The organism is Maribacter sp. 4G9 (assembly GCF_002742265.1).
Classification (GTDB): Bacteria; Bacteroidota; Bacteroidia; order Flavobacteriales; family Flavobacteriaceae; genus Maribacter.
The window spans coordinates 1-46,582 of sequence record NZ_MDGL01000028.1 but is presented as its reverse complement, the minus strand read 5'-3'; the positions used below and the strand labels follow the sequence as shown (position 1 = coordinate 46,582).

At 39.8% G+C, this 46,582-nt stretch carries 42 protein-coding genes, 2 tRNA genes, 1 rRNA gene and 1 pseudogene; 25 read left to right on the top strand and 21 right to left on the bottom strand.

All coding sequences use genetic code 11. From position 1 onward, the window contains the following. Positions 1-380 (bottom strand): 16S ribosomal RNA (locus tag BFP75_RS03325); the annotation flags it as partial. A 635-nt stretch (positions 381-1,015) separates the two neighbouring features. Here BFP75_RS03325 and thrS point away from each other — a divergent pair. From thrS to rplT, 4 genes are all read left to right on the top strand, one after another. Beyond that, positions 1,016-2,962 (top strand): threonine--tRNA ligase, encoded by a 1,947-nt coding sequence (gene thrS / locus BFP75_RS03315; RefSeq protein WP_099543238.1) that lies wholly within the window; start codon positions 1,016-1,018, stop codon positions 2,960-2,962. A gap of 22 nt (positions 2,963-2,984) precedes the next feature. Continuing rightward, positions 2,985-3,539: a translation initiation factor IF-3 gene (gene infC, locus BFP75_RS03310; protein WP_099543237.1), complete on the top strand. Its 555-nt coding sequence runs from the start codon at positions 2,985-2,987 to the stop codon at positions 3,537-3,539. A 161-nt stretch (positions 3,540-3,700) separates the two neighbouring features. Beyond that, entirely contained in the window at positions 3,701-3,898 is a 198-nt protein-coding gene (rpmI, locus tag BFP75_RS03305; protein WP_099543236.1) for a 50S ribosomal protein L35, read from the top strand. A 145-nt stretch (positions 3,899-4,043) separates the two neighbouring features. Beyond that, the gene (gene rplT, locus BFP75_RS03300; RefSeq protein ID WP_099543235.1) at positions 4,044-4,388 is read left to right on the top strand and encodes a 50S ribosomal protein L20; all 345 of its coding nucleotides are present in this window, start codon (positions 4,044-4,046) and stop codon (positions 4,386-4,388) included. Positions 4,389-4,704: 316 nt separating this feature from the next. Here the strand turns inward: rplT and BFP75_RS03295 are convergent, their stop codons facing one another. Continuing rightward, positions 4,705-5,127, bottom strand: a complete 423-nt coding sequence (locus tag BFP75_RS03295; RefSeq protein WP_099543234.1) for a secondary thiamine-phosphate synthase enzyme YjbQ — start codon at positions 5,125-5,127, stop codon at positions 4,705-4,707. A gap of 88 nt (positions 5,128-5,215) precedes the next feature. Here BFP75_RS03295 and BFP75_RS03290 point away from each other — a divergent pair, with 88 nt between their 5' ends. Further along, a complete protein-coding gene (locus BFP75_RS03290) occupies positions 5,216-6,025 on the top strand; it encodes an HAD family hydrolase (protein WP_099543233.1) in 810 nt (269 codons plus the stop codon). Here the strand turns inward: BFP75_RS03290 and BFP75_RS03285 are convergent. The 6 genes from BFP75_RS03285 to tgt all read right to left on the bottom strand — a co-directional run bounded on the left by BFP75_RS03285 (position 6,022) and on the right by tgt (position 13,325). Next, positions 6,022-7,284: an asparagine synthetase B gene (locus BFP75_RS03285; protein WP_240531684.1), complete on the bottom strand. Its 1,263-nt coding sequence runs from the start codon at positions 7,282-7,284 to the stop codon at positions 6,022-6,024. The two genes, BFP75_RS03290 and BFP75_RS03285, sit on opposite strands and share 4 nt — an antisense overlap. Positions 7,285-7,407: 123 nt before the next feature. Beyond that, positions 7,408-8,958, bottom strand: coding sequence for a replicative DNA helicase (gene dnaB, locus BFP75_RS03280; RefSeq protein ID WP_099543232.1), 1,551 nt, complete (start codon positions 8,956-8,958; stop codon positions 7,408-7,410). A gap of 166 nt (positions 8,959-9,124) precedes the next feature. Further along, positions 9,125-10,078, bottom strand: coding sequence for an acetyl-CoA carboxylase carboxyltransferase subunit alpha (locus tag BFP75_RS03275; protein ID WP_099543231.1), 954 nt, complete (start codon positions 10,076-10,078; stop codon positions 9,125-9,127). A 118-nt stretch (positions 10,079-10,196) separates the two neighbouring features. After that, a complete protein-coding gene (locus BFP75_RS03270; RefSeq protein WP_099543230.1) occupies positions 10,197-11,126 on the bottom strand; it encodes a DMT family transporter in 930 nt (309 codons plus the stop codon). Further along, positions 11,113-12,195: an LptF/LptG family permease gene (locus BFP75_RS03265; RefSeq protein ID WP_099543229.1), complete on the bottom strand. Its 1,083-nt coding sequence runs from the start codon at positions 12,193-12,195 to the stop codon at positions 11,113-11,115. The genes BFP75_RS03270 and BFP75_RS03265 overlap by 14 nt, the downstream gene beginning before the upstream one ends. Next, a complete protein-coding gene (tgt, locus tag BFP75_RS03260; RefSeq protein ID WP_099543248.1) occupies positions 12,195-13,325 on the bottom strand; it encodes a tRNA guanosine(34) transglycosylase Tgt in 1,131 nt (376 codons plus the stop codon). The genes BFP75_RS03265 and tgt overlap by 1 nt, the downstream gene beginning before the upstream one ends. A 533-nt stretch (positions 13,326-13,858) precedes the next feature. Between tgt and BFP75_RS03255 the strand changes: the two genes are divergently transcribed. Then, positions 13,859-14,446, top strand: a complete 588-nt coding sequence (locus BFP75_RS03255; RefSeq protein ID WP_099543228.1) for an outer membrane beta-barrel protein — start codon at positions 13,859-13,861, stop codon at positions 14,444-14,446. A gap of 76 nt (positions 14,447-14,522) precedes the next feature. On the opposite strand, the gene BFP75_RS03250 is transcribed toward BFP75_RS03255, so the two are convergent. Then, entirely contained in the window at positions 14,523-15,491 is a 969-nt protein-coding gene (locus tag BFP75_RS03250) for an FKBP-type peptidyl-prolyl cis-trans isomerase (RefSeq protein ID WP_099543227.1), read from the bottom strand. 76 nt (positions 15,492-15,567) lie between these two features. On the opposite strand from BFP75_RS03250, the gene BFP75_RS03245 reads away from it, so the two are divergent. Together BFP75_RS03245 and BFP75_RS03240 are read left to right on the top strand one after the other, a co-directional pair. Then, positions 15,568-15,945: an RNA-binding S4 domain-containing protein gene (locus BFP75_RS03245; RefSeq protein ID WP_099543226.1), complete on the top strand. Its 378-nt coding sequence runs from the start codon at positions 15,568-15,570 to the stop codon at positions 15,943-15,945. A gap of 372 nt (positions 15,946-16,317) precedes the next feature. Further along, positions 16,318-16,815, top strand: coding sequence for a phosphoribosyltransferase domain-containing protein (locus BFP75_RS03240; protein WP_099543247.1), 498 nt, complete (start codon positions 16,318-16,320; stop codon positions 16,813-16,815). Here the strand turns inward: BFP75_RS03240 and BFP75_RS03235 are convergent. Next, positions 16,807-17,367: a shikimate kinase gene (locus tag BFP75_RS03235; RefSeq protein WP_317044506.1), complete on the bottom strand. Its 561-nt coding sequence runs from the start codon at positions 17,365-17,367 to the stop codon at positions 16,807-16,809. The two genes, BFP75_RS03240 and BFP75_RS03235, sit on opposite strands and share 9 nt — an antisense overlap. 93 nt (positions 17,368-17,460) lie before the next feature. On the opposite strand from BFP75_RS03235, the gene BFP75_RS03230 reads away from it, so the two are divergent. Further along, positions 17,461-17,533: transfer RNA gene (locus tag BFP75_RS03230), tRNA-Lys, on the top strand. A 360-nt stretch (positions 17,534-17,893) separates the two neighbouring features. Here BFP75_RS03230 and BFP75_RS03220 read toward each other — a convergent pair. Beyond that, on the bottom strand, positions 17,894-19,720 hold the full coding sequence (locus BFP75_RS03220; RefSeq protein ID WP_099543245.1) for a glycoside hydrolase family 2 protein: 1,827 nt from the start codon (positions 19,718-19,720) through the stop codon (positions 17,894-17,896). A gap of 205 nt (positions 19,721-19,925) precedes the next feature. On the opposite strand from BFP75_RS03220, the gene BFP75_RS03215 reads away from it, so the two are divergent. The 7 genes from BFP75_RS03215 to BFP75_RS03185 all read left to right on the top strand — a co-directional run bounded on the left by BFP75_RS03215 (position 19,926) and on the right by BFP75_RS03185 (position 25,895). Beyond that, positions 19,926-20,009, top strand: a tRNA-Leu gene (locus BFP75_RS03215). A 112-nt stretch (positions 20,010-20,121) separates the two neighbouring features. Continuing rightward, a complete protein-coding gene (locus tag BFP75_RS03210) occupies positions 20,122-21,021 on the top strand; it encodes a MerR family transcriptional regulator (RefSeq protein WP_099543224.1) in 900 nt (299 codons plus the stop codon). A gap of 7 nt (positions 21,022-21,028) precedes the next feature. After that, positions 21,029-22,486: a phytoene desaturase family protein gene (locus tag BFP75_RS03205; RefSeq protein WP_099543244.1), complete on the top strand. Its 1,458-nt coding sequence runs from the start codon at positions 21,029-21,031 to the stop codon at positions 22,484-22,486. Between the two features lie 9 nt (positions 22,487-22,495). Next, entirely contained in the window at positions 22,496-23,335 is an 840-nt protein-coding gene (locus BFP75_RS03200) for a phytoene/squalene synthase family protein (protein ID WP_099543223.1), read from the top strand. Further along, complete coding sequence (locus tag BFP75_RS03195) at positions 23,336-23,782, top strand: sterol desaturase family protein (protein ID WP_099543222.1); 447 nt, start codon at positions 23,336-23,338, stop codon at positions 23,780-23,782. Positions 23,783-23,785: 3 nt separating this feature from the next. Then, positions 23,786-25,264 (top strand): 1-hydroxycarotenoid 3,4-desaturase CrtD, encoded by a 1,479-nt coding sequence (crtD, locus tag BFP75_RS03190; RefSeq protein ID WP_099543221.1) that lies wholly within the window; start codon positions 23,786-23,788, stop codon positions 25,262-25,264. Then, positions 25,257-25,895, top strand: a complete 639-nt coding sequence (locus BFP75_RS03185) for a carotenoid biosynthesis protein (protein WP_099543220.1) — start codon at positions 25,257-25,259, stop codon at positions 25,893-25,895. Before crtD ends, BFP75_RS03185 begins: the two co-directional genes overlap by 8 nt. On the opposite strand, the gene BFP75_RS03180 is transcribed toward BFP75_RS03185, so the two are convergent. The 6 genes from BFP75_RS03180 to BFP75_RS03155 form a co-directional block, all read right to left on the bottom strand. After that, a complete protein-coding gene (locus BFP75_RS03180; RefSeq protein WP_099543219.1) occupies positions 25,886-26,596 on the bottom strand; it encodes a DUF3291 domain-containing protein in 711 nt (236 codons plus the stop codon). The genes BFP75_RS03185 and BFP75_RS03180 overlap by 10 nt on opposite strands. A gap of 86 nt (positions 26,597-26,682) precedes the next feature. Then, complete coding sequence (locus BFP75_RS03175) at positions 26,683-27,237, bottom strand: TlpA family protein disulfide reductase (RefSeq protein ID WP_099543218.1); 555 nt, start codon at positions 27,235-27,237, stop codon at positions 26,683-26,685. A gap of 78 nt (positions 27,238-27,315) precedes the next feature. Continuing rightward, positions 27,316-29,589, bottom strand: coding sequence for an aconitate hydratase (locus BFP75_RS03170; protein WP_099543217.1), 2,274 nt, complete (start codon positions 29,587-29,589; stop codon positions 27,316-27,318). Between the two features lie 179 nt (positions 29,590-29,768). Beyond that, positions 29,769-30,722, bottom strand: a complete 954-nt coding sequence (locus BFP75_RS03165; RefSeq protein ID WP_099543216.1) for an AAA family ATPase — start codon at positions 30,720-30,722, stop codon at positions 29,769-29,771. A gap of 2 nt (positions 30,723-30,724) precedes the next feature. Continuing rightward, the gene (locus BFP75_RS03160) at positions 30,725-32,149 is read right to left on the bottom strand and encodes a peptidylprolyl isomerase (protein WP_099543215.1); all 1,425 of its coding nucleotides are present in this window, start codon (positions 32,147-32,149) and stop codon (positions 30,725-30,727) included. Next, positions 32,142-33,020 (bottom strand): peptidyl-prolyl cis-trans isomerase, encoded by an 879-nt coding sequence (locus BFP75_RS03155; protein WP_240531683.1) that lies wholly within the window; start codon positions 33,018-33,020, stop codon positions 32,142-32,144. The genes BFP75_RS03160 and BFP75_RS03155 overlap by 8 nt, the downstream gene beginning before the upstream one ends. Positions 33,021-33,208: 188 nt before the next feature. Here BFP75_RS03155 and BFP75_RS03150 point away from each other — a divergent pair, with 188 nt between their 5' ends. The 4 genes from BFP75_RS03150 to BFP75_RS03135 all read left to right on the top strand — a co-directional run bounded on the left by BFP75_RS03150 (position 33,209) and on the right by BFP75_RS03135 (position 36,772). After that, complete coding sequence (locus tag BFP75_RS03150) at positions 33,209-33,451, top strand: hypothetical protein (protein ID WP_099543243.1); 243 nt, start codon at positions 33,209-33,211, stop codon at positions 33,449-33,451. Between the two features lie 76 nt (positions 33,452-33,527). Continuing rightward, positions 33,528-34,598: a serine hydrolase gene (locus BFP75_RS03145; protein WP_240531682.1), complete on the top strand. Its 1,071-nt coding sequence runs from the start codon at positions 33,528-33,530 to the stop codon at positions 34,596-34,598. Next, entirely contained in the window at positions 34,599-35,336 is a 738-nt protein-coding gene (gene rluF / locus BFP75_RS03140; protein WP_099543212.1) for a 23S rRNA pseudouridine(2604) synthase RluF, read from the top strand. 116 nt (positions 35,337-35,452) lie between these two features. Then, on the top strand, positions 35,453-36,772 hold the full coding sequence (locus BFP75_RS03135) for a carboxypeptidase-like regulatory domain-containing protein (RefSeq protein ID WP_099543211.1): 1,320 nt from the start codon (positions 35,453-35,455) through the stop codon (positions 36,770-36,772). A 68-nt stretch (positions 36,773-36,840) separates the two neighbouring features. Here the strand turns inward: BFP75_RS03135 and BFP75_RS03130 are convergent, their stop codons facing one another. Next, positions 36,841-37,353, bottom strand: coding sequence for a fasciclin domain-containing protein (locus BFP75_RS03130; RefSeq protein ID WP_099543210.1), 513 nt, complete (start codon positions 37,351-37,353; stop codon positions 36,841-36,843). A 109-nt stretch (positions 37,354-37,462) separates the two neighbouring features. Here BFP75_RS03130 and BFP75_RS03125 point away from each other — a divergent pair, with 109 nt between their 5' ends. Next, the gene (locus BFP75_RS03125; protein ID WP_240531681.1) at positions 37,463-38,524 is read left to right on the top strand and encodes an LD-carboxypeptidase; all 1,062 of its coding nucleotides are present in this window, start codon (positions 37,463-37,465) and stop codon (positions 38,522-38,524) included. 9 nt (positions 38,525-38,533) lie between these two features. Here BFP75_RS03125 and recQ read toward each other — a convergent pair whose 3' ends face one another. Continuing rightward, positions 38,534-40,732 carry a DNA helicase RecQ gene (gene recQ, locus BFP75_RS03120; protein WP_099543241.1) on the bottom strand — a complete coding sequence of 733 codons (2,199 nt, stop codon included), beginning with the start codon at positions 40,730-40,732 and terminating at the stop codon, positions 38,534-38,536. 180 nt (positions 40,733-40,912) lie between these two features. Between recQ and BFP75_RS03115 the strand changes: the two genes are divergently transcribed. From BFP75_RS03115 to lptB, 4 genes are read left to right on the top strand one after another with little or no spacing between them, the layout of a single operon-like run. After that, positions 40,913-41,899: an SIS domain-containing protein gene (locus tag BFP75_RS03115; protein ID WP_410504069.1), complete on the top strand. Its 987-nt coding sequence runs from the start codon at positions 40,913-40,915 to the stop codon at positions 41,897-41,899. Further along, positions 41,899-42,750, top strand: coding sequence for a twin-arginine translocase subunit TatC (gene tatC / locus BFP75_RS03110; protein ID WP_099543209.1), 852 nt, complete (start codon positions 41,899-41,901; stop codon positions 42,748-42,750). The genes BFP75_RS03115 and tatC overlap by 1 nt, the downstream gene beginning before the upstream one ends. Then, a complete protein-coding gene (locus tag BFP75_RS03105) occupies positions 42,734-43,084 on the top strand; it encodes a carboxymuconolactone decarboxylase family protein (RefSeq protein ID WP_099543208.1) in 351 nt (116 codons plus the stop codon). Before tatC ends, BFP75_RS03105 begins: the two co-directional genes overlap by 17 nt. A 51-nt stretch (positions 43,085-43,135) precedes the next feature. Further along, on the top strand, positions 43,136-43,876 hold the full coding sequence (lptB, locus tag BFP75_RS03100) for an LPS export ABC transporter ATP-binding protein (RefSeq protein WP_099543207.1): 741 nt from the start codon (positions 43,136-43,138) through the stop codon (positions 43,874-43,876). Here the strand turns inward: lptB and BFP75_RS03095 are convergent. Next, the gene (locus BFP75_RS03095; protein WP_123803312.1) at positions 43,873-46,275 is read right to left on the bottom strand and encodes a hypothetical protein; all 2,403 of its coding nucleotides are present in this window, start codon (positions 46,273-46,275) and stop codon (positions 43,873-43,875) included. The genes lptB and BFP75_RS03095 overlap by 4 nt on opposite strands. A gap of 133 nt (positions 46,276-46,408) precedes the next feature. Further along, a pseudogene (locus BFP75_RS03090) lies at positions 46,409-46,582 on the bottom strand (IS5 family transposase); the annotation flags it as partial.

Genomic DNA, 46,582 nt, shown 5'->3' with positions numbered 1-46,582 from the left:
CCTCCATTGTCCAATATTCCTCACTGCTGCCTCCCGTAGGAGTCTGGTCCGTGTCTCAGTACCAGTGTGGGGGATCCCCCTCTCAGGGCCCCTACCCATCGTAGCCTTGGTAGGCCGTTACCCTACCAACTAGCTAATGGGACGCATGGCCATCCTCTACCGCCCGAAGGCTTTAACCGTAATTATGATGCCATATAACGGTACTACGGGGCATTAATCCAAGTTTCCCTGGGCTATTCCCCTGTAGAGGGCAGGTTCCATACGCGGTGCGCACCCGTGCGCCGGTCGTCAGCGGAGCAAGCTCCCTGTTACCCCTCGACTTGCATGTGTTAGGCCTGCCGCTAGCGTTCATCCTGAGCCAGGATCAAACTCTTCATCGTTGTTCTGTTATATGTTTCCCAACGAACCAAAAATCCGAACCCCGGCCCCGATCGTATCGATCTAATTCTTTATATTCTTTTTTTCAAAACGGTAAAAACCGTCCCGAAAATCTCTCCACAATATTTCAATGAACCAACTTTTTGTCGCCCAGCGTTTCGCTAAGCGGGTGCAAATATACGACTGTTTCCTTACCCGGCAACTTTTTGGAAAGAAAAAAATACTTTTTTTCCGGCCCCGAAGCAAAACAAAAAAAACAACAATGAACGTTCGCACCTTATACTCCCCCAGCCGCCAAAAAAATCCTCCAACGGCTAACGGGCTGCAAATGTAAGCCTGTTTTTTAAAATTCAAAGAAAAAAAATCACATTTTTTGGACTTTTTTTCTCCATAAATCACAACAATCTTAAAATGAGATAATTGTATATTTTAAAAGAAAAAGGGCCTTGAATTTAGTGAAAAAATCTTTCCTCGCAAAGAAAAAAACAACATAATAACTCCCCTGTACAACCAAGGGAAATTACAGGTTGTGAAATTTACCAGAATAATTACCATTTTTCTACTAAAACATATTGTATCATACTATTGCGGACATAACAACAACATAGTATCTTTGCTCCCCGTATAAAATTACATCATGATAGAGATTGTATTGCCAGATGGCTCAAAAAAGGAATTCCAAAAAGGGGCTACCCCTATGGACGTAGCCAAAAGCATTAGTGAAGGACTTGCCAGAAATGTTATATCCGCAAAATTTAACGACACAACTGTTGAAAGTACCACTCCCCTAACTGAAAACGGATCTCTGACCTTATTTACATGGAACGACAAAGAAGGTAAGAAAGCCTTTTGGCACTCAACCTCCCATATTGTCGCACAAGCACTTGAAGTACTATATCCCGGTGTAAAACTAACTATAGGGCCAGCAATAGAGAACGGGTTCTATTATGATGTAGACCTACCTGAAGGCACCATATCCGAAAAAGATTTTTCCAAAATTGAACAAAAGGCCTTGGAAATTGCCCGCGGTAAACATGACTACAAGATGCGACAAGTATCCAAATCGGACGCTTTAAAATTTTACAAAGATCAAGGCAATGAATATAAGGTCGAGTTAATTGAAAATTTAGAGGACGGCTCTATAACATTTTGCGACCATGATACTTTTACCGACTTGTGCCGAGGCGGGCATATTCCCAATACCGGAATTGTAAAGGCAATTAAAATCTTAAGTGTTGCAGGAGCTTACTGGCGAGGTGATGAAAACAAGCCCCAATTAACCAGGGTGTATGGTATATCCTTTCCAAAACAGAAAGACCTTACCGAATATTTAGCGCTTTTGGAGGAGGCAAAAAAAAGGGACCACAGGAAATTAGGAAAAGAATTGGAACTTTTCGCTTTTTCACAGAAAGTGGGACAAGGACTTCCTTTATGGTTACCAAAAGGTGCAGCCCTACGGGAGCGCCTTGAACAATTTCTGAAAAAGGCGCAAAAGCAAGCCGGGTATGAAATGGTGGTTACCCCGCATATTGGACAAAAGGAGCTGTATGTAACATCCGGACATTACGCAAAATATGGGGAGGATAGCTTTCAACCTATTCACACACCCAAACAAGACGAAGAATTTCTCTTGAAACCGATGAATTGTCCCCATCATTGTGAAATTTACAACACCCGTCCGTTTAGTTATAAAGAATTACCTAAAAGGTATGCGGAATTTGGCACCGTTTACAGATATGAACAAAGTGGGGAACTACATGGCCTTACAAGGGTTCGCGGTTTTACCCAAGATGACGCACATATTTTTTGTACACCTGATCAATTGGATCAAGAATTTAAAAATGTCATTGACCTATCCCTTTATGTTTTGGGCTCTTTGGGTTTCGAGGATTTTACCGCCCAGGTCTCAGTACGAGATTTGGACAACCCTGAAAAATATATAGGTTCCGTTGAAAATTGGGAAAAAGCGGAGCAGGCGATTATAAATGCTGCGAAAGAAAAGGGCCTTGACTATGTCATTGAACATGGAGAAGCCGCCTTTTACGGTCCAAAGTTGGACTTTATGGTTAAAGATGCGCTTGGTAGGCAATGGCAATTGGGAACCATACAGGTTGATTATAATTTACCCGAAAGATTTGAACTGACCTATAAGGGGAGCGACAACGAATTGCATAGGCCGGTCATGATTCATCGTGCACCATTTGGCAGTATGGAACGTTTTATCGCTCTTTTATTGGAGCATACAGGAGGAAATTTTCCACTATGGCTAATACCGGATCAGGCCATTGTCTTGCCAGTTAGCGAGAAACATGAAAAATATGCTGAAAAAGTTTTAAAATCGCTAGAAATTAACGAAATTCGCGCCCTTGTAGATAATAGAAACGAAACGGTCGGCAAAAAAATACGGGAAGCGGAGATGAATAAGATTCCATTTATGCTTATCGTAGGGGAAAACGATGAAAGCTCCAACACCATTTCAGTAAGAAGGCACGGTGGTGAAGATTTAGGAGCCATTACCATTGGAGCATTTACCGACTTGGTATCTAAGGAAATAAATAGTACCTTAAAGTCGTTCAAAAATTAAGTTTAATTAAAAATAGTAAGTCATAGCAATACGTAAAAGATTCAGGCCTCAACCTAGAAGGGAAAATAAAAACCCTCATAATATTAATGAACAGATACTTGCTCCGGAAGTCAGGTTAGTTGGTGACAACATTGAAGTTGGAGTATATCCTATTCGAAAAGCCTTGGATATTTCCAAGGAACTGGAATTGGATTTAGTTGAAATTTCACCAAAGGCGGATCCTCCTGTTTGTAAAATCATAGATTACAAAAAGTTTTTATACGAACAGAAAAAAAGGGAGAAGGCCATGAAAGCCAAGGCTTCCAAAGTTGTTGTTAAGGAAATTAGGTTTGGACCGAATACTGATGACCATGACTATGAGTTTAAAAAGAAGCATGCTGAAAAATTCCTGAAAGATGGTGCAAAGTTGAAAGCATACGTTTTTTTTAAAGGACGATCGATAGTTTATAAAGATCAGGGAGAAATTCTGCTTTTAAAACTAGCATCTGAACTGGAAGAACTTGGAAAGGTAGAACAAATGCCAAGGTTGGAAGGAAAAAGAATGACCATGTTCATAGCTCCAAAAACAAAAAAATAAAATCTTCGGTTTTTATAACCTACCGAAGCTATTTAAATAAAAACTAAACGCTATTAGTAATTCACTGATAGCGTTTGGCTTGGAAAGAGACCCTTAAGCAACCTTCTGGGTCCAAAATATAGAAGGTAGTAAGTGAGATTTAATCAAAAAAATAGGAGAAAATGCCTAAACAAAAAACAAAATCCAGTGCCAAAAAGCGTTTTAAGCTAACAGGTACGGGTAAAATCAAAAGAAAGCACGCTTTTAAGAGCCACATTCTTACTAAGAAATCTAAAAAGCGTAAACTTGCTTTAACGCATGATACTTTGGTTCATCCAAATGACGTTAACAGCATCAAGGAACAATTACGTTTAAAGTAAAAGTTCAAAAGGTAAATTTATTAACCATGGAGTTAGGCCAATCAAAAAGAGTTAAAAAGTTAAAAGTTAAAAGTTAAGAGCCTCTAAAAAACCTTGACATACAACGGATAACCATTTAATCGCCTACTACAAAAAACGAAAAAAAATGCCAAGATCAGTAAATGCAGTAGCTTCCAGAGCCAGGAGAAAAAAGGTAATGAAGCAAGCCAAAGGTTACTTTGGAAGACGTAAAAATGTTTGGACAGTAGCCAAAAACGCGGTCGAAAAAGCAATGTTATATGCTTATAGAGATCGAAAAAACAAAAAAAGAACATTCCGTTCATTATGGATTACCCGTATTAATGCAGGTGCCAGACAGCATGGAATGTCCTACTCACAATTTATGGGTAAAGTAAAAGCCAGTGGAATTGAACTAAATCGAAAGGTTCTTGCAGATTTGGCCATGAATCACCCAGAAGCTTTTAAAGCTATCGTAGAGCAGGTAAAATAAATTAAAAACAAATCTCACTTAAAAAATCCGACCTTTTAGGTCGGATTTTTTGTTTTCCAATATTAACTCACTTTTACATTGACCACCTTACACTTCCCACAATCCATTAGCGCATCCTTATTTTTACCATATCCCTAAACAAGCCATTAATCATCTCCTATTTGGGAAGATTAAAATTTCCTTTTTCAAACTTTCGTTCATTGTGTGAGCCAAGAACCCCAAGACCTATTCCGTGACTTCTTAAAAGGCAAATGATTTAGGTTTGTATTCTCTTCAAAATCGATGCCTCCTACTTCATTACATAAAGATTACTTTGTCAATTACCGAAGATGGTAACCACCAATGTTCTACCCGAAGCATGGTTTCTGTGTTCACAAAGATATATACCTTGCCAAATACCTAAGTTAAGTTTACCCTGTGAAATAGGAATTTGAACCGATGCTCCCATTAAGGAAGACTTAATGTGCGCGGGCATGTCATCGGTCCCTTCATTGGTATGCACATAATACGGGGCATTTTCCGGTACCATGATATTCATATGGCTTTCAAAATCACTTCTTACCGTAGGGTCTGCATTCTCATTAATGGTAAGGCTTGCCGATGTATGTTTGATAAAGACATGACAAATTCCTGTATCAATATCCTTTATTTCTGGACATCTTTCCAATATCCTATTCGTTATTAAATGAAAACCTCTAGAAAATGTGGGAAGTGTAAACTCTTTTTGAAACCAATGCATGCCAATTTCTTATTAAATAAAGGTAAAACTTTACCTATTACTTATTAAATAGATATCGTTGAAATATCTTTGCCCCTTATTTAAAAATATGGATTTATCTAAAATACGGATGGTCGTCACCGATATGGACGGTACCTTACTCAACTCAAATCACGAAGTAAGTGATGAATTTTTTAAACTTTTCGAACATTTACAAAGTAAGGGAATTCATTTTGTAGCGGCCAGTGGTAGACAATATAATAGTATTATTGATAAGTTGTATCCTATTAAGGACGATATCATCGTAATCGCCGAAAACGGGGGATTTGCAAAACAAAGGGACCATGAAATTCTATCTACCCCCCTTAACACCCAGTTTGTTTCCGAAATATTGAAAACAATAAAGCAGGTTCCCAATACCTATCCCGTTCTATGTGGCAAGCATATGGCCTACATTTCAGGTGAATCCGATGCATTTGTTCAAAAGCTCAAAGAATATTATACGCAATTTGAAATACTGAATGAATTAAGTATTGTGGATTCAGAAATCATCAAAATTGCCATTTATCATTTTGATGATTCTGAAACATACATATACCCCCATGTTAAACACTTTGAAAATCGGATGAAAGTCAAAGTTTCAGGTGAAAATTGGGTAGATATATCAAGTCCCAATGCACATAAAGGATTCGCCCTGGAAAAAGTCATGCAGCTCTATGGCATCACATCAAATGAAATTATGGTGTTTGGGGACTACAACAACGATTTGGAGATGCTGGCCCTTTCCGATTATAGCTTTGCCATGGAAAATGCCCATCCTGCCATAAAAAGGGCCGCCAAGTACCTTACATTAAGCAATGACGCAATGGGGGTTGAACATCAGTTGAAAAAATTAACTGACTATTTATTGACCAATTAAGTCTTTTGTTTTTTCTTTCTAGCCGCAGGAAACAACACATTGTTTAAAATTAATCGATACCCCGGCGAAGTTGGATGCAATTCCAACTCCGTTTTTGGATCCCCTACCCTGTGTTGATAATCCTCAGGATCATGACCACCATAAAACGTGAAAAAACCCTTCCCTTTTATACCATGAATATAGCGGGCCTCGCCGTTCAATTTATTTTCCCCTAGCACCAATACGGTTGGTTTGATTTCGGAACGCTCAAAAGCCGTGGTCTGTCCCATAAACCCTTTCACAAGCGTGGTATGGTTTTGACATAGCATGGTAGGAACGGCATCCCATTTGGCCGAAAAATCCATTAGGGAAAAATAGTCCTGCTCTTTAGGGACATTCCCCCTTTTTGAAGTCATATCTATGGAAGAAAATTCATATTTGACCGGACTTCTTTCCAAGATAAAATCCGTGAAAGCAAAGGTTTTGTCAAAGTCCAAACTTGCCTGATAATTAGGGTCTGATGGGTCGCCATCAAACATGGGCTCACAAATATCCACTCCGTCTGCCGCAAGTGCTATATCAAAACTATCGGTCGCAGAGCACATGGCGAACATAAAACCACCTCCAATTACATAGTTTCTGATCTTTAGTGTGACGGCCAGTTTCTCATCTGAAACTTTATCATAACCTAATTTTCGGGCCAACTTTTCCGCTTCCTTCTTACCTTCGATATACCATGGAGTAGCCCGGTACGCACCATAAAACTTGCCATATTGTCCCGTGAAATCCTCATGATGCAAGTGTAGCCAATCATATAGGGCCAGCTTATCCTCCAAGACCTCCTCATCGTACACTGTGACATAAGGTATTTCGGCATAGGTTAACGCCATGGTAACCGCATCGTCCCAAGGCTGGTTTTCCTTAGGGGAGTACACCGCAATTTTGGGTGCCTTCTCCAAAATTACCGCATCTTGATTCTTGGACGGACTACTTATTTCATCGAGTATTGTATTTGCTTGGTCATCCGAAATTATTTCAAAGGAAACGCCCCTGATTTGGCACTCTTTTCGTATAACTTCGCCATCTGGCAAAAGAAAGGATCCTCCCCTATAATTAAGCAACCATTGTACTTTTTGCTGTTTGGAAAGTACCCAATAGGTAATTCCATAGGCCTTTAAATGATTTTTTTGGGATTCAGCGTCCATGGGTATAAGAATGGAAGAGGCATGCCCCAAATGCGACATAAAAAATATTGCCAGTAAAAAAAAAATTCTATTCATACCACATATTTCAATTGGTCTTCTACCAAAAATAAACGAAAAAAAACGCTCCCGTGTTTTAGGAGCGTTAAAGATTTTTAAAATTAGACCGATTAAAATCAAAAAAATGAGTGCCTTACGACCTTAAAATGGTACATCGTCCTCATCTTCTGGGTCCAACCCGTGATTCATGGAGCTACCAAAGGCGTCGTCAGCACTTGGAAGGTTCTTCGTTTTAAAAGGGTTCTCCTCATTATCGTTCATTTTGGACTGAAACTCAAAAGGCGAATCGAAATCGTCCAAATTATCGAATTTACCCTGACTTCCAATAAATTTAAGTCGGATATTGTCCAGTCCACCATTTCGGTGTTTTGCTACAATAAACTCCGCTTGGCCTTGGGTTGGGGTGCGTTCTTCGTCGTCCCATTCCTCAATTTTATAGTATTCGGGTCTGTAAATAAAAGAAACGATATCCGCATCCTGCTCAATAGCCCCGGATTCCCTCAAATCTGAAAGAATAGGCCTTTTGCTACCACCTCTGGTCTCAACGGCCCTTGAAAGCTGTGACAAGGCGATTACGGGCACGTTCAGTTCCTTTGCCAATGCTTTTAAATTCCTGGATATCGTTGATATTTCCTGTTCCCTGTTTCCCCCTTTTTGACTACCACCGGCCGTCATCAACTGCAAGTAATCTATCATGATCATTTTAATGCCATGTTGGGAAGCCAGTCGCCTTGCCTTGGCCCGCAGATCAAATATGGATAAGGAAGGGGTATCATCAATGAACAAAGGAGCTTTTTCCAAGGTTTTTACCTTTACGTTCAATTGTTCCCATTCGTGTTTTTCCAATTTGCCCGTTCTCAATTTCTCCGAAGAAAGACCCGTCTCAGATGAAATCAATCTAGTTATCAACTGTACAGAGGACATTTCCAAGGAAAAGAAGGCTACTGGAGTGTTTGAGTTTACAGCCATATTTCTGGCCATGGACAAGGTCAACGCCGTTTTACCCATACCCGGACGCGCGGCAACGATTATTAAATCACTTGGTTGCCAACCAGAGGTCAACTTGTCCAACTTATCAAATCCGGAAGGTATTCCACTAAGACCCTCCCTATTGGCGATCTCCTCGATTTTCTTCTTGGCTTGTATCACCAAATTCTGGGCGGTTTCGGCAGACCTTTTTAGATTACCTTGGGTGACATCATACAATTTTGCTTCGGCATTGTCCAAAAGGTCAAAAACGTCCGTGCTTTCATCGTATGCATCCTCAATAATCTCGTTTGAAATTTTTATCAAGCTGCGCTGAATGTATTTCTGAAGTATGATACGGGCGTGGAACTCGATATGTGCCGAAGATGCCACTTTTTGGGTCAATTTTATAAGGTAAAAATCACCCCCAACGGCCTCCAACTTTCCAGCTTTCTTCAATTGGGAAGAAACGGTTAATAAATCCACGGGTTGCGATTCCTCGAACAATATGAATATTGCCTCATAGATAAATCTATGGGCATCCTTGTAAAACACATCGGGATGAAGAATATCTATTACTTCATCGACCCCCTTTTTGTCAATCATCATTGCACCAAGCACAACTTCCTCTAAGTCAACCGCTTGTGGCGGTATCTTTCCTCTTTCAAGGCTAATAATTGTAGATTTGTCAATCTTTCGACCAACAAAAGGTTGTGTGTTCTCCATAGTGCGAAAATATACAATTAACCTTTAGTTAACTTTAATTGAGGTGCAACCAATGTCCACAGTTAACTAACAATTGCCTGTTGATAAAATACAATTTTATGTTGATAACATAAAAAAACCGAAGATGAAAATCTTCGGTCCAATGTGATGCAGTTAAAATGGTAGTTTAACCATTAAAAACACCCATGTTGGCATATTTTTCCATCCGTTGTTTCACCAATTCTTTTGGTGATAACTTTTGGAGTTCCTCATAATGTGCGGCAATTTTGTTTTTGAAGATTTCAAAGGTTTTTTCCCTGTTGGTGTGTGCCCCTCCTGCGGGTTCTTTGACAATTTCATCAATCAATTTAAGTTTTTTCATGTCACTGGCCGTAAGCTTCAATGCTTCCGCCGCCCTTTCCTTAAATTCCCAACTTCTCCAAAGGATTGATGAACAGGATTCTGGTGAAATAACCGAATACCAAGTGTTTTCCAACATCAAAACCTTGTCTCCTACTCCAATCCCCAAAGCACCTCCCGAAGCTCCTTCGCCAATAATGGCAACGATGATGGGTACTTCCAATCGCGTCATTTCCAAAATATTCCGGGCAATTGCCTCTCCCTGACCTCTTTCCTCCGCCTCAATACCTGGATAGGCACCAGGAGTATCGATAAGTGTTACTACTGGTATGCCGAATTTCTCGGCAGATTTCATCAATCGTAACGCCTTTCTATACCCTTCTGGATTGGCCATTCCAAAGTTCCTATATTGTCTTGTCTTGGTGTTGTAGCCTTTTTGTTGCCCAATGAACATATAACTCTGATCACCTATTTTACCCAATCCCCCGATCATGGCCTTATCGTCCTTTACGTTACGATCCCCATGCAATTCGAGAAATGTATCTCCACAAATGGCCCTGATATAATCCAACGTGTAGGGTCTGTTTGGATGTCTCGATAATTGAACACGTTGCCAAGGAGTGAGGTTTTTATAGATTTCCTTCCTTGTCTCCTCTAATTTCTTCTCTATTTGTTTACAGGTTTCGGATACGTCTACATCACTTTCCTCCCCTATAACAATACACTTGTCCAATTGGTCTTCCAATTCCTTAATTGGAAGTTCAAAATCCAAATACTCCATAGTTTTCAATAAGATTTCGTTCGTTGTGCAGGCAAAGATAAAACTTTAATGGGTAATCTGCCCATAGTCAATTTGACAGATAGCTTGGAAGGTACAGCTTCCAACATTATCCGCACTTTCAACTTTTGTTACCATATAAGAAATTCCTTGCTTTCCTTATGGGCAGTTTGTTTAGACTTGCCCTGTATTTTAAAATCCCGTTCAATATCACCGTACACAAAATAATTAGGGCACCTATATAAAACAATGGATCCAATTGTTCTTCCGACCCAAAAATAACCCAAGCCAATAAGATACCGTAAACGGGTTCCAAATTTGTCGTCAACATTACGGTATAGGGTGTCAATACTCGCATCACTTTTATGGAAGCAAAAAAAGCATAGGCAGTACATATAAGGGCCAGAATAAAAATATACGACCAATCCATCTTGCTTAGTTGAAAAAATTCCGACGAAAAACTGCCTCTTATGGCCAAAATCAAGGAAAGAAACAATACTCCAATACTTAATTCATAAAATGATATTACAGAAGGTTTATTTTGTTTTACCAGTTTTCCATTGACCAATGAAAATACCGCGGCCAAAAAAGCAGAGAATAAGGCCACCAACATACCATAAGTATGGTTGGACTCCACCCTAAAGATCAAAACGAGCCCTGCAATGACCAAGACCCCAAACAACAATTCATATGCAATTACTTTTCGCCCAAAAACAAAGGGTTCCATCAAAGCGGTAAAAAAAGCTCCCGTGGACATCATGGCCAGCGCCACGGATATGGTGGAAATCTTTATGGCATAAAAAAAAGTGACCCAGTGACCGGCAACCACCATCCCTCCAAAAATCAGCCAACCCAAAGTCCTTCTGTCTACCTTTAATCGAAGGCGAACCACTAAGATGTAAATTAAAATAAAAACAGAAGCCAATAACATCCTGTACCATACCAACGGTAGGGAATCAATGGAAATCAATTTCCCCAATATCGCTGTAAAGCCCCAAATAAAAACAATTATGTGTAAATGGATCAGATTGAGAATTCTATCTTTTTGCATTTTGCAGAAGATAAAAGGCCAATAGGCCAAAAAGTACATTGGGAATGATAACCGCCAATAATGGCGAAAATCCGGACTGTTCCGCGAGCGTTCCAAAAACCTTGTCAAAAAAGATAAACACAAAGGCCACCAAAATACCAAAGGCCAGGTTTACACCCATTCCTCCCCTTCTTTTTACCGAGGAAACCGCTACCGCTATTATGGTGAGAATAAACGCCGTTAAAGGCAATGCCCATCGTTTGTATTTGACCAGAATATAGGTATTGATATTGGATGCTCCCTTTCGTTTTTGATCGGCAATAAATTGATCTAGTTCAAACAGGTTTTTGGTCTCTGCTACATAGGAAACGGGGGTGAGATCATCTATTTTAAACGAAAAAATCGTGTCCAGTCGACGTTTGCTCTCCAAGATTGCAGAGTCCCCTACCATTTTCCGTTTTACATAGGAAGTAAGCCTATAATTACTGTCCTTTTCCACCCATCGGATATTTACTGCGGATATTTTAAAATCGAGCTTGTTGTCGCTATGGAACCTTTCATAGGTGAAATTATGCCCCAATTGCCTCGCGGGATCAAAACTACTAACATAGATAAAATCCGTTTCATTGAGTTGGTTAAATATATTGTTGGTAATCCTGTCCTGCTTACCGCGCTTAAGGTATTTAAATTTGAATTCATTAAAACCGATACTTGCCTGAGGAACAATGAACATGGTCATAAAGAACATGATAATGGCGATGATGGTGGCCCCGATCAAGTAGGGGCGCAGGAATCTACCATACGAAACACCGGAACTTAATATGGCAACGATTTCCGTATTATTGGCCAGTTTTGAAGTAAAAAAAATGACCGATAGAAAAAGGAAAATAGGAAAGAGAAGACTACCTATGTAAATGGTAAAATTTAGATAATAGAACAGTATTTCATTCAATGGTGCCTCATTGTCGATCATCTTCCCGATCTGCTCCGCCAAATTTACCATTATCCCTATTGGGATGAATAAGAGCAGCATCAAGGCGAAAGTGGCCAAGTAACGCTTTAATATATATTTGTCTATTATCGAGAGCACTACAGTCTTTTGTCCATTTGTTTTACCATGCTATTTTTCCAAGTATAAAAATCCCCGTCCAAAATATGCTTTCTTGCTTGACGCACCAACCAAAGATAGAATCCTAAATTATGAATAGTAGCGATTTGTTTTCCCAAATATTCATTCGCCACGAACAAATGTCTTAAATAGGCCTTGGTGTATTCCCTATCAACAAAGGTAGTTCCCATTTCATCAATGGGCGAAAAATCATCCTCCCATTTTTTGTTCTTTATATTGATGGTGCCGTGTGCCGTAAAAAGCATCCCGTTTCTTGCGTTTCTGGTTGGCATTACACAATCGAACATATCTATACCAAGTGCAATATTTTCCAAGATGTTTATGGGAGTACCAACCCCCATTAAATATCTGGGTTTGTCCTCGGGGAGGATTTCGCAGACCACTTCTGTCATGCCGTACATTTCCTCGGCAGGTTCCCCCACGGAAAGTCCGCCAATGGCATTTCCCTCAGCACCCGCGTTCGCTATATATTCCGCGGACTGCCTCCGTAAATCCTTGTACGTAGAACCCTGTACAATAGGGAAAAAACTTTGGGTATAGTCGTATACAAAAGGGGTCTTTTCAAGATGGTTTATACAACGGTCCAACCATCGGTGGGTCATATGCATGGAACGCTTGGCATAATTATAATCACAGGGATAAGGGGTACATTCATCAAAGGCCATGATGATATCCGCACCAATGACCCGTTGGATTTCCATGACATTTTCCGGGGTGAACATATGCATTGACCCGTCAATATGGGATTTAAACTTTACGCCTTCTTCCTTTATTTTCCTATTCCCGGACAGTGAGTATACTTGATACCCACCACTATCGGTCAGGATATTCCGGTCCCATCCCATGAATTTATGAAGTCCGCCAGCTTTCTTTAGAATATCGGTCTTTGGTCTTAAAAAAAGATGATAGGTATTGCCCAATATGATGTCAGGGTTAATTTCGTCCCTCAACTCCTTTTGATGTACTCCCTTTACGGATGCAACTGTTCCAACGGGCATAAAAATAGGCGTTTCTATGTTTCCATGATCTGTGGTAAGGGTACCCGCCCTTGCCTTGCTTAGTGAATCTGTGTGATGTAATGTAAATTTCAATATGCTTGGGTAAACAACCTCTAGGTAACCTGCCAGTAAATATTGCATTGGTAGGACCTCTAGGTAAAATTCATCAATGAATTAATAATTTCAGGTTACGCCTTCGATTGACCTCTTAGGCGGTGCCAATAAAGGTGCAAAGATAGTGAACTCCTTGGCTCCAAAACTTAATAAAAACCAAAGAAGGTTTTTCGTTTTTGAAAATCCAATGTTGGTCACATTCCTCCAAAAATTTGAACGGATGGTTGCAGGGATTCATGCTGAACAATATAAAATTAGGTCTCGACGGCCTTCTAAAAAAAGTATGTATTCTAAGGGATTATCCACCGAACAAAAAAAATGGTCATACTTCAAAAGGGCAACCAGATACGTTATAAGTCAATCTTGCTTCTTGATGCGACAATAGAAAATCCAATCCTCCCCTAACTTCGCCAAACAATAAAAGAACTTTACCCTCCGTTCTGATGGTATAACGAGAAAGGAAACGATCGGTATTGTTCTTGATACGAATGTTTCAATAAAATAAAACTATTATGAAAAAAACACTTTTTTTAACTGTGATGCTTTTGACCGGTCTGACCGCGATGGCACAAAGCGGTTCTGGATTTGGAATCAAGGGAGGTTTAAACTACGCAGGAAATGGAAACTATTTTGATTCTACAGCGGATGCTTTTGAAGACCCGAACAAAAACTTGGGGTACCATTTGGGTATTTATGGGAAACTAGGAGATAAAATATATGTAAGACCAGAATTGGTTTATACTAGTATATCATCCGGATATGATGACGGAGATTTTAAAATGAAAAAATTGGATGCACCCGTCCTCTTAGGTGTTAATGTGATAGGTCCACTAAATTTATTTGCCGGACCAGCATTCCAATATATTTTGGACACCGACTTTGAAGGCGTTACCTTGGGCGATGTGGAAAACGATTTTTCAGTAGGTCTAAACATAGGTGCCGGGGTCAACTTGGGCAAGTTGGGAATCGATTTGAGATATGAGCGTGGTTTTAGTGAAAACGAGGTCAATTTTATTGATGCCAATGGAGGTATCTCCATAAACAATCGAGTAGACACTAGACCGGACCAACTTATTTTGAGCTTGTCCCTAAAGATTTGAGCGGAAAAATTTCCCATAAAAAAGGCTTCCAGGGTACTGGAAGCCTTTTTTTATTCTTGCAAATAAATTGAATTATTTAAGAATCCCTATCCAAATGATCAGGAATACCATCGCCATCCGTATCCTTAAAGCCTACAAAATTCCCTTCATCATCTAATATAATTTCTTCTCTGGTAGGTATTCCATCTCCATCATCATCCGTATCGTTAAAATTGGCCAAAATATCTCCATCCGTATTATCATTGTTTAGATTACCATCCCCATCCACATCTTCCAAAATAGAGGGAATACCGTCCCCGTCAAAATCCGTATCCTTTTGATAAGCCAATGCGTCAATTTTGAAGATCAATGGAGAATATGTAGGGATTAGAGAGCTGGGTGACCCATTAAAATAGGCCAGCCCCGATGGGATAAAAATAGCTCCAATACCATAATCAGAATAAGACACCGTGCCATCTCCATTATCAATAAAATCAATTCCTGTTTTTAAATATTCTACTCCATTTCCAAAACCAATAGTTAAACCCCTTCCATCACCAGCAGTTAAATTTAATAGTAAAGGCTGACTACCGGAATTATCGAAAATTGTTCCATTCAACAATAAACCTTCATACCTTAGAGCCACATCGTCCCCGATTGTTGGTGTCTCTTCTGAAACGCCTTGTCTTGCTATCAAATAGTAAAGGGTATGTTCAGCCTCTTCGCCGTCTGTAATTCTAAATGCAGCCGAAGGAATAGTAATCGTTTCCATCCCAAACTCTATTCCAGGAAGGGAACCACTATCCAAAATAGAGGTTTTGTCTTCATTCTCTCCTGAAATCGTATCAAATTGTATCTTAAAATCAAAGCCTTCGGGTGGATCTTGAAAATCCTCGTAGTTAAAAAAGTGGGTACTCAAGAACTCTCGTATTTCGGCATCATCCTCAGCGGCAACTTCTATGATAGATCTTGGAGGAACGACCTCTCCAATGGGATCATCATCCTTTCTACAGGACCAAATCGTTCCGAAAACAATGGTAATTATTACTATGTTTTTCAATTTCATCAACAATATTTTAGGCGCGCAAGATACAATTTTCCCCTATTTTTGTGGGAAACCTTAACAAAGATTTTAGTTTGCCATGCGCATTGATAAGTACCTTTGGAGTACCCGTTATTTTAAGACAAGAAATATTGCCACCAATGCCTGTAAAAAAGGTCAGGTCAAAATAAATGACCAAACAGCAAAACCTAGTAGGGAAGTATTTCCTATGGATAAAATAATCGTGCGCAAAAACCAAATTGATTACCAACTTACGGTTTTGGATATTCCCGAAAATCGGGTAGGTGCCAAATTGGTGGATATCTACAGAAAGGACACTACGCCCAAGGAAGCTTTTGACCATCAGGAACTTTTACAATATTCCAAGGAGTATTACCGCAAAAAGGGAACGGGTAGGCCTACAAAGAAAGACCGTAGGGAAATAGACGATTATTTGGAGGGGAGTGAAGACGAGTAGATTTCAGGAGTAATGGGTTAGGAATTAGTTTTAGGAAACCAACAACCAAAAACGAGCAACCTACAACAAAAGTGCAGAATGCAGGAGTTCAAAGTTCAGAGTTCAGAGGTCAGAGTGAAAAGTGAAAAGTGAAAAGTGAAAGTTAATAGGGAACAGATAAATCTGGAACTTGAAACCTGAAAACTTAAACTTAGAATTAAAAATCAGCGAAATGCGTCCAGCGATTAGCGAATTGCGAAAGTGCAGAATACAGAGTTCAGGTTCAGGGTTCAGAGTGAAAAACGAAAAATAAATAGTTTTTTTTCTAAAAACCAAGAACGAACAACAAAAAATCAAATAACCCCTATATTTATCCCTTAGAATTGAATGGCCATGCAACAACAAATATTGAACCATCAACAGATCCAGCACAAAATTGAACGGATTGCCTATCAAATTTACGAGACCAACGTTTCCGAAAAGGAAATTGTAGTAGCCGGGATTGATGGCGGAGGACTTCTTTTTGCCAAAAAAATAATGGACGTTCTTAAAAAAATTACAGAAGCCGAAATAATTCTTTGTAAAGTAATGATGGATAAAAAGGACCCACTGAAAAGCGGTGTATCCACGTCTTTAACAGAAAACGAATATGCCAATAAGTCGGTCGTATTGGTAGACGATGTGCTGAACTCCGGCACCACATTGATTTATGGTGTACATCACTTTCTTAAAACCCCCCTCAAACAATTAAAGACCGCGGTTTTGGTCAACAGAAACCACAAAAAATATCCTGTGAAGGCCGATTATAAAGGAATTTCCCTTTCCACTTCCTTACAGGAACATGTAAACGTGCTCTTTGAACCCAAGAAAAACAGGGTTTATTTAGACTAATATTTTTTGAATTTCCAACACTACGTCTTCTACCGATTTGTTTTGATTGTGCACGGTGTGATGAGCTTGGTTATAAAAAAAACTACGCTCAAAGAGATGCTTTGCTATAAATTCTTGGAAATCTTCAGGAGCTAGATTTGCAATAAGGGGACGACCCTCCTTTTCTCTGAGTAGCCTGTCACATAATACGTTCAAATCCGTTTTTATATAAATCGAATTTGGAGTTGCATCATTGATCAGCTGCATGTTGGTGCCAAAACAAGGAGTTCCCCCACCAACCGATAGCACAACATCCTCATTTCCTTCCAGAACTTGCCTTAAATATTCCGTTTCCCTTTTTCTGAAATAGACTTCTCCCCTATTCTTGAAAATTTCTCTCACGGACATCCCCTCAGCCTCCTCAATATAATCGTCTAGGTCTAAGAAATTAAAATTCAATCGCTTGGACAACATTTTACCAATAGTTGTCTTTCCGCTCCCCATATAACCGATCAGTATGATTTTCACGCCTGCTAATTTTTGTAAAAATCCGTCAATTTCAATCGATTTCAAAAAAAAATAAATTTATACACTTTTGGACTTGGTAAATAAATAATAGGCCTTATATTTGCACCCGCAAACAAGGAATCTTTGCGATTACATTTTGACCTGGTAGCTCAGCTGGTAGAGCATCTCCCTTTTAAGGAGAGGGTCCTGGGTTCGAATCCCAGCCAGGTCACGAATAAATAAACAAAAAGTTGAAAACAAAGCAAGCTAAAATCATAGCTTGCTTTTGTTTTTTGGTATGTTAAGTTTTCTTTTGTTGAATTTCGACACGGAGCGTTTTGGGAAAGGCGCAGCCAATCCAGATATAGTTTGTTATTTTGTTTTTATTTTGCTTGAGCTTTTTTTGTTGAACAATTTTCAAAGTGAATCTTTTTCAGTAAGCGCCAAGAAAATCCCACCAAGGTCTCCAAAAACTTTGACTTTTTAGCCAAGGTTTTTTCTGGATTGTCTCAGTGGTTTTACTTCATACGTCAAAATTGCCATGAATTTACAAGTATTCGATTTATTGAATAAGTTCAAAGAATAAACTCAACTACTTGTTGATAATATCAATTACTTCTTGGTTTGTTTTGCGGACCTCTTTTATATTCATTTTATCGAGCTTACGATCATAGGTCATAAATCCGTTGACCTCTCCCTCAACATCGGTTGTCTGTGTATAGATAGCCCCCGAGAATCCCGCCTTTACCAATTTTTTCAATTCCTCGGCATATTCTATATATTGATTTGTGGTCTCCTTGGAATTTTTGAATTTTATGTATCCCCAGTTATTGTCCGGCTTCCAAAGATGGTTCTCAACGGCCAATCCAATACCGCCATATTCCCCGAGTACGTTTACGCGTTGCGCATCGTACAAGTACATGGCAGGCCCAGGATAATTATGCAAGTCTACAATATCTCCTGTCCTATAAAAATTTCCGCCACTTGCGGCATTTACCAACCTACTCGGGTCGTAACTTTTGGTCCATTGGGCAATTTCCTCCGTTTTGAATTGCCCCCAGGCCTCGTTAAAAGGAACCCAAACCACTATACTTGGTACGGAATACAGGTAATCCATTATTTCTTTCCATTCGGACCTATATATTGCTTCGGATTCTACACTCCTTGTGAATTCGGTGCCTGAGAAATAATCATGGTTCTGCCATTGCGGACCCTTGTCACCATTGGGCATATCCTGCCAAACCAATATGCCCAATCTGTCGCAATGGGCATACCACCTTGCCGGTTCCACCTTTACATGCTTTCGTATCATATTGAAGCCTAGCTCTTTGGTCTTGACAATATCGTATTTTAGTGCCTCGTCCGTAGGCGCTGTATAAAGTCCGTCCGGCCACCAACCTTGATCTAAAGGACCGTACTGAAAATAATCCCTATTGTTCAACTGCATTCTTACAATGCCAAAAGCATCCTTTTTCATGCTGATTTTTCGCATTCCAAAATAACTAGCGACCCTATCCACTTCCTTGGAATTGGACATGATGCTAACTTCCATATCGTACAGATAGGGAGTCTCCGGCGACCATAGTTTTGCATTTTTTACGGGCAACACTACTTCCAAACCTGCCCTAGTTCTGGCCTTAGAAACCAAGGCTCCCTCATCAAATATGGATACCTCAACAATATCGCCATAAGAAGCACCTTCAAGGTCAGGAGTAATGGAAATGGTGCCTGTATCCACATTGGGAACTGTTATTATATTGCGGATATGTTTTTTTGGTACCGGTTCCAACCATACGGTTTGCCAAATTCCGGTGACCGGGGTATACCAAATTCCCTCGGGATCATTCACCTGCTTACCCCTAGGTTGTGGACCATCGTTCGTGGGATCCCAAACCTTCACCTTTACTAGTTGTATTCCGGTCGTTAAAAAGGGTGTAATGTCAAAATTGAAAGGAGCATATCCACCAGTGTGTGAACCAATTTGAACATCATTTATCCAAACATCGGCCTTCCAATCTACAGCTCCAAAATGGAGAAGTATATTTTGGTCTTTCCAATCCATCGGAATTTCAAAGGAAGTCTGGTACCATAACTCCTTAGAACCGCCAACTTCTTCCATAACCCCTGATAGACTCGATTCTACAGCAAATGGCACCAAAATTTTACCGCTAAAATTGATGGGGGCCATAGCTCCTTTATTAGTAATTGCGTAATCCCAAAGACCGTTTAAATTCTTCCAGTGCTCCCTTACCATCAATGGCCTGGGGTATTCGTTAAGTACATTTGCTGGATCCAGTTGATCGGCCCATTTCGTCTTGATTTTATCACCGGTGGGTTTCCACTGACCAAAGGTCATGTTGAAGCTACCAACAAAATAAGATAGAAGGACACAAAAAAGGAAAGCTTTTATTCTATGCATACGGGTATAAATTAAATATTTATATTTCAACAAGTTAAAAATATTTTCTTCAGGAAATGCGCCTTAAAAATAGATAGAACAATAAATTCATGAATTTTTGAAAGGGATCCAAATAAAATAATTTTTATATCCCATACATAAAACTCGGTATGGATTTGCTTTGATTTACATAATACCTTTATATCTTTACCGCCGATTCTAAATTGCCCACGTGGTGAAATTGGTAGACACGCTACCTTGAGGGGGTAGTGTTCGCAAGGACGTGCTAGTTCGAATCTAGTCGTGGGCACAAAGGCCAGGTCAATTACACCTGGCTTTTTTTATTTGGCGATATTTTAACTTCTTTTACAACGAACTTTAAACCCAATTCCTTAATTTTGTTTAACGTTTTACGGTAAAATATGAACAACGTAAAAAAAGTATTCAGCATTCGAGACCTGGAAAATTTGTCCGGTATCAAGGCCCATACCATTAGAATTTGGGAAAAAAGATACAATTTGTTTTCTCCCGAAAGAACGGACACCAATATACGCACCTATAGCCTTTCCAGTTTACAGAAACTTTTGAACATAACCCTTCTATACGACAACGGTTATAAAATTTCCAAAATCGCAAAAATACCCGAGCCGGAAATACCGAATATGGTCAGGGAAGTTGTTTCAAACAAGACGAGCAAGTCCCAAAATTTGAATGCCTTTAAGTTGGCAATGATGAATTTTGACCAAACCGTATTTTTTGAAACCTATGATAAGCTACTAAAGACAAAGTCTTTTGGGGAAATCTTTAAGGATGTATTCATTCCTTTATTAAACGAAATTGGCCTTCTTTGGCAAACCGATACCATTGGTCCGGCCCACGAGCACTTTATTACAAGTCTTATTAAACAAAAAATACTGGTGAACACGGAGCGCATCCAACACCAAAAACCTACCAAGACAAATAAGGTATTTGTTTCATTTTTACCAGAAAATGAGATACATGATATTGGGATACTTTATTTGAATTACGAAATACTTTTAAAGGGGTACAAAGTAGTGTATTTGGGCCAGACAATACCCATTGAATATTTAATAGATCTCGTAAAATATTTTGATAACATTTATTTCCTATCTTACTTTACCGTAAAACCCGACAAAACCGAGATATCCAACTATATTAAGGAGTTTGAATTATATCTTAGGGAAAGCTCAAACCCGCACTTTTGGATATTAGGTAGGCAAATCCAACATTTGGAACCTTCCAAGATTCCAAGCTTTGTAAAGACATTCACTTCGATTGAAGAAGTTATCCAAAATTTATAGCAAACCCATGAAAAGGAACATAGCTATCATAGGATCCGGTTTCTCCTCGCTCTCAGCGGCCTGTTATCTTGCCAAGTCCGGCCACGAAGTAGCTATATACGAGAAAAACGAAACCATAGGTGGTAGGGCCGCACAATACATTAAAGATGGATTTACGTTCGATATGGGCCCTAGCTGGTACTGGATGCCGGATATTTTCGAAAAGTTTTTCAACGATTTTGGAAAATCTACCAAAGATTACTACGCCCTGGATAAGTTGAGTCCAGCCTATAAAATTTTTTTTGCCGATGATGTTATTACCATTGGCGACTGCATGGATAAAATTTGTGAGGAATTTGAACGCCTTGAATCCGGAAGTTCCCAAAAATTAAGAAAATTCATTGCCCTTGCACAAGAGAATTATGACATCGCTATCAACAAAATTGTCCTAAGACCCGGTATAACGCCTTTTGAATTGGTCACCAAGGAAACCGTTCTCAAGGTGGACCAGTTTTTTAAAACCATTAGTTCCGAAGTTAGAAAAAGATTCAAAAACCCAAAACTTATAGCAACATTGGAGTTTCCCGTGCTTTTTTTGGGTGCAAAACCTAGTGATACTCCCTCTTTTTACAGTTTCATGAATTTCGCTGATTTCGGTTTGGGCACATGGCACCCCCAAGGTGGTATGTACCAAATAATCAGGGCCATGGGAAATTTGGCACAAGAACTTGGCGTCAAGATACATACAGGTACTAACGTAGAAAAAATATTGGTTTCCAATAAAATATGTACCGGGATTATCTGTAATGGTGAAACGATTCCCGCAGATATAGTTGTAAGCGGAGCGGATTACCACCATTCTGAGTCCTTATTGGACCAAGAATACAGACAGTACTCCAAAGCTTATTGGAAAAAAAAGACGTTTGCTCCCTCATCCCTGTTGTTCTACATCGCCTTTAACGGAAAATTAAAAAATGTAGAGCACCACAACTTATTCTTTGATACGGATTTTGAACAGCACGCAGAAGAAATTTATGATAATCCTAAATGGCCAACAAATCCCCTTTTCTATGCCAATTTTCCTTCCAAAACGGACCAAAGTATGGCTCCCGAGGGTTGTGAGACAGGATTTTTTCTGGTGCCCATTGCCCCAGGTCTTGAGGACACCAAAGAACTAAGGGAGCAATATTTTGATTTGATTCTGGATAGGTTCGAAAAAAAAACCGAACAAAAAGTCTCGCAAAAAATACTGTTTAGGGAAACATTTTGTGTGAACGATTTTGTAGAAAGGTACAATTCCTACAAGGGGAATGCCTATGGTATGGCGAACACGCTTTCCCAGACCGCCTTTCTAAGACCAAAATTAAAAAGTAGTAAAGTCAAGAACCTATATTTTACAGGTCAGCTTACCGTTCCTGGCCCTGGAGTGCCCCCATCGCTCATTTCTGGTAAATTAGTTTCTGAACTTCTAACTAAAAATAACTAACTTAAAACCATGAAAATTACTTTTGACAAGGTATCCTACCAGTGTAGTAAAATAGTTACCGAAAAATACAGTACATCGTTCGCCTTGGCAACAAAAATGCTTCATAACTCCATACGTGGGGATATATATAATATTTACGGTTTCGTTAGGTTCGCGGATGAAATTGTGGATACTTTCCATGATTATGATAAAAAAACTCTTTTTGATAAATTTGAGGAGGAACTTGGTGCAGCACTTAAATACAAAATAAGCCTAAACCCCATTCTTAATTCCTTTCAATATACATTTCATAAATACAATATTCCAATGCACTTGGTAGATTCGTTTATGAAAAGCATGCGTGCAGACCTTACCAAAAATGTTTATAAGAGCGATGCGGAATACAAGGAGTATATCTATGGCTCTGCCGATGTAGTTGGCTTAATGTGTTTGAAGGTCTTTGTAAAAGGGTGCGATCAATCCTATGAGAACCTGAAGGATTCCGCTATGGCACTAGGTTCGGCGTTTCAAAAGGTAAACTTCCTTAGGGATGTAAAAGCCGATTTTGAAGAATTGAATCGTTCCTATTTCCCAAATGCAAATTTGGCAGCATTGGACGAAGTTGCGAAAAAAGAAATCGTTGATGAGATACGGAAGGACTTTGAAGAAGGTTATAATGGAATCGTAAAATTGCCCATTGAAGCTAAATTTGGGGTATATACCGCCTATAGATATTATTCCAGATTATTAAAAAAATTACAGGACACGCCATCTACGAAGATTAAAAGCACTCGAATTAGAGTTCCCGACTACGAAAAATTTGGCCTTTTGGCAAGGTCATACGTTAAATATAAAATGAACTTGGTTTAAATGAAAACTTTTTTTTGGATACTTATTTTTTTGGGTACATTTTCTTTCATGGAATTTATGGCATGGTTCACCCATAAATATATCATGCATGGTTTCCTATGGTCTTTGCATAAAGACCATCACCACAAGGACCATGATTCATGGTTTGAAAGAAACGATACCTTCTTCATTTTCTATGCAATAGTAAGTATGTCCTTATTTTATACCGGAGCCAATGGGTTTTGGTATGGTTATCCCCTCGGTTTTGGAATCTTGGCCTACGGCATCGCCTATTTTTTTGTACACGATATCTTCATTCACCAAAGATTTAAAATATTTAGAAACGCCAATAATTGGTATGCCAGGGGCGTTAGACGTGCCCACAAAATACATCATAAGCATTTGGGCAAAAAGGATGGGGAATGCTTTGGTATGTTGGTCGTTCCTTTCAAATATTTTAAAAAATAGGGAATGCCTCATGCTTTGGTCATTGGTGCCGGCATTGGTGGTATTGCTACATCCCTACGGCTACGGCTGAAGGGCTACGATGTAACCGTTTTAGAATCTAATAGTTATCCTGGAGGTAAACTCCATGCCATTGAAAAAGATGGGTATAGATTTGATCTAGGACCTTCCTTGTTCACGATGCCTCACTTGGTAACTGAACTTTTTGAACTCTATCAGGTAGATTCACAAAAGTATTTTCAATTCAAGAAAAAGGAGATAGTCTGTAATTATTTTTGGGAAGATGGCCAAAAATTTTCAATCACATCGGATTCAGAAAAATTCATAAAGGATGCTGCGGTGTATTTTAATGAACCACAACAAAAAATAAGGTCCTATTTAAGAAGCAATCAAAAAAAATATGATTTGACAGCTGAGCTTTTTCTCGAAAATTCACTGCACAAACTATCCACATACCTCACTAAACAAACTATAAAGTCTATCCTTCAAATTGGGAAACTAAACATAAACGACTCTCTTGATTCAGTAAACCGGAAGTACTTTAAAAATCCAAAATTGGTGCAACTTTTTAATCGATATGCCACTTATAACGGTTCATCACCATACAGGACTCCAGGTATTATGTCCATGATCCCACATCTGGAAATGTATTACGGTACTTTTTTTCCCAAGGGAGGGATGCATCAAATTAGTATTTCATTATATGAGTTTGCAAAACAGCAGGGTGTCATTTTTAAGTTTGAACATCCTGTGGATAGTATAACCATTAAGAATAAAATGGCACTGGGAGCAGTATGCAACAATAAATTCCATGAAGCGGATGTCGTAGTTTCCAATATGGATATTTTTCCTACCTATAAAAAACTGTTGAAGGACGAACCCTATCCAAAGAAAACCCTGGAACAAGAACGTTCAAGTTCAGCACTTATATTTTATTGGGGCATTTCAAAAGAATTTCCCGCATTGGATCTGCACAATATTTTGTTTACCGAATCCTACCCCAATGAGTTCAACGCTCTTTTTGAGAAAAAAACCCTTTATGTAGACCCAACGGTATACATCAACATAACTTCAAAAGAGGAAACGAACGACGCACCCAAGGGACATGAAAATTGGTTCGTAATGATAAATGCACCCGGAAATTATGGACAGGATTGGGAATTCTTGAAAAAGGAGGCCAGGAAGAATATCATCTCCAAAATAAATAAGATCTTAAAAACCAATATTGAAGAATTCATAACTACGGAGCATATTTTAGATCCCGTAGGGATAGAAAACAATACAAGCTCGCACAGAGGCGCATTGTACGGTGCCGCAAGCAATAGTAAGTTCGCCGCTTTTATAAGGCATGCAAATTTTTCAAAATCAATCAAAAATTTATATTTCTGTGGAGGTTCAGTACATCCGGGCGGCGGAATTCCACTTTGCCTATTATCTGCAAAAATAGTTTCCGATTTAGTTCCAAATCCTACCCAAAATGCTTGAAGCCATTTCAAAAAACAAGGTTATCATCGCCATTGGCATTGTATGGCTCTTTCATATTTCGGCCTTGATCGGAATAGCTTCGGGAGCGTTGGAATGGTTCATTCAAAAAACTCCCTTGAATTTAATGGTTAGCCTCTTGCTTTTCCTTTTCATATATCCCATAAATAATATCAGTAAGATACTCGCCTTTGCACTATTCTTTTTTGGAGGCATGTTTGCGGAATGGCTAGGAGTACATTATGGCATTTTGTTCGGGGATTATGTATATGGAAACAATCTGGGGCCAAAACTTGACGGAGTACCTTATTTAATTGGTATCTACTGGGCTTTATTGACTTTTATTACGGCAAGTATCCTTGACTATACCCAACTGAAGGCTATTCCAAAAATTATAATGGCTGCCGCCTTGATGGTATTGCTCGATTATTTTATGGAACACAATGCCCCAGTGTTCGATTTTTGGAGATTTGAGGGCGGAACCGCTCCCTTGGAAAATTATACCACATGGTTTACCCTGGCACTTGTATTTCAAGCCGTAGTTAGAGTCCTAAAAATTAAAGGAAATAAACCATTTTCAACGCATTTATATTTGGCTCAACTTGTGTTCTTCGCATTTTTCCTTTATTCATAGTTCAAGTCGGGTAATGGGTTTTTACCCATCCAGGCACCGATGGACCTGTAGGGCTGAAACCTTGAAAAAAGCTCCTCTTTGTACCAATTCAGCTGTCGGGTTTTTTGTATCGCTTTTTGGTGCTCCTTGCTGGAATAGGCAAAATTCATCAAGGACTCTTTATCACGCCAAATACTGAACGTAGCCATTTGTAGAACTGGTACTTCACCAATTCCCTTTGTAAACAATAAACCAGTATTTTTCCTTAAGGGTTTTTGGGATGTTGGAACATATTTCCAAAATCTGAACAACATTCTAGGTTTTATAGTCGCCCTCGTTATAACGGCTATAAATGGATTTGCCGCTTCCAATGAATTGCTTTTTAAAAACGGATTTTTACCTGACCATTTGCCCTTTGCCATACTGTTTTTCATGTAGACGGTCCATCGTTCGTTGCTTTTTTTTAGATAGCTTTTCATAAGCGGGGATGAATCAAAAAAAGCATCAGCGGATGCTTCATTTTCCCAAATTTGAAGCAATGCGTAAACCGACCAATCCGGTAGGGGATTAAAGCCCTGCTTTCCACTGCCCATAAGTTTATACATCTGTAGACCTGAAACTTTAGAAAGTGGTGAATGTGCAAATTGCATGGTGCCAAAAGCCCATATTCTACCTTTAAGATTTAAATATCTAAAAAAAGTAAGCGTAGTAACTTGAGACATCGGATATTATAAGAATAATGGGATTTAGATACGCCTTAAACACAAATTGAAATTATTCTAATCTGTCACTATTGATTTGCTATACGCTATTCGTCAATTAGCTTTTGCAACAAAGTATCAATAGAAGAATTATCCCAATCGGCAATGGCAGTTTGATGTACCGCTATGAATCCATTTTTATCGATTATATAGGATCCAGGTGGCTTTAAAATAGTAATTGGACTGTCTTCTCCCACAATCCGATATGTAACGGGGAATGTATAACCATGTTTCTCCATGAACAATTCTACGGGGGCCCTTTCTTCATTGGTAATAATATAGAACTTTACCTTTCCCTTATATTTATTGTATAGATTCTGGATATCCTTTAGCTGCGCTTGGGATGGCATATGCCATGAGGTCCAAAATGAAATAAATACGACTTTTCCCTTAGCTTCCTCAAAATTAATGAATTTCCAATTTTCATCCTTTAAGGTCCAATCATAGCTGGCTATTTTCCCCCTTTTTTCTGGGGTAATAATGGTGGGCGCCATAGCCAACCATCTATTTAAAAGAATCTTGCTGTAGTCACCAAGGGGTGTAACAAAGAAAGACAACACAAAAGCTATGACCAAAAGCGTGAAAACGGTTTGTTTCTTCATTTTAAGATTATGGTATATCCAAAACTAAAAAACTCCCAAATAGGAATGGGAGTTTTCGCAATTTATTTTAAAATTATGTTAAGAAGCGTTTTGCCTCTTTATGACGTTCAAAGCGGAACCTTCCCTAAACCAGCCTATTTGGGCTCCGTTATAGGTATGGTTCGCCTTAATGCTGTCCTTAGATCCATCTGCATGTACAACCTCAATCGTTAAAGGTGTATCCGGAGCAAAATCGGAAATATCCACAAAATTGAAGGTATCGTCCTCCTTGATCAAATCATAGTCGTTCTCATTGGCAAAAGTCAAAGCCAACATCCCCTGTTTTTTCAAGTTTGTTTCATGGATACGTGCAAAGGATTTTACCAAAACGGCAGCAACGCCCAAATGTCTTGGTTGCATGGCCGCATGCTCCCTTGAAGAACCCTCACCATAGTTATGGTCCCCAACTACAATGGATTTTATTCCTTTGGCCTTGTAAGCCCTTTGTGTATCAGGCACACCTTCATATTCACCTGTCAACTGATTTTTGACCAGGTTTGTTTTTTGGTTGAAGGCGTTAACGGCACCTATTAAGGTATTATTGGCAATATTGTCCAAATGCCCTCTAAAGCGTAACCATGGTCCTGCCATGGAAATATGGTCCGTTGTACATTTGCCATATGCCTTTATCAACAGTTTGACATCTTGTAATTCCTCATTTTTAATTGGCTCAAAAGGCTCCAACAATTGCAGTCTCTCCGAGGTTGGGTCTACAACCACTTTAACACTGGAACCATCTTCTTTGGGTGCTAAATAACCGGCATCCTCCACTTCAAAACCTTTTGGCGGCAATTCCCATCCTGTTGGTTCCTCAAACCTTACTTCCTCGCCATCTTCATTGATCAAAGTATCCGTCATAGGATTAAAATCCAATCTTCCGGCAATTGCTATGGCAGCCGTAATTTCTGGAGAGGCAACGAATGCATGGGTGTTGGGATTACCATCCGCACGTTTTGCAAAGTTTCTATTGAAGGAATGAACTATACTGTTCTTAGGTGCATTTTTTGGATCGCTGTAACGCGCCCACTGACCGATACAGGGCCCACAGGCGTTTGTAAAAATCTTGGCATCTAATTTTTCAAATATTCCGAGGATTCCATCCCTTTCTGCTGTATAGCGAACTTGTTCAGAACCCGGATTTATACCAAATTCCGCTTTTGTTTTAAGTTTCTTATCCAAAGCCTGTTGCGCAATAGATGAGGCCCTGGACAAATCCTCGTAGGAAGAGTTGGTACAAGAACCTATGAGTCCCCATTCCACTTGCATGGGCCAGTCGTTCTTTGTGGCCTTCTCTGTCATTTCCTTTCCAACGGGCGTTGACAAATCTGGCGTAAAAGGACCGTTCAACAACGGATTAAGTGTTGAAAGATCGATATCGATGACTTGGTCAAAATATTGTTCCGGATTGGCATACACCTCATCATCTGCCGTAAGATATTCCCTTACTTTATTGGCCGCATCAGCAACATCTGCCCTATCTGTAGCCCTTAAATATCGTTCCATTGAATCGTCATAACCAAAGGTCGAAGTGGTAGCCCCAATTTCTGCGCCCATGTTACAAATCGTACCCTTTCCCGTACAGGAAAGCGCTATGGCTCCGGGACCAAAATATTCAACGATCGCTCCTGTTCCTCCTTTAACGGTCAAAATTTCCGCAACTTTAAGAATAACATCCTTGGGGGCGGTCCAACCGGATATCTTACCGGTCAATCGAACACCGATCAATTTTGGAAACTTAAGCTCCCATGCCATTCCTGCCATCACATCCACAGCATCCGCTCCTCCAACACCTATGGCCACCATGCCCAAACCACCGGCATTCACGGTGTGAGAATCTGTCCCAATCATCATACCCCCTGGAAATGCATAATTTTCCAAAACCACTTGGTGGATTATACCGGCACCAGGTTTCCAAAACCCGATTCCATATTTATTGGAAACGGACTCCAAAAAGTCAAAGACTTCCGCACTGGTAGAGTTGGCAGATTTCAAATCTGCTGCCGCGCCACTTTTTGCCTGAATCAAGTGATCACAATGCACCGTTGTGGGCACCGCAACTTTTGGTTTACCGGCCTGCATAAATTGTAACAATGCCATTTGGGCCGTTGCATCCTGACATGCGATACGATCTGGAGCAAAATCAACATAATCCTTACCTCTGACAAAGGCCCTAGTAGGAGTCCCATCCCACAAGTGAGCGTATAAAATCTTCTCCGAAAGGGTCAGTGGTTTTCCCACAATTTCACGGGCCTTATCCACCCGCTCCGCCATATTGGCGTACACCCCTTTAATCATATCAATATCAAATGCCATATTTATCTATTTAATGTTAAAGCAATTCCGTAAAATTAAGAAAATCTATAGCGCAATTAAAATTTTAAACGAAGTAATAAGACCTTTTTTACGGTTCACTGAAATTTAAAACGGCGCATCACGAAAAAAGAAACCTTGGGCAAAAAAACTTTGGATATGTAAATTCCAAGATTGGCGAACTACAATAGCTCCCTAATGATAGCTTCTTCAGAAATACCTTCTGCTTCTGCCTTGTAGTTTTTGATAATTCTGTGCTTTAGAATTCCGTTGGCCACTTTTTGGACATCCTCAATATCGGGTGAAAATTTCCCGTGGACGGCGGCGTTCGCCTTAGCTGCCAAAATAAGGTTTTGTGATGCCCTGGGACCAGCACCCCAATCCACATATTGTTTCACAAAATCAGAAGCTGTTTCCAAATTGGGCCTTGTCTTATTCACCAATTTTACCGCGTATTCCACAACATTGTCAGGAACGGGAATTCTTCTTACCAGCTCCTGTATCTCCAGTATTTGTTCAGCATTGAACTGCGGTTCCACTTGATTCCTGATTGTGGTAGTGGTATTTTTAACTATCATTACCTCTTCCTCCACACTTGGATATTTCAACTCTATGGCGAACATAAAGCGGTCCAACTGCGCTTCGGGCAAGGGATAGGTCCCCTCTTGTTCAATTGGGTTTTGGGTAGCAAGAACAAAATAGGGCAAATCCAATTTGTACTGGTGTCCGGCAATGGTCACTGCCCTCTCCTGCATAGCCTCCAATAGGGCCGCTTGGGTTTTTGGAGGAGTTCTATTGATTTCATCGGCCAGAATAATGTTGGAAAATACCGGCCCCTTTATGAATTTGAAATTTCTGTTTTGATCTAAAACTTCACTTCCCAGAATATCGCTCGGCATCAAATCAGGGGTAAACTGGATACGTTTGAAATCCAAACCCAATGCCTGGGCAATGGTATTGACCATCAAGGTCTTGGCCAATCCAGGGACCCCTATCAGAAGGGAATGTCCACCCGTATAAATAGAAAGCAATATTTGGTCGATAACGCCTTCTTGACCAACGATTACCTTGGCAATTTCCTTTTTTAAGGCATTGTGTTTTTCTACCAATAACTTAACCGCAGCAACATCTGACATACTTAATTCTTTACCCAATTATTCGCAAAATCACAATCCTTGTTGGCATCGCTCACACTGATGTAAGTATCCTCTATATGATCTTCCATCCACTCCTTGATTGCGTTATATTGCTTTTCGGTTAGGGCAATCTGTTGAATTTTTGTGTAGTCCTTGGCAAAATCCGCTACATGTTCATCATAACGGTTGGTAACCTTAAGTATTTTATATTTTGAAGGTCCTCCCCGTGGATCCGCTTCCAAAATTGGATAGGATATTTGGTCGTCCTGCAAATCACGTACTTGATTATACAGGGTAGGATCCATTTTTGTGAGTTCAAATCGCGAACTAAAATCCTGGGGGTTTCTAAGTAGGCCACCATCGAATTTGGTTTCCTTTTCATCTGAAAAATTAAGGGCAGCTTCGGCAAAAGTAAACTTGCCTTCAATAACTTTCTGACGGATGCTGTCCAATTCTTGCTTGGCTTCTTCCAAGGCCTTGTCGGATATTTCGGGCTGAATCAAAATGTGTCTTAAATCCAGTTCTTGACCCCTAATCTTTTCAATATAAATGATATGAAAGCCAAAAGGGGTTTCAAAGGGTTCTGACACCTCCCCTTCCCGCAGACCAAAGGCGACATCCTTAAAGGTTTTGTCAAAACCAGTTTCCCTTGTAATGCTATAAAATCCTCCTTTTGATTTAGACCCGGGATCTTGGGAATATAGGATGGCCTTTACGCTAAAACTGGCATCGTTATCCTCAACATCTGCTTTGATCTCATTGAGTTTATCTATAACTTTTTGTTTCTCTTCCTCAGATGGCTCAGGAGCCTTAACGATTTGGGCAATCTCCAATTCCGCGCCAAACACGGGCCTTTCATTTTCCGGAATCTTATTAAAAAATTGACGTACCTCTTCCGGGGTAATTTCAATTTCCGAAATGATATCCTGCTGCATTTTTTCGGATAACATTCTTAGCTTGTTGATCTTATAAAGCTCCTCCCTAAAACTTTGCTCGTCTTCCTTTTTATAGTACTTAAGCACCTTCTCCATAGAACCGATCTGTTGCACCAAGGATTGCAATTGGCGGTCTCCCGTGGCATTTACCTCATCATCAGAGACCAAGATACTATCCTGCACGGCCTGATGGGCGTATAATCGATCCTCCATTAATTTCCCCAAAAGACTGCAATGTGTGATATCCTCCGTGGAGGCGCCTTGACTCTTCAAATCGATAAGGGTTTTCTCAATATCCGAATCCAAAATCACATAATCGCCTACTACAGCAGCTATTCCGTCCAACTTTATTTTTTTGAAGTCTATGGAATCTTTTTTGGCCGGAGCTTCCACAACTGCCGTCTCTTCAGAGGTTTCTCCCGCAGTGGGTTCCTGTGCCCCCACATGGGTGCAAAAAATACTTGCCAAAAAGACAAACTGTAGCTTATTCATTGTCATTGTAAATTTCGAATTCTTTTTCTCTAATTGCTTCATCTATGATTTCAGTTTCTAGTTTTCGCAGGTAGTCGATTCTTCTGCGACTTAATAAAACTTGCTTAATGGTAGGCGCTATATATGAGAGCGGTGCGATATCATTGACATCCTTAACCTCTTCAATTTTTCCCAAATATACCCCTATTGAATCCTGTAATTCAAAAAATTGTGAATTTTTTAAGTATCTATCCTGATTATCAAAGGTTATGGGCGGAATTTCCTCAAAAATCCTAGAGGAGCTCACCCAAATGGAATCGTTAAAATTCAGTTTCTTGAACTGTACCCCAATGGAGTCCAAATAGACCAAATCTTCCTCCGTAAAGCTCTTCAATCTTTTTTCCACTTCGTCCCGGTTCAAAAAATTCAAGGGCAACTGTACGAATCGTATCCTTACGATCCGCTCCTTTAATTTAAAATTTTCTTGTTGGCGGTCGTAAAATTCCTGTAATTGGTTTTCCGTAATTACGGAATCCGTTCCCTGGGCCACCAAGGCCTCTTGATAGGCCCTTGTATAAAGATCCGTTCTGTAAGTATCGACCAAGGCATCAAATTCCCTAAGCTTCTCCTCCGGCAAGTTGATTTTAGACTTGGAAAGCAAGAGTTGTTTGGAGGCCCAATTGTTGATGTAATTGGTAACGAATGTAGCACTATCCCCCTTGGAGATACCCACTTTAAGAAAAGGCTCCACATCCTCCTTGTACAGATAGGATTCCCCCACCCTGGCCAAGGGCTCATTTTCCACTTTTTTGTTGAAATAGGCATCGCAGGAAATTAAGATACCAGCAATACCTACGGCCAGTAACAAAAAAAAGACCCTCCTTCGTATCATTTGAGAATTACACATCATGCAAAAATAGTAAATACAATATCCCGAGCAAATGCTATGGGTTTTCCTTAACAGAATTCATAACGAAACGCAATGACACCCTTTACAAATTGGGTCATACCAAATAAAAATTTTGAAATCCATTGAAAAACAACGGCCAAACGTTAATTTTGACCCTACAGGCTTCAATTTTGGAAAGACAGATAAAACTTATTTGGGATTTTAGAGGCCCTGCCGCCCTAAAGACCGCGGAACATCATGAGATACATCTCGAGGAATTCATTGCCTTGGAAAAAGCAGATGTTATTACCACAGGCCACAAAGAAATGAACGAAATGCACAGCATTGCCTACATGGTTGTCCATGAGCGCGATATGATCGCCATGCGGGATAAATTAAAACCACACAGAGGGGAAATATATGTTGACAACTAGCTATACACCGGGATTATTTTTAAAGATCATTTGTTGGGTAAGTATCGGTACGTACTTTTCATGTTCGCACAACCCAATGAACGACAACATTTTGGAAGTTGCCCTAAGCTCCAATAATCCAAAAATAAAAAGGGTCATGGATAGCCTAGATCAGTACGAGGTACAGATTAGGTACACCAAAATCGACAGGAAAAATGACAGTATATATTTTACCGACTATGATTTTCAGGTGGATGAAAACGCTTATTTCTATCCGGCCAGCACTGTCAAGTTCCCAATTGCCGTTCTAGGTCTGGAGCGATTGAACGAAACCGATACCTTGAACAGGGAGGTACGCTATTATGTAGAAGGGGACACTTTGGAATCGACATTTTCCAAGGACATTGTTCAAGTCTTTACTGTAAGCGACAATTTGGCCAATAATAGATTGGTGGAACTATTGGGACAGGACGCAATAAATGAATCCCTGCAAAAAAAAGGAATTGGGCCGGTTCGTATTTCCCATAGATTGGGATACCATTCTGAGGACCTGGAAACTAAACCATTAATCATCTACATTAATGATAGTACTACGGGCATAACCAACCCAAGTATAAGCACCGCGCCTAAACCCTTATACTTAAAGGAAATTCGAAAGGGAAAGGGGTATTATGAAGACGAAAAATTGATTGAGGAGCCATTTGATTTTTCCTTGAAAAACTATTACCCCATTGAGGCCCAACATGCCGTTTTAAAACGGGTAATTTTCCCCGATGAATTTAGTCCTAAGCAACAGTTCAATCTCTCCCAAGAACAACGCCAATTTTTATTGGAAGCCATGAAAACACTTCCCAGAAGTGCGGGTTATGACCCCGTGGAATACTATGATGGTTACTGCAAGTTCTTCATGTATGGCGATACAAAGGACACTATTCCCTCCTATATGGAAATCTACAATAAGGTTGGATTTGCCTATGGTACACTCACTGACTGTGCCTATATAAGCGACACAAAAAACAAGGTCGATTTTATGCTGACCGCAACCATTTTGGTAAATAAGGACGGAATATTCAATGATGATGCCTATGAATATGATGAAATAGGTATTCCCTTTTTGGCCGAATTGGGAAGGGAAATCCACAGATTGGAACTAGAAAGAAAGAGATAAATGTCGGAAGCACCAAAACAAACCCGAATCAACAAATATCTGAGCGAAGTAGGTTATTGTTCCCGTAGGGAAGCAGACAGGCTTATCGAACAAGGACGTGTGACCATCAATGGAAAAATTCCTGAAATGGGCACAAAAATCTCAGAAGGTGATTTGGTCCAAGTGGATGGCGCATCCATTTCCGAACCAAAAGAGAAACCTGTTTATCTGGCATTCAACAAACCTATTGGGATTGTTTGCACTACGGATACCGGTGTAGAAAAGAACAATATTATCGACTTTATAAACTACCCAAAAAGGATATTCCCCATTGGTAGATTGGACAAGCCTAGTGAGGGACTGATTTTCCTTACGAACGATGGAGACATCGTCAACAAAATTTTAAGGGCAAGGAACAATCACGAAAAGGAGTATCTGGTTACCGTTGACAAGCCAATAACCCCTGATTTTTTAAAAAAAATGAGAAACGGCGTACCCATTTTGGATACGGTAACCAGGAAATGCGAAGTGCACCAAGTAAGCAAATATCAGTTTAGAATTATCCTGACCCAAGGACTCAACAGACAAATTAGGCGCATGTGCGAATATTTGGACTACAACGTAAAAAAATTGAAGCGCATACGAATTATGAACGTTACCTTGGATATACCCGTAGGCAAATGGAGAAACCTTACCCCAGAAGAACTAAACGAAATCAACAGACTTGTGCGTAATTCTTCCAAAACCCATAAAGAATAAACCTAGCCACATTAAGTCTTCGGTAAAATTATTGACCTCGTATTTTAACTAAAATTAATTTTATATCCCTCTAAATATCACTAATTTAGATAGGAATCTAGTTAAATTCAAATCTTATGAAAAAGAAAATAAACCCGAATAAAATAAAAAGTGGGGTAAACCTAAAGATTAGCCTGTTCTTTATTTTTATGATTATGAGCAATGGGGCATTCTCCCAAACGGATGGTTTTAAGGAATTTTTGGGTGAAGTTTATGACAGTGACACCAAAAAACCCTTGATTTTTGCAACACTTACCTTAGAAGGCACCAACATTAGCACCATTACGAACACTGAAGGTGAATTTTCACTTAAGGTTCCGGAATCCAATACCAGTGAAAATGTAATCGTTTCGTTTTTGGGCTACAAGACCAAGCAAATACCTATACTACAGTTTAAATCTGATGGCAATGAAATAAGCATGACGGAACTTGTTACCCAATTGGCGGAAGTCAATCTTAGCGTTCCCAAAGACGCTAGGGCCCTGGTAAGGGAAACTTTAAAAAAACGTGGGGAGAACTATATAGATAATCCCACCGTAATGACGGCATTTTATAGGGAGACTATTAAGAGAAGAAGACAAAATGTAAGCCTTTCCGAGGCTGTAGTAAACATTTATAAAGCCCCCTACTCCAGTAATAAGAACGATGCCCTAAAACTATTTAAGGCTAGAAAAAGTACGGATTATAGCAAATTGGATACCCTGGCCCTAAAACTTCAGGGTGGACCTTTCAATGCCCTATTCGTGGATATGGTAAAATACCCCGACTATATTTTTGCGGATGACCTATTTGAATTTTATGATTTTTCATTCTCCAATGCCACCAGAGTAGACGACAAGCAAATTTATGTGATAAATTTTGAGCAGAAGCCCAGTGTTTTAGACCCCTTGTATTCAGGTAAGCTGTATATAGATGTTGATAATAAAATCCTTACCAGTGCCATTTATTCATTGAATATTACCGATAGGGATTTGGCGGCGCAAATGTTCGTGAGAAGAAAACCTAGAAATGCGGACGTTTGGCCAACCGAGGTCGCTTACAGGGTCGATTATCGGGAAAAAGATGGCAAATGGTACTACGGCTATAGCAATGTAATGATGGAATTTAAAATTAATTGGGACAAAAAACTCTTCAATTCCGTTTATAGTATGAGCTGCGAAATGGCCATAACGGATTGGGAAGAAAACCTAAGCAATGAAATTCCCAAATATAGGGATCGCATAAAATCTGACATCATATTGACGGACGAGGCCATAGGTTTTGCCGACCCGGATTTTTGGGGTGAGTACAACATTATAGAACCAGAAAAATCCATTGAATCTGCCATCAAAAAAATTCAAAGGCAATTAAAAAGAGGTAAAATCGATGGTGGCGGCGCTTCTGCCGCATCCCAATAATTGAGGTAATCAATAAAAAGGCCGTTGTAGATTTCTACAACGGCCTTTTTGTTTCGAAAAACTCTGAGTTATTTGGGCATAACTACACTGTCTATAGCATGTACTACCCCATTGGAAGCCTCAACGTCTGCAATAACCACTTTGGCCATAGCGCCCGTGGCATCTTTCAGCATTACATTTCCATCTGATAGGGATAACGTAATGGTACCTCCCTGAACTGTTTTTACATCAAACGAGCCATTACTGTCGTTGATTGCCTTGATAACATCTTTGGCCATAAATGTACCGGCCACCACATGATAGGTCAAAATTCCTTGTAGTGTTCCCTTGTTTTCAGGTTTTAAAAGACTTTCAACGGTACCACTCGGCAAGGCATCAAATGCACTGTTTACAGGGGCAAAGACCGTAAAAGGTCCATCACTGCTTAGTGTACCAACCAAATCAGCCGCTTTTACCGCTGTGACCAATGTTGTAAAATTGTCATTTCCTGCGGCTACACCAACAATCGTTTCGTTTTGGGAAAACCCTGTAGTAATGCACAGAAAAAAAACACTTAATGTTGTAATTTTCAAAAATTTCATAGTTCTATTTTTTAGATTTAGCCAAATGTAATCGAATCATACATAGCAAACTCTTAATTATTGTTTAATTTATTTTTAAAATAGTTAAACAAAACAAAATACAAGAAATATGTCTCCCAAACTTCCAAGAAGAAAGTTTCTAAAAGCCAGCATGAGCCTAACAGCCTATCCGTTTCTACCCGGCAAAATGGTTGCAAATGTCCCGTCCAAGAACGAACTACCAGAAAATTTATATCCAAAACCGCTAAAAAAAGGGGCCACCATAGGATTGATTGCTCCAGGGTTTATTTTTTCCGAAGAAATCCTGTCCACAACCAAAGGCGTACTGGAAAAAATGGGATACACTGTTTATTATACTGAAAGACTATCTAAACGCCATGGGTATTTTAGCAATACCGATGTAGAACGGGCGGGCGACCTAAACCATATGTTCCAAAACAAAAATGTAGACGGAATACTATGTATTCGAGGAGGTTATGGTTGCACCCGCATTTTGAACCTTATTGAGTACGACCTAATAAAATCCAACCCAAAACCTCTCATAGGCTTTAGTGACGTCACAGCGCTATTAAACGGTATTCACAAGAGAACTGGTCTTATTACCTTTCATGGCCCCGTGGGAAGCACCATCGATGATAACTTCTCAAAAAAGGCCCTTATTGATGTAGTTCGAAAACCCAAAGAAGAAATGGTCTTACAAAATGCCAAACGTACAAAAGAACAGCGGTCAAACCCTGAATACGAACGATACACCATCCATCCCGGTATGGCAAAGGGTGTTCTATGCGGCGGAAGTCTCAGCGTGATAAATGCCCTCATAGGAACTCCCTTTGAAATTGATTTTACCCATAAATTGGTCTGTCTTGAAGATGTTGGCGAGGCACCATATCGTATGGATAGAATGCTGACCCAGTTACTAGAGGGAAAAACGTTTAAAAAAGCTTCGGGTATCCTTTTTGGTGTTTGTAAAGGGTGTAATTCAAGTTCGGACACCCATTCGTTTACCTTAAAGGAAGTAATCCTTGATAGAATAAAACCTTTGGGAATTCCCGCTGCCTATGGATTTAGTTTTGGACATGTGGAACAAAACTTCACATTTCCCATAGGAACGCAAGCCTTTTTTGAAGCGGATGAACTACTGTTAAAACTAACCGAAAAACCAGTTGCCTGAGCAATACACTTAATTGGCTACTTCACTAATGAATTTCAATCGGTATAACCGCAATTCCTCGTCCTCGTACTCGCCATCAAATTCCTTCATGGCATCTTCCAAGTTATCGGTTTTGGCCTCCAAAAAGTATTCGTGGATTTCCTCCTGTTGGTCCTCATCCAATACTTCATCTATCCAATAATCCAAATTCAGCTTTGTTCCACTGTACACGATTTGTTCCATTTCCTTGATCAGTTCGGGTATTTCCAATCCTTTTGCTGAAGCAATATCATCCAAGGGCAATTTTCTATCAATATTTTGGATAATATAGAGTTTTAAACCTGAATTGGCCCCGGTACTTTTTACCACAAGGTCATCCGGACGTAGTATTTCGTTTTCTTCAACATACGATGCAATAAAGGAAACAAAGGGCTTGCCATACTTCTTTGCCTTCCCCTCACCTACCCCGTGAACATTCAGCAGCTCTTCCAGTGTTATAGGGTACTTGAGGGCCATATCCTCCAAAGACGGGTCTTGAAAAACCACAAATGGTGGCACACCCAATTTATTTGCTTGGGATTTCCTTAAATCCTTTAATTGCTTGAGCAATTTTTCATCGGCTACACCACCGGCCTTTGAGGCCCCTACTATGGCGTTGTCATTTTCAGCGTTGTACACATGGTCCTTGGTCATCATGAAGGAGTGGGGATTCTTGAGAAACGCATGACCTTTATCCGCGAGTCGCAATACCCCATATTGCTCAATCTCCTTTCGCAAATACCCTGCCACCAACATTTGCCGTATCAATGCCATCCAATGGCCCTTATCCTTGTCTGAGCCTATTCCAAAAAATTCCTTTTCATTGGTTTTATGCGAACTGATCAAGGCATTGTTCTTACCGCGCAAGGTATTTACGATTTCCTTGGACTTGAACTTTTCGCTGGTTCCCTGTACCACCTTTAAGAGCTTAACGGCATCTTCCATGGCCTCAACCTTTTCCTTGGGATTTCTGGTATTGTCGTCCATATCTGCCCCTTCTCCATTGACCTCGTCAAATTCTTCCCCAAAATAATGGAGCATAAATTTTCTGCGCGACATGGATGTTTCCGCATAGGCCACTACTTCTTGCAAAAGGGCATTACCTATCTCCTGTTCCGCCACGGGTTTCCCGGCCATGAATTTTTCCAGCTTTTCAATATCCTTGTACGAATAAAAGGCCAGGCAATGGCCTTCGCCCCCATCCCTTCCTGCCCTTCCAGTTTCCTGATAGTAGCTTTCGATGCTTTTGGGAATATCGTGATGGATTACATATCTAACATCCGGTTTATCTATACCCATACCAAAAGCGATTGTCGCCACGACCACATTGACATCTTCCATCAGGAACATGTCCTGGTACTTGGAACGGGTCTTGGCATCAAAGCCAGCATGGTAAGGGACGGCACTTATGCCATTGACCTGAAGTACCTGCGCCAATTCCTCTACTTTTTTTCGGCTCAAACAATAGACAATCCCAGACTTGCCCTCGTTCTGTTTTATAAAACGAATGATGTCTGCATCTATATTTTCTGTTTTGGTCCTCACCTCATAAAATAGGTTTGGTCTGTTAAAGGAAGCCTTAAATACGGTGGCATCCCCAATTCCCAGGTTTTTAATAATATCTTCCTGAACCTTTGGTGTTGCCGTTGCGGTCAGGCCTATTATGGGAATCCCATCGCCCAATCTTGTAACTATAGCTTTTAGGTTCCTATACTCCGGTCTAAAATCATGGCCCCACTCAGATATGCAATGGGCTTCGTCTACGGCCACGATGGATAGTTTTATAGAACGCAAAAACTCCACATTTTCGTCCTTCGTCAAAGATTCCGGTGCCACATATAATAATTTAGTGATACCGTCCTTAATATCCTTTTTGACTTGTTTTATTTCGGTTTTGTTCAAGGAGGAATTCAGAACATGGGCAATTCCCATATCCGCGGAAACACCTCTAATGGCATCCACCTGATTTTTCATTAAGGCTATCAGGGGAGAAACTATAATGGCCGTACCATCTTGCATGAGCGCCGGCAACTGATAGCACAACGACTTGCCACCACCGGTGGGCATGATTACAAAGGTGTTCCTACCTTCCAAAATATTTTTCACTACGCCTTCCTGAAGTCCCTTGAACTGCGAAAAGCCAAAATATTTTTTTAAAGCGGCGTGTATATCAATTTCACTCAAATTTATACTGTATTTCAAAAAGTATCAGGGTCGGAACAAGGAATCCCGGCCACGACCCAAAATAGAAATTAAATTTTTATTTTAAACAACCTGATAGCACTAAAATATTGAAGGATCGGTATCCAATCAAATTAAGTTTACGTAATTTTGTATTCTTAAAGATAACACATCTTTACAAGAATACCATTGATAAAATTAAATAATACATTGACATCCAATAGCACAATTCTTGAGCTGGCAAAAAGAACTATTGAAAAAGAACGGGATGCTATTGGACATCTGGCCACTTTGTTGGATGAAGATTTTTCCAAGGCGGTAGATTGCATTCTAAATTCCAAGGGACGCGTTATAATTTCGGGGATTGGAAAAAGTGCCATTATAGCTTCCAAAATCGTAGCTACCCTCAATTCCACAGGGACTCCAGCTATCTTTATGCATGCAGCCGATGCCATTCATGGCGATTTGGGAACGATTCAGGATGACGACGTGGTTATCTGCATATCAAAAAGCGGGAGTACCCCAGAAATAAAAATGTTGGTACCCCTTATAAAAAGAGGGAAAAACACCTTGATCGGCATGACAGGAAACCCCGATTCATTTTTGGGCAAACAAGCAGATTTCATCTTGAACACGTATGTGGACAAGGAAGCTTGCCCCAATGACCTGGCACCAACCACGAGTACCACGGCCCAATTGGTCATGGGCGATGCGATTGCCATTGTATTATTGGAGCTTAGGGGCTTCAGCGAGGCGGACTTTGCTAAATACCACCCGGGGGGAGCCCTGGGAAAAAGACTGTATTTAAGGGTTGCCGATATTGCCAAGAACAATCAAATCCCTGCCGTTCAGATAACTACAGAGGTGAAGCAGGTCATTGTTGAAATATCCAAAAAGATGCTTGGTGTTACCGCCGTTTTGGACGGAAACAAAGTGGTGGGAATCGTTACCGATGGTGATATTCGTAGAATGCTTAACAATCACGATAACATTAAGGGGCTTACCGCAGCGGATATTATGTCTACCGAACCTAAAACTATAGAAATGGACACCTTGGCGATAAAAGCACTGGAACTGATGCAAAAAAAGGGAATATCACAACTATTGGCAATGGACAAAGGGGAATACTCCGGTGTGATTCATTTACATAACCTTATTAACGAAGGTATTTTATAATGGCAAAAAGCAAGACCTCCCCAGATGAGATGTCCTTTCTGGACCATCTGGAAGAATTGAGATGGCATTTAATTAGATCTACATTGGCAGTAGTCATCATTGGCATCGTAGCCTTTGTATTTAGCAGGTTCATTTTTGATGTGATCATCTTTGGCCCTTTAGACATGGATTTTCCCACGTATAAAGTTTTTTGTGACGCCGCAACTTCTATTGGAATGGAATCGGATTTTTGCAAGGACAAAGTTCCCTTTACCATCCAAAGTAGAACGATGTCCGGTCAGTTTTCAGCAGATATCTGGACGGCCATTTGGGCTGGTATTATTATAGGGTTTCCCTATATCCTTTTTGAATTGTGGAAGTTCATCAGTCCTGGGCTCTACGAAAAGGAACGTAAGCATTCCAAAGGTTTCATCTTCATCGCATCACTCCTATTCTTCCTCGGGGTCTTGTTTGGCTACTATATTGTAGCACCTTTGTCCATAAACTTTTTAGGTTCCTATCAGGTTAGTGAAATGGTCCTTAATGAATTTGACCTTGATAATTACATAGGTCTTCTAAGATCGGCCGTATTGGCCTGTGGAATTATTTTTGAGCTTCCAATTATCATCTTCTTTTTAACAAAGGTGGGATTGGTAACTCCTGAAATTTTGAAGAAATATCGTAAGATAGCCTTGGTTATCGTCTTGATTATATCGGCCGTTATTACACCACCTGATGTTACTAGCCAAATTATTGTGGCCATACCCGTACTCATCCTCTATCAGGTAAGTATTTACATATCCGCCAGAGTATTGAAAAGGGAAGCAAAAAAAGAAGCTAAACGAAAAAATAACCATGTCAAACCCAGTTGAGGAATTTAACGCCTATCGCTCAAAAATGAACGAGAAGCTTTTAGCGGACAATAACAAGGTCATCAAACGTATCTTTAACCTGGATACCAATGCCTATGCGCCGGGGGCCCTTGACGTAAAGACCAAGGAGCTATTGGGCCTAGTGGCATCGGCGGTACTGCGGTGTGATGACTGTGTAAAATACCATTTGGAGAGTTCCTTCAGGGAAGGTGCCTCCAAGGAAGAGGTCATGGAAACCTTAAGCATTGCTACTTTGGTAGGAGGAACCATTGTAATTCCCCACTTAAGAAGGGCGTATGAATACTGGGAAACATTGGAGGGAATTCAAGGTTAAAGATTTTATAATTGCTTTTCTCCACCGCCAATAAGGGTTAGATTTGAAGAAATGAAGCTAAGAGCAGAGAATATAATGAAATCCTACCGCGGCCGACAGGTCGTAAAGGGTATTTCCTTGGAGGTCAATCAGGGTGAAATTGTAGGCCTCTTAGGGCCCAATGGAGCAGGAAAAACCACCTCATTCTATATGATCGTAGGACTCATTAAGCCCAATGGCGGTAGTATCTACCTAGATGACATGGAAATTACCAATTTCCCTATGTACAAGCGGGCACAGAACGGTATTGGCTACTTGGCCCAAGAAGCATCCGTCTTTAGAAAACTTAGTATAGAAAAAAATATTTTAAGTGTACTGCAGCTTACCAAATTAAGCAAGAAGGAGCAACAAATGAAGATGGAATCCCTCATCGAGGAATTTGGATTGGGACACATCCGTAAAAATCGTGGCGACCTCCTATCGGGTGGTGAACGAAGGCGTACCGAAATTGCAAGGGCCTTGGCGACCGACCCAAAGTTCATTTTGTTGGACGAACCTTTTGCAGGGGTTGACCCCGTGGCCGTGGAGGATATCCAACGCATCGTAGCACAATTAAAAAATAAGAATATAGGCATATTGATTACGGATCACAACGTACAGGAAACCTTGGCCATTACGGAACGCTCCTATTTGATGTTCGAAGGAGGCATTCTAAAATCAGGTATTCCTGAAGATTTGGCTGCCGATGAAATGGTACGAAAGGTATATCTGGGCCAAAATTTTGAGCTTAGAAAAAAGAAGTTGGATTTTTAATTGGGATTGATTTCAACCTCTTCCACTGTAGAATAAAGAACACCCCCCTCTCCTATTCCTTCAATAAAGATTTTTATTCGTTCCATATTTAAGTGATTGAAGGTAAAGGAAGTGCTTCCGTTTTTATCTATTTCTAAATTGGGTTGCCAATCAATTGTCCCAAAGTTGTGAAATGAAGTATTGTTAAGGCTCGCATATTTAGGCACATAAAATTCCTTAACAGGACTAAATCCATTTTTTACAGTATGTTCAAAAAAATCACTACTTACATATTTTCTACCTAAACCTGGGGCATCCTTAACAACACCTTTCTTCGTGTATACCCTAATAACGCCCCCAGCAGCACCTTGTTCCCCATTCCCTGACCGATCTATAAAATAGCTTTCCAATCTTCCTGTAGGGAAATCCATTAAGATATTAAAATCGGAATAAGGTATATCATCTACATATAATCTTGGGGAGGGAGGTGTTAATGAGAGTGCGGACGGCCTTTTGGAGGTTATTCTAATGCGGTCATAACCTGTATTGGGAGCTTCCCAGACATTAAATCCGCTAGACCTTATAAGGTCCAATAATCTAGGGTAGTTGCCTTCTGTCTTCTGAGTGACCTTTATCAACCTACCCTCGCTTACAAATGGACTAACATAAATTCCCTCTTCTCTTTGTCCCTCTACAGTAACTTCATTCAAGGCGATGGTATTATCGGGAAGAACAAAATTAAAATTGTTTGAATCACTTAATTGGTATTCGAAATTAGTGCTTAAATATTCCAAAGGACGCTCATGTAGTAAATCCGAGGTTGACCCGTCGTCTATCATAACATATAAATTAGGTCTTGAAAACCTACCATTCGCATCGATTATCGTAAATTTCAAATTGTCCCCTCTATTCAAAAGAAAATTACTAAGGGTAAAACTACCTGAACCCTCTTTCATCTTAATAATTTGAGGCAGCATACCCTCACCAGGGTAGAACATGATATCCTGATTTTTCCTCAATTCAAAATTTAATCTCCCGTAAATGTCGATACCTGTTTCGAAACCCTTAATATTCATTGGTGGGTTCTCAAAAGTATTGTCCCATCTATATTTGGACCAGCCTTGTGTCAATAATAATAAATCTAAATCGTCATCCTTTTGGTTAGATACCTCAGTGAAATAATACTTTGGATTTTCAATGTACCCTTTTAAATACGGTTCCAATAAAAAAGTACTAAAAATATTGCTATAATGTCCATAGGCCTTAGTATTCTCCGGCAATATCGAGGCACTAAAATAATGAAGATCACCTCGATTTTGGTCTAATTTTATGTTTACAGAAACTGAATCCCGATCTACGAAATCTATCGATGTTTTAAGGAATCCTCTTTTGATACTTGATCTATTAAAAACCAATCTTTCCAATAACGGCTTGCCTTGGTTATCTATCAAGGTGACTATATTGGTTCCAGGATGAAAGGATGAAGGATCAAGAATATGGGAAATATAGTTCTCATCTTTAGGAAACTCTACTTCCATATGCTTCAAAAGGCCATCTCTATGAAAAAGTAAGGTAAGAGGCTTACTGCCCAAATCTACCCTTGTCGCACGATTGGTGCCCAATAATATCATTATACGGTCAGAAGATACCCTTCTGATGGACATTCCTATTCCTTTTGAGTGTATTTTTGGTAATACGATTTTTTGGGGGTTACCTCCGTCTCGTCCCACAACAGCTGTATAAATCTTATCTTTTACCGGTAAGAAATCAAATTTTGAAAGACCAAATCTATTGGTTCTAAAAGAGGTTATTGTATCGCCATTATTATCAAAAACTACACCCGTAATGTCCTGTACACCATAACCCCGTTTGTTAAGTACTTTTACTCCTACTGTTCCTAGTACTTCAGAAACCAAATGACCTCCTTCAGGTAAAAATTGTATGTCCAGCTCCTTCTCGTTTAATTTTCTAATTTTATTTTTCCTACTTAAGACCTCGAATTGTGAGATAAATGAATCATCCTCGCGAAAATTTCTCATCCAACTCGTAGACGCCTTTAAATAATAGGTTCCCGTTTCGAATGTTGAATCTATCAACACTTGGCCATGGGACAAACCTTCCTTACTGATGAAGAGTTCCCTTTTTATAGGTCGACCCAAAGAATCGTAAATACCCACATATAGATTTAGTGGTTCCTTTAAAAGATTATTTTTTAACCGATTATAGATATAGCCCTTGAACCATAGGTGCTCCCCTTTTACAAAGGAGCTTTTATTCAAGTGAAGAAAAATAGATGCCCTTGGCATACCAAAATAATCCTTGAAGGCTGGTTTTATTTTTGTTTCTACGCTTAAATTCTGGGCATGAAGCACAACAACCGTAGAAAAGGCTATGAATAAAAAACATCTTAAAGAACGCATTATATTTTTCATTTCAAGCTATCAATCCCCATAAAGATAAATACACTATTACCAAAGACAATTTTTAGATACTGATTTTACAATATTTTAACGGACTGTATTAGCGTAATTGTTTTTACCACAATGAAGTGGTTTAAACTTTTATTTTTTTCTTTTTCTTGAATTTTTTCAACGCTATCGCAATGAATGCCAAATAGTTGAATCCTTTCCAGCTTTCGGTGGTCGTATCGAACCTGTTGAGCAGGGAACGGTAGCTGTCCATCCATGCATTCGCCCTTTCCACGGCATATCTTTCATCGTATAGGTC

Excerpts from the sequence above, each read along its gene's own strand:
- thrS (WP_099543238.1), top strand. The coding sequence starts at position 1,016 with ATGATAGAGATTGTATTGCCAGATGGCTCAAAAAAGGAATTCCAAAAA.
- rpmI (WP_099543236.1), top strand. The coding sequence starts at position 3,701 with ATGCCTAAACAAAAAACAAAATCCAGTGCCAAAAAGCGTTTTAAGCTA.
- rplT (WP_099543235.1), top strand. The coding sequence starts at position 4,044 with ATGCCAAGATCAGTAAATGCAGTAGCTTCCAGAGCCAGGAGAAAAAAG.
- BFP75_RS03295 (WP_099543234.1), bottom strand. The coding sequence starts at position 5,127 with ATGCATTGGTTTCAAAAAGAGTTTACACTTCCCACATTTTCTAGAGGT.
- BFP75_RS03290 (WP_099543233.1), top strand. The coding sequence starts at position 5,216 with ATGGATTTATCTAAAATACGGATGGTCGTCACCGATATGGACGGTACC.
- BFP75_RS03285 (WP_240531684.1), bottom strand. The coding sequence starts at position 7,284 with ATGAATAGAATTTTTTTTTTACTGGCAATATTTTTTATGTCGCATTTG.
- dnaB (WP_099543232.1), bottom strand. The coding sequence starts at position 8,958 with ATGGAGAACACACAACCTTTTGTTGGTCGAAAGATTGACAAATCTACA.
- BFP75_RS03275 (WP_099543231.1), bottom strand. The coding sequence starts at position 10,078 with ATGGAGTATTTGGATTTTGAACTTCCAATTAAGGAATTGGAAGACCAA.
- BFP75_RS03270 (WP_099543230.1), bottom strand. The coding sequence starts at position 11,126 with ATGCAAAAAGATAGAATTCTCAATCTGATCCATTTACACATAATTGTT.
- BFP75_RS03255 (WP_099543228.1), top strand. The coding sequence starts at position 13,859 with ATGAAAAAAACACTTTTTTTAACTGTGATGCTTTTGACCGGTCTGACC.
- BFP75_RS03250 (WP_099543227.1), bottom strand. The coding sequence starts at position 15,491 with ATGAAATTGAAAAACATAGTAATAATTACCATTGTTTTCGGAACGATT.
- BFP75_RS03245 (WP_099543226.1), top strand. The coding sequence starts at position 15,568 with ATGCGCATTGATAAGTACCTTTGGAGTACCCGTTATTTTAAGACAAGA.
- BFP75_RS03240 (WP_099543247.1), top strand. The coding sequence starts at position 16,318 with ATGCAACAACAAATATTGAACCATCAACAGATCCAGCACAAAATTGAA.
- BFP75_RS03220 (WP_099543245.1), bottom strand. The coding sequence starts at position 19,720 with ATGCATAGAATAAAAGCTTTCCTTTTTTGTGTCCTTCTATCTTATTTT.
- BFP75_RS03210 (WP_099543224.1), top strand. The coding sequence starts at position 20,122 with ATGAACAACGTAAAAAAAGTATTCAGCATTCGAGACCTGGAAAATTTG.
- BFP75_RS03205 (WP_099543244.1), top strand. The coding sequence starts at position 21,029 with ATGAAAAGGAACATAGCTATCATAGGATCCGGTTTCTCCTCGCTCTCA.
- BFP75_RS03200 (WP_099543223.1), top strand. The coding sequence starts at position 22,496 with ATGAAAATTACTTTTGACAAGGTATCCTACCAGTGTAGTAAAATAGTT.
- BFP75_RS03195 (WP_099543222.1), top strand. The coding sequence starts at position 23,336 with ATGAAAACTTTTTTTTGGATACTTATTTTTTTGGGTACATTTTCTTTC.
- crtD (WP_099543221.1), top strand. The coding sequence starts at position 23,786 with ATGCCTCATGCTTTGGTCATTGGTGCCGGCATTGGTGGTATTGCTACA.
- BFP75_RS03185 (WP_099543220.1), top strand. The coding sequence starts at position 25,257 with ATGCTTGAAGCCATTTCAAAAAACAAGGTTATCATCGCCATTGGCATT.
- BFP75_RS03180 (WP_099543219.1), bottom strand. The coding sequence starts at position 26,596 with ATGTCTCAAGTTACTACGCTTACTTTTTTTAGATATTTAAATCTTAAA.
- BFP75_RS03175 (WP_099543218.1), bottom strand. The coding sequence starts at position 27,237 with ATGAAGAAACAAACCGTTTTCACGCTTTTGGTCATAGCTTTTGTGTTG.
- BFP75_RS03170 (WP_099543217.1), bottom strand. The coding sequence starts at position 29,589 with ATGGCATTTGATATTGATATGATTAAAGGGGTGTACGCCAATATGGCG.
- BFP75_RS03165 (WP_099543216.1), bottom strand. The coding sequence starts at position 30,722 with ATGTCAGATGTTGCTGCGGTTAAGTTATTGGTAGAAAAACACAATGCC.
- BFP75_RS03160 (WP_099543215.1), bottom strand. The coding sequence starts at position 32,149 with ATGAATAAGCTACAGTTTGTCTTTTTGGCAAGTATTTTTTGCACCCAT.
- BFP75_RS03155 (WP_240531683.1), bottom strand. The coding sequence starts at position 33,020 with ATGATACGAAGGAGGGTCTTTTTTTTGTTACTGGCCGTAGGTATTGCT.
- BFP75_RS03145 (WP_240531682.1), top strand. The coding sequence starts at position 33,528 with ATGAACGACAACATTTTGGAAGTTGCCCTAAGCTCCAATAATCCAAAA.
- rluF (WP_099543212.1), top strand. The coding sequence starts at position 34,599 with ATGTCGGAAGCACCAAAACAAACCCGAATCAACAAATATCTGAGCGAA.
- BFP75_RS03135 (WP_099543211.1), top strand. The coding sequence starts at position 35,453 with ATGAAAAAGAAAATAAACCCGAATAAAATAAAAAGTGGGGTAAACCTA.
- BFP75_RS03130 (WP_099543210.1), bottom strand. The coding sequence starts at position 37,353 with ATGAAATTTTTGAAAATTACAACATTAAGTGTTTTTTTTCTGTGCATT.
- BFP75_RS03125 (WP_240531681.1), top strand. The coding sequence starts at position 37,463 with ATGTCTCCCAAACTTCCAAGAAGAAAGTTTCTAAAAGCCAGCATGAGC.
- tatC (WP_099543209.1), top strand. The coding sequence starts at position 41,899 with ATGGCAAAAAGCAAGACCTCCCCAGATGAGATGTCCTTTCTGGACCAT.
- BFP75_RS03105 (WP_099543208.1), top strand. The coding sequence starts at position 42,734 with ATGTCAAACCCAGTTGAGGAATTTAACGCCTATCGCTCAAAAATGAAC.
- lptB (WP_099543207.1), top strand. The coding sequence starts at position 43,136 with ATGAAGCTAAGAGCAGAGAATATAATGAAATCCTACCGCGGCCGACAG.
- BFP75_RS03095 (WP_123803312.1), bottom strand. The coding sequence starts at position 46,275 with ATGCGTTCTTTAAGATGTTTTTTATTCATAGCCTTTTCTACGGTTGTT.